General features: G+C 33.8%; 50 protein-coding genes (2 of these 50 only partly in view). 21 read left to right on the top strand and 29 right to left on the bottom strand.

The window, feature by feature from the left end:
• From GQ40_RS16135 to GQ40_RS16085, 11 genes are all read left to right on the top strand, one after another.
• Positions 1-2752, top strand: the 3' portion of a protein-coding gene (locus GQ40_RS16135; RefSeq protein WP_047550768.1) for a SusC/RagA family TonB-linked outer membrane protein. 443 nt of this gene lie to the left of the window's left edge; only the last 2752 of its 3195 coding nucleotides appear in the window; the start codon falls outside the window, past its left edge; its stop codon occupies positions 2750-2752.
• A gap of 10 nt (positions 2753-2762) precedes the next feature.
• Positions 2763-4205 carry a SusD/RagB family nutrient-binding outer membrane lipoprotein gene (locus GQ40_RS16130; protein WP_047552098.1) on the top strand — a complete coding sequence of 481 codons (1443 nt, stop codon included), beginning with the start codon at positions 2763-2765 and terminating at the stop codon, positions 4203-4205.
• Positions 4206-4279: 74 nt separating this feature from the next.
• On the top strand, positions 4280-5692 hold the full coding sequence (locus GQ40_RS16125; protein ID WP_052184297.1) for a sodium:solute symporter family transporter: 1413 nt from the start codon (positions 4280-4282) through the stop codon (positions 5690-5692).
• 15 nt (positions 5693-5707) lie between these two features.
• Positions 5708-6535: a metallophosphoesterase family protein gene (locus tag GQ40_RS16120; protein WP_047550765.1), complete on the top strand. Its 828-nt coding sequence runs from the start codon at positions 5708-5710 to the stop codon at positions 6533-6535.
• A 3-nt stretch (positions 6536-6538) separates the two neighbouring features.
• Positions 6539-7030: a rhodanese-like domain-containing protein gene (locus GQ40_RS16115; protein ID WP_047550762.1), complete on the top strand. Its 492-nt coding sequence runs from the start codon at positions 6539-6541 to the stop codon at positions 7028-7030.
• Between the two features lie 6 nt (positions 7031-7036).
• Entirely contained in the window at positions 7037-7714 is a 678-nt protein-coding gene (locus tag GQ40_RS16110) for a TIGR04282 family arsenosugar biosynthesis glycosyltransferase (RefSeq protein ID WP_047550759.1), read from the top strand.
• Positions 7707-8519, top strand: a complete 813-nt coding sequence (locus GQ40_RS16105) for a purine-nucleoside phosphorylase (RefSeq protein ID WP_047550756.1) — start codon at positions 7707-7709, stop codon at positions 8517-8519. The genes GQ40_RS16110 and GQ40_RS16105 overlap by 8 nt, the downstream gene beginning before the upstream one ends.
• Before the next feature lie 3 nt (positions 8520-8522).
• The gene (gene arsM, locus GQ40_RS16100) at positions 8523-9491 is read left to right on the top strand and encodes an arsenosugar biosynthesis arsenite methyltransferase ArsM (RefSeq protein WP_047550753.1); all 969 of its coding nucleotides are present in this window, start codon (positions 8523-8525) and stop codon (positions 9489-9491) included.
• Between the two features lie 77 nt (positions 9492-9568).
• A complete protein-coding gene (locus tag GQ40_RS16095) occupies positions 9569-10456 on the top strand; it encodes a sterol desaturase family protein (RefSeq protein ID WP_047550750.1) in 888 nt (295 codons plus the stop codon).
• A gap of 38 nt (positions 10457-10494) precedes the next feature.
• Positions 10495-11364, top strand: coding sequence for a DUF547 domain-containing protein (locus GQ40_RS16090; RefSeq protein WP_231565594.1), 870 nt, complete (start codon positions 10495-10497; stop codon positions 11362-11364).
• 27 nt (positions 11365-11391) lie between these two features.
• Positions 11392-12168: a TIGR04283 family arsenosugar biosynthesis glycosyltransferase gene (locus GQ40_RS16085; RefSeq protein WP_047550747.1), complete on the top strand. Its 777-nt coding sequence runs from the start codon at positions 11392-11394 to the stop codon at positions 12166-12168.
• Positions 12169-12190: 22 nt separating this feature from the next.
• On the opposite strand, the gene GQ40_RS16080 is transcribed toward GQ40_RS16085, so the two are convergent.
• Positions 12191-12946 (bottom strand): metallophosphoesterase family protein, encoded by a 756-nt coding sequence (locus tag GQ40_RS16080; protein ID WP_047550744.1) that lies wholly within the window; start codon positions 12944-12946, stop codon positions 12191-12193.
• Between the two features lie 144 nt (positions 12947-13090).
• Entirely contained in the window at positions 13091-14098 is a 1008-nt protein-coding gene (locus GQ40_RS16075) for a glycoside hydrolase family 113 (RefSeq protein ID WP_047550741.1), read from the bottom strand.
• A 95-nt stretch (positions 14099-14193) separates the two neighbouring features.
• Here GQ40_RS16075 and GQ40_RS16070 point away from each other — a divergent pair, with 95 nt between their 5' ends.
• The 5 genes from GQ40_RS16070 to GQ40_RS16050 all read left to right on the top strand — a co-directional run bounded on the left by GQ40_RS16070 (position 14194) and on the right by GQ40_RS16050 (position 20961).
• Positions 14194-15504, top strand: a complete 1311-nt coding sequence (locus GQ40_RS16070; RefSeq protein WP_047550738.1) for an NAD(P)/FAD-dependent oxidoreductase — start codon at positions 14194-14196, stop codon at positions 15502-15504.
• 28 nt (positions 15505-15532) lie between these two features.
• Positions 15533-17125 (top strand): 4Fe-4S binding protein, encoded by a 1593-nt coding sequence (locus tag GQ40_RS16065; protein WP_047550735.1) that lies wholly within the window; start codon positions 15533-15535, stop codon positions 17123-17125.
• A gap of 158 nt (positions 17126-17283) precedes the next feature.
• Positions 17284-17988, top strand: coding sequence for a glycosyltransferase family 2 protein (locus GQ40_RS16060; RefSeq protein WP_047550732.1), 705 nt, complete (start codon positions 17284-17286; stop codon positions 17986-17988).
• Positions 17978-19468 carry a cellulose synthase family protein gene (locus GQ40_RS16055; RefSeq protein WP_047550729.1) on the top strand — a complete coding sequence of 497 codons (1491 nt, stop codon included), beginning with the start codon at positions 17978-17980 and terminating at the stop codon, positions 19466-19468. Before GQ40_RS16060 ends, GQ40_RS16055 begins: the two co-directional genes overlap by 11 nt.
• Positions 19465-20961 (top strand): hypothetical protein, encoded by a 1497-nt coding sequence (locus tag GQ40_RS16050; protein WP_047550726.1) that lies wholly within the window; start codon positions 19465-19467, stop codon positions 20959-20961. Before GQ40_RS16055 ends, GQ40_RS16050 begins: the two co-directional genes overlap by 4 nt.
• 13 nt (positions 20962-20974) lie before the next feature.
• On the opposite strand, the gene GQ40_RS16045 is transcribed toward GQ40_RS16050, so the two are convergent.
• From GQ40_RS16045 to GQ40_RS16020, 6 genes are all read right to left on the bottom strand, one after another.
• A complete protein-coding gene (locus GQ40_RS16045; RefSeq protein WP_047550723.1) occupies positions 20975-21319 on the bottom strand; it encodes a hypothetical protein in 345 nt (114 codons plus the stop codon).
• 202 nt (positions 21320-21521) lie between these two features.
• On the bottom strand, positions 21522-21860 hold the full coding sequence (locus tag GQ40_RS16040) for a hypothetical protein (RefSeq protein WP_047550720.1): 339 nt from the start codon (positions 21858-21860) through the stop codon (positions 21522-21524).
• Between the two features lie 43 nt (positions 21861-21903).
• The gene (locus GQ40_RS16035; protein ID WP_047550717.1) at positions 21904-23436 is read right to left on the bottom strand and encodes a carbon-nitrogen hydrolase family protein; all 1533 of its coding nucleotides are present in this window, start codon (positions 23434-23436) and stop codon (positions 21904-21906) included.
• The gene (locus GQ40_RS16030) at positions 23436-24413 is read right to left on the bottom strand and encodes a deoxyhypusine synthase family protein (RefSeq protein ID WP_047550714.1); all 978 of its coding nucleotides are present in this window, start codon (positions 24411-24413) and stop codon (positions 23436-23438) included. Before GQ40_RS16030 ends, GQ40_RS16035 begins: the two co-directional genes overlap by 1 nt.
• Positions 24400-25344, bottom strand: a complete 945-nt coding sequence (gene speB / locus GQ40_RS16025) for an agmatinase (RefSeq protein WP_047550711.1) — start codon at positions 25342-25344, stop codon at positions 24400-24402. Before speB ends, GQ40_RS16030 begins: the two co-directional genes overlap by 14 nt.
• A complete protein-coding gene (locus tag GQ40_RS16020) occupies positions 25337-26734 on the bottom strand; it encodes an arginine decarboxylase (RefSeq protein WP_047550708.1) in 1398 nt (465 codons plus the stop codon). The genes speB and GQ40_RS16020 overlap by 8 nt, the downstream gene beginning before the upstream one ends.
• 441 nt (positions 26735-27175) lie before the next feature.
• Between GQ40_RS16020 and GQ40_RS16015 the strand changes: the two genes are divergently transcribed.
• Both GQ40_RS16015 and GQ40_RS16010 read left to right on the top strand, forming a co-directional pair.
• On the top strand, positions 27176-27667 hold the full coding sequence (locus GQ40_RS16015; protein WP_047550705.1) for a carboxypeptidase-like regulatory domain-containing protein: 492 nt from the start codon (positions 27176-27178) through the stop codon (positions 27665-27667).
• Between the two features lie 16 nt (positions 27668-27683).
• The gene (locus GQ40_RS16010; RefSeq protein WP_047550702.1) at positions 27684-28688 is read left to right on the top strand and encodes a transglutaminase domain-containing protein; all 1005 of its coding nucleotides are present in this window, start codon (positions 27684-27686) and stop codon (positions 28686-28688) included.
• An 8-nt stretch (positions 28689-28696) separates the two neighbouring features.
• On the opposite strand, the gene GQ40_RS16005 is transcribed toward GQ40_RS16010, so the two are convergent.
• The 7 genes from GQ40_RS16005 to GQ40_RS15975 all read right to left on the bottom strand — a co-directional run bounded on the left by GQ40_RS16005 (position 28697) and on the right by GQ40_RS15975 (position 35847).
• On the bottom strand, positions 28697-29590 hold the full coding sequence (locus tag GQ40_RS16005) for a pseudouridine synthase (protein ID WP_047550699.1): 894 nt from the start codon (positions 29588-29590) through the stop codon (positions 28697-28699).
• Positions 29591-29846: 256 nt separating this feature from the next.
• Positions 29847-30722, bottom strand: a complete 876-nt coding sequence (locus GQ40_RS16000) for a geranylgeranylglycerol-phosphate geranylgeranyltransferase (protein WP_231565593.1) — start codon at positions 30720-30722, stop codon at positions 29847-29849.
• A gap of 46 nt (positions 30723-30768) precedes the next feature.
• Positions 30769-31674: a hypothetical protein gene (locus GQ40_RS15995; RefSeq protein ID WP_047550693.1), complete on the bottom strand. Its 906-nt coding sequence runs from the start codon at positions 31672-31674 to the stop codon at positions 30769-30771.
• A gap of 9 nt (positions 31675-31683) precedes the next feature.
• Positions 31684-32727: an MBOAT family O-acyltransferase gene (locus GQ40_RS15990; RefSeq protein ID WP_316931478.1), complete on the bottom strand. Its 1044-nt coding sequence runs from the start codon at positions 32725-32727 to the stop codon at positions 31684-31686.
• A 466-nt stretch (positions 32728-33193) separates the two neighbouring features.
• Positions 33194-34123 (bottom strand): mevalonate kinase, encoded by a 930-nt coding sequence (locus GQ40_RS15985; protein ID WP_047550687.1) that lies wholly within the window; start codon positions 34121-34123, stop codon positions 33194-33196.
• Positions 34124-34226: 103 nt separating this feature from the next.
• Positions 34227-35309 carry a diphosphomevalonate/mevalonate 3,5-bisphosphate decarboxylase family protein gene (locus GQ40_RS15980; protein WP_047552094.1) on the bottom strand — a complete coding sequence of 361 codons (1083 nt, stop codon included), beginning with the start codon at positions 35307-35309 and terminating at the stop codon, positions 34227-34229.
• Position 35310: 1 nt separating this feature from the next.
• A complete protein-coding gene (locus tag GQ40_RS15975) occupies positions 35311-35847 on the bottom strand; it encodes a DUF1697 domain-containing protein (protein WP_047550684.1) in 537 nt (178 codons plus the stop codon).
• 82 nt (positions 35848-35929) lie between these two features.
• Here GQ40_RS15975 and GQ40_RS15970 point away from each other — a divergent pair, with 82 nt between their 5' ends.
• Complete coding sequence (locus GQ40_RS15970) at positions 35930-38182, top strand: response regulator (RefSeq protein ID WP_047550681.1); 2253 nt, start codon at positions 35930-35932, stop codon at positions 38180-38182.
• On the opposite strand, the gene GQ40_RS15965 is transcribed toward GQ40_RS15970, so the two are convergent.
• On the bottom strand, positions 38169-39386 hold the full coding sequence (locus GQ40_RS15965) for an NAD(P)/FAD-dependent oxidoreductase (RefSeq protein WP_047550678.1): 1218 nt from the start codon (positions 39384-39386) through the stop codon (positions 38169-38171). The genes GQ40_RS15970 and GQ40_RS15965 overlap by 14 nt on opposite strands.
• Complete coding sequence (locus GQ40_RS15960) at positions 39383-40069, bottom strand: glycerophosphodiester phosphodiesterase (RefSeq protein WP_047550675.1); 687 nt, start codon at positions 40067-40069, stop codon at positions 39383-39385. Before GQ40_RS15960 ends, GQ40_RS15965 begins: the two co-directional genes overlap by 4 nt.
• A gap of 121 nt (positions 40070-40190) precedes the next feature.
• Here GQ40_RS15960 and GQ40_RS15955 point away from each other — a divergent pair, with 121 nt between their 5' ends.
• Positions 40191-40997 carry a hypothetical protein gene (locus GQ40_RS15955; protein ID WP_047550672.1) on the top strand — a complete coding sequence of 269 codons (807 nt, stop codon included), beginning with the start codon at positions 40191-40193 and terminating at the stop codon, positions 40995-40997.
• Here the strand turns inward: GQ40_RS15955 and GQ40_RS15950 are convergent.
• The 9 genes from GQ40_RS15950 to GQ40_RS15910 form a co-directional block, all read right to left on the bottom strand.
• Positions 40979-42298, bottom strand: coding sequence for a DUF2254 domain-containing protein (locus tag GQ40_RS15950; RefSeq protein WP_052184296.1), 1320 nt, complete (start codon positions 42296-42298; stop codon positions 40979-40981). The two genes, GQ40_RS15955 and GQ40_RS15950, sit on opposite strands and share 19 nt — an antisense overlap.
• A 9-nt stretch (positions 42299-42307) precedes the next feature.
• Positions 42308-46015 carry a metallophosphoesterase gene (locus GQ40_RS15945; RefSeq protein WP_047550669.1) on the bottom strand — a complete coding sequence of 1236 codons (3708 nt, stop codon included), beginning with the start codon at positions 46013-46015 and terminating at the stop codon, positions 42308-42310.
• A 71-nt stretch (positions 46016-46086) separates the two neighbouring features.
• A complete protein-coding gene (locus GQ40_RS15940; protein WP_047550666.1) occupies positions 46087-47031 on the bottom strand; it encodes an L-histidine N(alpha)-methyltransferase in 945 nt (314 codons plus the stop codon).
• A 1-nt stretch (position 47032) separates the two neighbouring features.
• Positions 47033-48178, bottom strand: a complete 1146-nt coding sequence (gene egtB / locus GQ40_RS15935; RefSeq protein ID WP_047550663.1) for an ergothioneine biosynthesis protein EgtB — start codon at positions 48176-48178, stop codon at positions 47033-47035.
• 22 nt (positions 48179-48200) lie between these two features.
• A complete protein-coding gene (locus tag GQ40_RS15930) occupies positions 48201-49418 on the bottom strand; it encodes a bifunctional alpha/beta hydrolase/OsmC family protein (RefSeq protein WP_047550660.1) in 1218 nt (405 codons plus the stop codon).
• A gap of 18 nt (positions 49419-49436) precedes the next feature.
• Positions 49437-49955 carry a peptide-methionine (S)-S-oxide reductase gene (locus GQ40_RS15925; RefSeq protein WP_047550656.1) on the bottom strand — a complete coding sequence of 173 codons (519 nt, stop codon included), beginning with the start codon at positions 49953-49955 and terminating at the stop codon, positions 49437-49439.
• Positions 49955-50236 carry a DUF427 domain-containing protein gene (locus GQ40_RS15920; protein WP_047550653.1) on the bottom strand — a complete coding sequence of 94 codons (282 nt, stop codon included), beginning with the start codon at positions 50234-50236 and terminating at the stop codon, positions 49955-49957. The genes GQ40_RS15925 and GQ40_RS15920 overlap by 1 nt, the downstream gene beginning before the upstream one ends.
• A complete protein-coding gene (locus tag GQ40_RS15915; protein ID WP_047550650.1) occupies positions 50217-50489 on the bottom strand; it encodes a hypothetical protein in 273 nt (90 codons plus the stop codon). Before GQ40_RS15915 ends, GQ40_RS15920 begins: the two co-directional genes overlap by 20 nt.
• Entirely contained in the window at positions 50489-52051 is a 1563-nt protein-coding gene (locus GQ40_RS15910; RefSeq protein WP_047550648.1) for a protein adenylyltransferase SelO, read from the bottom strand. The genes GQ40_RS15915 and GQ40_RS15910 overlap by 1 nt, the downstream gene beginning before the upstream one ends.
• Positions 52052-52194: 143 nt before the next feature.
• Here GQ40_RS15910 and GQ40_RS15905 point away from each other — a divergent pair, with 143 nt between their 5' ends.
• Positions 52195-53466, top strand: coding sequence for a Pycsar system effector family protein (locus GQ40_RS15905; protein WP_047550645.1), 1272 nt, complete (start codon positions 52195-52197; stop codon positions 53464-53466).
• On the opposite strand, the gene GQ40_RS15900 is transcribed toward GQ40_RS15905, so the two are convergent.
• From GQ40_RS15900 to GQ40_RS15890, 3 genes are all read right to left on the bottom strand, one after another.
• Positions 53456-55834 carry a GAF domain-containing protein gene (locus GQ40_RS15900; RefSeq protein WP_047550643.1) on the bottom strand — a complete coding sequence of 793 codons (2379 nt, stop codon included), beginning with the start codon at positions 55832-55834 and terminating at the stop codon, positions 53456-53458. The genes GQ40_RS15905 and GQ40_RS15900 overlap by 11 nt on opposite strands.
• Before the next feature lie 131 nt (positions 55835-55965).
• Positions 55966-56430: a hypothetical protein gene (locus tag GQ40_RS15895; protein ID WP_047550640.1), complete on the bottom strand. Its 465-nt coding sequence runs from the start codon at positions 56428-56430 to the stop codon at positions 55966-55968.
• A gap of 3 nt (positions 56431-56433) precedes the next feature.
• Positions 56434-57671: the 3' portion of a glycoside hydrolase family 97 protein gene (locus GQ40_RS15890; protein ID WP_047550637.1), read on the bottom strand. Its footprint extends 880 nt past the window's final position; the window shows 1238 of its 2118 coding nt (coding positions 881-2118); the start codon falls outside the window, past its right edge — the gene reads right to left on this strand; the stop codon is at positions 56434-56436.

Below are 57671 nucleotides of genomic sequence, written 5' to 3'. Positions count from 1 at the left end.
TACTCAAGGTGCTACAGGCGTTGGGTCTTCATCAAAAATTACGATTCGTGGTGAGTCGTCGTTTTCAAATAACAATCCATTATTTATTGTGGATGGCACTCCAATAAATAACGAAACCGTTTTCAACTTTACCAACGAAGCTGCTGCAGGTTTTCAAGAGATCGATTTTGGTAATGGTGCCATGGAAGTCAATCCAGATGATATAGAATCGGTAACCGTTTTAAAGGGAGCCAATGCTGCTGCACTTTACGGGACGCGAGCTTCAAATGGAGTAATTGTCATCAAAACCAAAGATGGTCTAAACAAAAAAGGCTTGGGTATTAGTTTTAATACATCTCTTTTCGTGGATTCTGCATTTCGTTTACCCGATTTTCAAAATCAATATGGGCAAGGTCAGTCTGGAGAATTTGAGTACGTTGATGGATTAGGTGGTGGAATAAGTGACAACATCACCTATTCTTGGGGACCACGATTGGATGCTGGGATTTTGATTCCGCAATTTGATAGTCCTGTAGATTTAAGTAACGGTGTTTTTGTACGAGGTGGTGACACCTCTCTATATTCAGGGATTCCAATTACGCCAACCGAATTTAGATCAAATCCAGACAACCTAAAGGATTTCTACGAAACTGGCGTGACCACAATTAATAATCTCTCAATTTCTAATGGATTTGAAACTGGTAATTACCGTTTATCATTTACAGATCTACGAAGTGAATCCATCATTCCTGGCGTGAATCTCGATAGACAAACGGTTGCTGCAAAACTCAATTTTCAGCCTTCAGAAAAAACAGAAATCAACACCTCAATAAGTTACGTTAATTCAAGTAGCGACAATAGGCCATCTAATGGTTATGGTAGTGAAAACGTCAACTATTCACTCGTTGCTTGGGGACCACGTTCCTTAAACATCAATAGCTTAAGAAATTACTGGCAACCTGGTTTGGAAGGGTTACAACAATACTCTTTTAACTATACGTTTTTCGACAATCCGTACTTCATTCTGTATGAAAACAGAAACTCATTTGAGCGTGATCGTGTCTTCGGAAATATTAGAATTAAGCATAATATCACAGATAATTTAAGCGTATCGCTAAGAACAGGAATGGACTACAGCAGTGAAACCAGACAATTGCGTCGTAGCTTTAGTAGCAATCGTTTTCAAAATGGAGGCTATGCAGAGCATGACGTCACATTTAGAGAAGTCAACACCGACTTTTTAGTGAATTACAACAATCAATTTGGTGATCTTTCTTTTGATGTCTCTCTCGGCGGAAATCGTCTAGACCAAAATGCATCCACCAAACAATTACAAACAGTCAACTTAGCACAACCTGGAATTTTCAATCTTAATAATGCTGCATCTCCAATTGAGGCTTTTCAATTTGAGAGTAGAAAACGAATCAATTCGTTCTATGGGATTGCAAAGTTTGGGTACAAAGATTATCTGTTTTTAGATATTACGGGACGTAATGATTGGTCAAGTGCTTTGGCAACGCCATTTTCGGTAGATGGAACTTCTTTCTTCTATCCGTCAATATCCACAAGTTTTGTGTTATCAAATTTTACAGAATTACCTCAAGTATTTTCATTTGCAAAACTAAGAGCTAGTGTTGCACAAGTTGGTAACGATACTGGAGCGTATCAAACCTCTGGAGCGTTTGTATCACAAACACCGTTTAATGGTCAGCCAACATTTAGTGATCAAAATTTCATACCAAATTCCAACTTAAAACCAGAGCAAACCACGTCTTTTGAAGTTGGTACCGATTTACGTTTTTTCAAAGACCGTTTGACTTTTGATCTCACGTATTACAATGCAACGACGCAAGATCAAATTATTTCCTTACCAATAGCTATATCTTCAGGTTATAACCAACAAGTCGTAAATGGCGGAAAAGTGAACACACAAGGTGTTGAGATTATTTTAGGGGCAACGCCAATTAGAACACAAGATTTTAGATGGAATACATTGTTCAACTTCGCTACGAGTCGATCTACTATTAAAAATTTACCACAAGAAGATGGTAGATTAACATTGGCATATAGCAGGATTTACGACAGCGCCAACCAAACCGTTTGGTTTCAGGTTGAAGAAGGTGGGCGCATTGGAGATATCTACGGAACAGGTTACTTAAAGAACGAAAATGGTGAATTTATAATCGATGATAACGGACGATTTATTGCAGATAACAACTTACAGAAAATCGGAAACTACAATCCAGATTTCACTTTAGGATGGAATAATAATTTCAGCTATAAAAATTGGAATTTGAGTTTCCTATTCGATTGGAGACAAGGTGGAGAAATCGTTTCGAGAACTCGAGCTTTAGGAAACGTTGGTGGCCAATTGGCAGAAACTGCTTTTAGACCAGAAGACGGTTTTGTCGCTCAAGGCGTCAATCAAACCACAGGATTACCAAATACAGTTTCTGTTTCTGCGGAAAGCTATTACCGACAATTTTACGATAGAAACCATGAAGAAAATAACGTCTATGATGCGTCATTTTTAAAGCTTCGTCAATTTTCAATTGGTTATGATTTCAAATTAAAAGATGGCTTTTTAGGATTGAAGGAAGGTGCAGATTTAAGTCTTTCTCTAATTGGAAACAACTTATTTGTGATTACTGAAAATCCGCATTTTGACCCAGAGCAACTCGCAGTACAAGGCAATGGGTTTATAAGTGGTGTTGAAGATATGAGTTATGCGACAACACGTAGCATTGGTTTTAAAGCTGGATTTAACTTCTAAAAAAATTAAAATGAAAAACATACTATATATATTTACACTAATAGGTCTTTTAGCAACAATAAGTTGTACCAAAGATTTTGAAGAGATCAATACCAATCCTAATTCACCAGTAACTGTACAACCAAGTTTATTGTTACGTCAAGTGATTTATGATTTTGGAGAAAACATGAGCTACGAAGGCTTTGTAGCAGGAGATTTATTATCACAACATAGAACTGCTTTAGACTTTAACCTATTTGATCGTCATGCACTAAAATCGCCACAACTAGGTGGGAATCCTTGGCCAATATTTTACACGAATCTCCGTGATAATGAGATTATTTTAAATCAATCGAGAAACGTTGAAACATTTTCGGTTTATGAAGGTCCTGCGCTTATTTTAAAAGCTTATATGGCTGCAGGATTAACCGATCTATTTGGCGATGTTCCTTATTTTGAAGCCTTTAATGGTGTTAATGGGACCGTAACTCCTGCATACGATTTACAAGAGGATATTTACCAAAATGAAAACGGAATTTTAGACAACCTTGACAAAGGTATTGCTGCAATCGAAGCGTATAACGATGTAATTCCCTTAGAAGGTGATATTTTATTTGATGGCGACTTGAATGCTTGGGTACGTTTTGCAAACTCCTTAAAAATTAAACATTTGCTGAGAATTTCTGGACAAGTTGATGTTTCCGCAGAACTACAAACTATTTTTAATGATGGTAATTATATCACTTCAAACGCTCAAAATGCGATTTTCAATTTTACCAATACAGATCCTAACAGTTTTAGATTAGCGCAATTGCGCGTTGGAGATTTTAATAATTTCGTGTTATCTGAAACGATGGAAGGCATTCTCAACAATTTAAATGACACGAGAATTGGTACATTTTTTAGACCTTTTTCAAACTCAACCTCTGGCGAGTTTAATGGGTTATTAAATGGGATTGATCCTTCGGAAACCTCTGTAGCATTAGCAGATTATTCTTTGGCAGGAACTTCATTTAGAGAAGATACCTCAACGCTTGACGCCAATTTTATAACTGCTTGGGAAGTGCAATTTGCACTGGCAGAAGCTGCAGCAAGAAACCTGATTACAGCAGATGCTCAAAATTTTTATGAAACTGGTGTTGCGCTCGCATTTGAATATTGGAATACTGAGTTACCAGCAGATTATCTATCTGGAAACGCAGCATTTAACGCAGCAGGAACAACACCTATACAACAAATTGTAACGCAAAAATGGATTGCAAACATCATAAACGGATATGAAGGTTGGGTCGAATATCGTAGAACGGGATTCCCTGAATTTTTGACTATTTCAGCAAGTTTCAATAATGATTTAATTCCTGTTCGAATGCCTTATCCTGCAGAAGAGGAAGCTTTAAACAATGAAAATTATAGTGAAGCTGCAGCTGCTACAGATGACAATAGCATTAATGTACCAGTTTGGTGGGATGAGTAGAATCCCATCCTTAATCCTTCCCAAAGGAAAGGGAACTGGAACTGGAACTTACACCAAATGAATTTTAGATAAATATGAACCCATTTTTGAGCATACTTTTTAGTTTGAGTGAGAATTCCTTCCCTTCGGGAAGGCTAGGATGGGCTCAATGGGCATTAATAATCGTATCAAGTTTGATACTGTTTTTGTTGTCTCCTTTAGCGAAAACCCGAGATCAGTTTTTTAAAGCTGTAAACAACCGTAAAGCACCAAACACCTTGGTGCTCACCGGTAGTTTGATCATTTCTTGGATTTTTGCAAAAAGCATCACCAATGCAGCAAATCTAGGTTTAGATTTTGGGATTGTTGGTGGTGTTGCCTATGCTGGCTATTATTTGTCTTTCGCAGTTGCTGGGATTCTCATTTACCAAATAAGAACCAAAGGTGGCTTTAAAAGTATTCATCAATTTCTAACCTCAAAATTTGGAAAAGGTGCCATGGCAATCTTCTCCATTTTAATTGCCATTCGTTTGTTTAACGAAGTGTGGAGCAACACCATGGTTATCGGAAGTTACTTTGGAGATACCGGAACCCAACCTTACTATTTAGCAATCATTGTGTTTACTGCGCTCACTTTAGCCTACGCGGTTAAAGGCGGTTTAAGTAGTTCTATATTTACAGATGTGATTCAAATGGTGCTATTTTCGGTATTGTTGATGGTCATTTTAGGGACTATTTTTTCTACGGAAAATTTCTCAACCCAAGCTATCGCAACTTCAGGAACATGGAGTTTTGAATTGGGGTTAAATTTATTTTTTGCTGCCATTATACAATCGTTTAGTTATCCGTTTCATGATCCCGTTTTGACAGACCGTGCATTTATTAGTTCGCCTAAAGTGACGAGACGTAGCTTTATTTTAGCCAGTGTTCTTGGAGCAATTTGTATTGTCTTGTTTAGCCTAATTGGTGTCTACGCACAAACCCAAGGTATGAAAGGACAAGCAGCTGTAGAAGTGGGTAAGGCTTTTGGCGTTGTGATATTATTGGTCATTAACTTTATCATGATCACATCTGCTGCATCCACATTAGATTCGACGTTTTCATCGTTTTCTAAACTATTGGCTGTTGATCTTAATTTGGGGAAAAATTTAACCTTTGGACGTGCTTCAATGGCTGCAATTGCCATTTTAGGAACGATTCCTGTGTTTTTAAATGCTGAGATTTTATCTGCCACAACCATTTCGGGAACGATGGTTATTGGTTTAACTCCTGTATTTGTGTTCTGGAATATGAAAGTCCCTAGAGCTAGCTTTTATTTAAGTGTCATTTGCGGACTGGTTTTTGGGTTTATGCTTGTATTTGGCATATTTCCGCAGGTATTGATTTTTACAGAAGGTAAATATGCCGATTTGCTCTGGGTAAACGTTTGGGGAATTTTGAGTTGTTGTTTGCTCTATATGATTCCGAAGTTATTGGCTTCGACACGCTCAGCCAAACAAGTAAATTGAAGATTTAGAAAAAGTATGAGTAAAAAAATAGAAAATTTAGGTGAGCTAAAAGGTAAAGTGCTTCTGTTTGGAGGTGTTTATAGTAATTTGCAAGCGCTTGAAGCTTTGAAGCAAGTTGCTGAACGCGATCAAATTTCCGCAGAAAATTGTATTTGTACAGGAGATATTGTTGGCTATTGCGCGCAACCTGAAGAGACGGTTCAGTTATTTAAATTGTGGAATGCCAAAAGCATTGCTGGCAACGTAGAAATTCAATTGCGAGAAGGTGCTGCCGATTGCGGTTGCGATTTTAGAAAAGGCTCTCGCTGTGACGGTTTTTCACAACAATGGTACCCATTTGCACAAAGTAAATTATCAAAGAGTTCATTGGATTTTATGGAAACGCTTCCAGATCATATCACGTTTGAATATGCAGGTAAACAAGTGACCGTATTGCATGGCTCTTATTTTAATACTTCGGAATTTATCTATAAATCAACCCATTGGGATAGTAAGTTTTCCAACTTTGAAACGACTAAAAGTGATGTGATTATTGCTGGCCATTGCGGATTACCTTTTCACCACGAAAATGATAACAAATTATGGTTGAATCCTGGTGTTATTGGGATGCCAGCAAACGACGGTAACCCAAGTGTGTGGTATGCTATTTTGGATGACTCCAATGAAAGCTTTACCTTTAAACATCATACATTAGACTATAATTACAAATTAACAAGCCAATTGATGCACAACGGTTTATTACCTCAAGAATATGCCAGAACAATCGTCACAGGCATTTGGGATAATACCGAAATTTTGCCAGAAGTTGAAAGTGGTCTGCAAGGCTTCGGAATACAATTATAATATATGAAATTAATACTTTTTATTTTCTTTGGAATTTGCTTACTCCCATTGTCTGCTCAAAACTCTTTAGAGGATTTATTGAAGCAGCACAATAAAAATAGCGTGCCTTATATTACGGTTCAGGAATTGGCAATGCCAAAAACCGAAGCTGTTGTTTTAGATGCTCGTGAGTTTTCAGAATATAAAGTAAGTCATCTTAAAGACGCCCTATTTGTTGGGTACAATGACTTTAACATTGAAGAGACCCTTAAAAAAATAAAAGACAAAAACGAACCTATCGTCGTCTATTGCTCACTTGGCATACGATCTGAAACTATTGCGACTAAACTTAAAAATGAAGGTTACACCAATGTAAGCAACTTGTATGGTGGTATCTTTGAATGGAAAAACAATGATTTTGAAGTTTACAATTCCGAAGAACAAAAAACCGACAGCATTCACGCATTTTCGCAACACTGGAGCAAATACCTATTAAAGGGCACAAAAGTATACTAGAAAAATATGGGAATTTTATCCAATAATATTACAAATAGCGACCAAGATTTGATTGCGAACTTTCATTTTCCGAAGTCACAAAAAGCAATTATCATATTTACCAGAAATCCCGTATTGGGAAAATGCAAAACCCGTTTAGCCAAAACTATTGGAGACGAAGCTGCTTTAAAAGTTTACAAACATTTACTGCAACATACTGCTAACGTTGTTCAAAAAGTCAATGCAGACCGTTATGTGTTTTATTCTGAAAACATAAATACCAAAGATTTATGGACTGAAGATTCATTTAACAAAAAGCTCCAAACTGGCAATGATCTAGGTGAAAGAATGCATAATGCCTTTTTAGATTTATTACAATCTGGCTATAAAAAAGTCATCATTATTGGTAGTGATCTATTAGACTTAAATGAAAATGTGATTGAAGATGGTTTTGGCCTATTAGAAACTAATGACGTTGTTATTGGTCCTGCCATAGATGGAGGTTATTATCTTTTAGGCATGAAAGAATTGCATCCAGCCATTTTTAAAAACAAAGCTTGGGGAACCGAAACTGTAAGGGAAGATACTTTAGCAGATTTAAAGAACAACAATGTATCTTTGCTTAAACCGCTAAATGATATTGACACGTTTGACGACATGAAACATTACGACCAACTCAAACCACTATATAAAACACATGATTAAATTTATAAAAGAAACTACGGAATATCTGCAATCTAAAGGTTTTGAAAATCCTGAAATAGGCATTATTCTAGGCACAGGATTAGGACAATTAACAGAGAAAATAGAAGTGATTGAAGAAGTGAGCTACAATCACATCCCAAACTTCCCAACTGCAACAGTAGAATTTCATAAAGGAAAATTGATCTACGGAACGTTGTCTGGCAAGAAAGTTATTGTCATGCAAGGTCGTTTCCATATTTATGAAGGTTACTCGCTACAAGATGTGATCTATCCTGTTCGCGTCATGGAAAAATTAGGGATCAAAACCCTATTGGTGTCAAATGCCTCTGGAGCCATTAACTTAAATTTCAAAAAAGGAGAATTAATGCTCATTGATGATCACATTAATTTACAGGGCAGTTCTCCTCTAGCCTTTAAAGGGGTTGAAGCTTTAGGCGAACGTTTTACAGATATGAGTGCGCCATATAATCTTGACATCAACAAGAAATTTAAAGCAATCGCAAAAGAACATGGTATCCAATTACACGAAGGTGTTTATGCTAGCGTCGTTGGGCCACAGTTGGAAACAAGAGCAGAATATCGTATGCTCAAAATTATTGGAGCAGATGCAGTTGGCATGAGTACCGTACCAGAAATCATTGTTGCAAACCATCTTAATTTAAGAGCAGCTGCGATTTCTGTATTAACAGACGAATGTGATCCAGACAACTTAAAACCCGTAGATATTTCTGAAATTATTGAAATGGCTGGAAAAGCAGAACCAAACATGATTACATTATTTACTGAATTGATAAAAAACCTATAAACAATGAGCTATTTAGATGCTACTAACGATCTCTATAAAGAGGCTGCTTTAAAACCTGATGTTGGTTTATGCTGTACCACGAATCCTATCTGGGAATTACCTGGATTGAAGATTCCTAAAATCATGCAAGAAATGAACTATGGATGCGGAAGCACAGTTCACGCCAGAGATTTGAGCAATAATCCCAAAATGCTTTACGTGGGTGTTGGTGGTGGAATGGAATTGTTGCAGTTCTCATATTTTAATCGTCAAAAAGGAGGCGTAATTGGAGTTGATGTCGTTGATGAAATGTTAGAAGCATCACGCAAAAATTTTAAAATAGCCGAAACCCAAAACGACTGGTTCAAAAGTGAATTTGTAGAACTTAAAAAAGGGGATGCAATGCATCTTCCTGTGGAAGACAATAGTATTGACGTCGCTGCTCAAAATTGTTTATTTAATATTTTTAAAGCAGACGATTTAAAGAAAGCTATTAAAGAAATGTATCGGGTTTTAAAACCTCACGGTCGTTTAGTGATGAGTGATCCTACCTGTGAGCAACCTATGAATGAGACTTTGAGAAACGATGATCGGTTAAGAGCACTATGTCTTAGCGGAAGCCTACCCATTAAAGATTACGTCAAAGCACTCACAGATGAAGGTTTTGGTACTATTGAAATTAGAGCCAGAAAACCCTATAGAATCCTTGATCATAAAAATTATCCAACCGAAGAATTGATCTACATAGAATCTATTGAAGTTGCTGCCATTAAAGATCCAATGCCAAAAGATGGTCCCTGTGTTTTTACCGGTAAAGCAGCTATATATTATGGTGATGATGATTATTTTGATGATAATGCTGGACATATTTTAGTAAAAAATCAACCTCTAGCTATATGTGACAAAACAGCTAAAGCTTTACAAGCTTTAAATAGAAATGACATATATTTTAGTCCGTCAACGTTTCATTACGATGGTGGAGGATGTTGTTAGATTTAATTAACTATCAAAATCATAAATTCTGAGTTATTAAAATTTAAATTTTAAGATCCTTTTTTTGGGAGCTACCAATGGAAAAATACCTAGAGATCATAAAAAACTCCTATTCAGGTTATTGGAATTATCTCAAAAACGAGATCATATTCCCAAATAATTATGATAACTATTTCTATGCATTAATCATACTTTCAATAGCGGTTTGGTTATTGGAAATCATTTTCCCTTGGCGAAAAAACCAGTCTATTTTTAGAAAAGATTTCTGGTTGGATACCTTTTACATGTTCTTCAATTTTTTCCTTCTTAATTTACTCATATTCATCGCACTCTCCAATACAGCAGCTCAATTTTTCAATGATATTTTAGCAATTATTGGTTTACAAATTTCAAGTTTTCAACTCTTTGATGTTGATGATTTACCACGTTGGCTGGGACTATTCATATTTTTTATAATTAGTGATTTTGTACAGTGGAACACACATCGTTTATTACATCGTGTTCCCTTTTTATGGAATTTCCATAAAGTACATCACAGCGTTAAAGAAATGGGATTCGCTGCGCATTTACGCTACCATTGGATGGAGCCTGTGGTTTATAAAACATTACTCTATATTCCTATTGCTATAATTGGTGGTTTTGACGCCAAGGATGTTGCCAATGTTCATTTTTTTGCTATTGCCATTGGCCATCTCAATCATGCCAACTTGGGTTGGGATTATGGGAAATTGAAATACATTTTTAACAATCCAAAAATGCACATTTGGCACCACGCTAAAGAAATGCCAGAGCATGTTAGGTTTGGAGTTAACTACGGACTCACATTAAGTATTTGGGATTATCTCTTTAAAACGGATTATGTTCCGCAAAGCGGACGGGATATTGAGCTTGGCTTTGCTGGAGACGAGCATTTTCCGAAGGGATTTTTAAAACAAGAAATGTACCCAATCCAAACCAAAAGATAAAACTTATCGTACATATCAATAACAAATACAACTCAAAAATGAAATATTCAAAACATATTATTACCACCCTACTTTTAGTCTTTTTATATGGCTGCTTTTCAGCAAAGGGATTACCAATAAAAGAAGTTAAAGATGAACCAGCAACAGAAAAAACAACTTCTGAAACCTCAATGAATGAGAATGATAATGGTGATGACGACCTTGATTCAGAAACCGTAGAAGAGGATGTGCAAACAGACTCTGTAACGATGGATAATCCATTATTGGATCATTCTTCATGGGATCAATTACTAAAAAAATATGTTGCAGATAATGGTGATGTTGACTATAAAGGGTTTAAAAATGATAGCCAAAAATTAAACGAATACGTCAATTATCTAGCCTCACAGGTCCCAGAAAAAAGTTGGACAGTTGATGAGCAACTGGCTTATTTTATCAATGTCTATAATGCAAATACCATTAAATTGATCATTGATAACTATCCTTTAAAAAGCATCAAGGATATTAGCAACCCATGGTTAAAAAACCGATTGAAAATTGGTGATGAGGATTATTCTTTAGCAGATATTGAAAACGGAATCCTTAGAAAAATGAACGAACCAAAAATTCATTTTGCTATCAATTGCGCATCTATTTCTTGTCCAAAATTAATGAATACAGCTTATACTGCTGAGAACGTACAAGATTTAATGAAACAGGCAACTGAGGAGTTTATAAATAATTCTGAAAAGAATAAACTTTCTATAAATAGCCCGAAAATTTCTGAGATCTTTAAATGGTACAAAAGTGATTTTACCGAGAACGGTACCATAATCAACTATATTAACAAATATGCAAACACTAAAATTTCAGAAGGTGCAAAAATCAATTATATCGAGTATAATTGGGGTTTGAATGACCAAAAATAAGTACCGTATTTTTGTGTAGATAGATTTATGATAAGTATAGTCATTCCCATTTTAAACGAATCCGAAACGATTGGTAAGCTCATTACACATTTGCTTGAGAACTCTTCGTCTAAAAACGTTTCTCAAATTATTGTTGTAGATGGTGGTAGTACAGATGGATCACAAAATATATTAAACAAAATAATTACAAAAAACGCTGTTGAGTTTTCACCAAATCAGGATCTAAATGGTGATACTTTGGTAGTATCAAAACCACCAAAAACGAAAACACAAACTGCGATACGTTTAATTTCTTCGGAAAAAGGCAGAGCAAAACAGCTCAACAAAGGTGCAAAAAACGCTTTTGGCGACATTCTCTATTTCTTGCATGCCGATTCTTTTCCGCCTAAAAATTTTGATGCACTAATCATTTCCGAAGTAAAAAAAGGTAACAAAGCAGGCTGTTTTAGGATGCAATTTGATAGTAACCATTGGTGGTTACGATTGGCAAGTTGGCTCACACAATTCTCTTGGAGAGCTTGTCGTGGTGGTGACCAAAGCCAGTTTATTACACGTGACCTTTTTGATGAGATTGGTGGTTATGACGAAAATTATATCATCTATGAAGACAATATTCTAATCAACGAGCTTTTTGCGCGCAAGCAATTTGTGGTCATCAACAAAAAACTCAAAACCTCAGCAAGACTATATCGCAGACATGGCGTTTGGAAACTACAATATCACTTCTGGACGATTTATGTCAAAAAATGGTTTGGCGCTACTGCAGATGAGTTGTTGGCCTATTATAAGAAGCATATTTGTTGAATATAAAAGTCAAGAAGCTGTTTTAATTTATATTCATTTGATTATAGGTCTTATCATTCCTACCAGTTTCATCTGGATAAAATGACATTACAACATCACTTTGAAACACCTCTTTTGTTTCTAAATCTACTGCAGATAATTTCCCTTTAAATGCAGCTCCTGTATCAACATCCCAAACGTTAATGGCATGCATAGGCTTATCTTGATTAAAGTTGGTTGTTGGTGTATGACCAATATAAATTTCTTTGTAATGTTTTAATCGTTTGGGATACAACTCTGAGTTCTCTTCAATACGTTTATCCATCGTCAACGCCATTTCCCAAAGTGTACGATCAAAATAGAAGTTTTGAATGTTATGCTCGCTTTCTACGCCATGCATTGATGTAAACCCTGCATGAATAAATAATCGGTTTTGATCATCAATATGATACATATCCATCGCTTCAAAGAAGTTTAAATGTAATCTTTTCTGTTCTTTTGAGAAATTGCCATAACTTTCTATAGTGCCTTTACCACCATGTAATAGCCATACTTGATTGCCAATTCCAAATGACAGCCATTCTTCACACCAAACATCATGGTTTCCTTTAATGAATACGCAATTTATGGTTTTTGATAGTTCTATCAAGTATTTGATGACTTGAGCAGATTCACTCCAACCATCTACATAATCTCCTAAAAAAATGAGTTTATCTTCTTTAGTGATTTGAAGTTTTTCTAAAAGCTGTTTTAGGGCTTTTAATCCTCCGTGAATGTCTCCTATTGCGAATGTTCTCATGTGTATGTGTATTTAAATTACCATTAATTTGACTTTAAAAACCAAATTAATATTCGATATCTTTTACAAGCTAGATTAAATTTTTGCGGTATTGAATTTTTAAGTTTCCAATAGTTTTTCGAGTATCTATGAGAATGTAAAAAATTATTCTGTTTTATAAAAAGATTGGATTATTTTTTCCACTGGCTTATTTTGAGGTGTAAATTGATTGTCTTCTTTACCTCCTACCCTGTCATGTGCATGAAACCATTTCCATACAAAACCTCCCGCAAACCATTCTTCGTTCCAAAATTCGTCTAAAAGTGCTTCCGTCGCGTTAGATTGACCTTCAAAATTAAGGGATTGAATTTTGTGATCACTCTGCCAAGGTTCTTTCCCTGTATAATCCATACTGCGATAACCGTACTCTGTAAACAGAATTGGTTTTTTGTGCTCATCTGCAATGGCTTTAATAATTTTTTTATGCGACTGCCATCCTGCCTTGCAGTCTTCTACAGTTGGTGTTTTTTGATCACTTACCGGAAAATAGGCATCTATGCCTATATAATCCAACTCTCCCCAAAACGGTGTACGCTTAAACTCATCCCAATTGGCTGCATAGGTTAGTTTTCCTTTATATACCGTTTTAATTTTGCTGATCAAATCGTGCCAAAACTCTGGTCGCTGTTTTATGAAATTTTCTAGTTCTGTACCAATACATAAAATTTCTGCGTTGGTTTCTTGAGCTAATTCGGCATATTCTAAAATGAAGCTAGAATATGATTGTTCTAATTCTATCCATTTTTCATCATCAATCATTGTTATTTTACCAGTAAATTCTCCATTCCAAACCCAAATTTGAGGTTTGACCATGATTTTAATGTTCTTTTTTCTAAGTTCTTCAATGTATTGCTTTGCGCCTACCCTTGTTTCTCCAAACCATTGCCTGTCTGTATTATGGACGATTTCAGGATGATCTAAACTTTTTAAAAATCCAAATGGCATAATGGCTGCATAATTGGCACCAACATTTACAACGGGATTCGTGTGTGTTTCATCAACTACATCTCTTGAAGCTACAAAACTTACACCATTTATAGTTTCCGAAGGTAAACTTGACATGGCGCACCCATTAAACAATAGTACCATACAGAAGATTGAAAATATTCTCATACCTAGATTTATTTGTTTAAATTTAAACAAATTGCCTTGAGTTCATTAAGGTTTTTATAAAACCTTCGACAAAATTCAAATACTAATCAACATTTATGGAGCACATCGTCATTATTGGTAACGGAATTTCTGGCGTCACATTAGCTAGACAAATTAGAAAGCTCTCCGATAAAAAAATCACAATTATTTCTTCGGAAACTGAACACTTTTTCTCTCGTACTGCACTCATGTACATTTATATGGGACACATGACCTATGAACACACAAAGCCTTATGAAGATTGGTTTTGGGAGAAAAACAGAATTGAACTTCGAAATGCGTACGTTAAACATATCGATACGGAGTACAAAAATTTAAAACTTGCTGACGGTGGCAACTTGGGTTATGACAAACTCGTCATCGCTACTGGAAGTAAACCTAATAAATTTGGTTGGCCAGGTCAAGATCTTGATGGTGTACAAGGACTTTACAGCAAACAGGATGCAGATCAATTGGAAATTACTGCACCAAACAATAAAGTTTGCAAACGTGCTGTAATTGTTGGAGGTGGCTTGATTGGCATTGAACTTGCTGAAATGCTAAACTCTAGAAATATTCCCGTTACTTTTTTAGTAAGAGAATCTAGTTTTTGGGATGGTGTGTTGCCAGAAGTTGAGAGCCAAATGATCAATAGGCATATTAAAAATCACCATATCGATTTACGATTATCAAGCAATTTAAAGGAAATCAAAGGAGATGAAAATGGGCATGTAAAATCGGTTATCATTGAAGAAACTGGAGAAGAACTAGCTTGTGATCTCGTAGGTTTGACTGCAGGTGTGACCCCAAATATCAACTTTTTAAAAGGATCAAAAATAGAAACGGATAAAGGCGTAAAAGTCAATGCTTTTTTAGAAACAAATATCAAAGATGTATATGCCATTGGCGATTGTGCAGAGCAGCAAGAGCCTATTGGCAATCGCAGACCTATTGAAGCGGTTTGGTACACAGGTCGCATGATGGGAGAAACGCTTGCGCAAACTATCTGCGGAAATCGTCTCGCTTACAAACCAGGCCATTGGTTCAACTCAGCTAAATTTTTAGACATAGAATATCAAACCTATGGTTGGGTTTTTGGCAGAAAAGGAAGACCTGATTATGAACAACATTTTCATTGGAAACACGAGGACGATACCAAATGCATAACGATTGCCTATCATAAGCAAACCAATGAATTTTTAGGCATCAACACTTTTGGAATACGAATGAAACACGAGGTGTTTGACAAATGGCTTACAGAAAAACGGGATGTGGATTATGTAATGCAGCACCTAAAATCAGCAAATTTTGATCCTGAGTTTTATACGCATTATGAAAAGGAAATATTAGCAACTTATAAGAAAAATTTAGAACCTTCAACGTTTTAAAAATCTTTCCGCAGAAATAAAGAAATATATGAATTCACCAAAACCAAGCATGTCATTGACCAAACCAGAGGCGTTTGATCTTACATTAAAGCAGAGAATATCAACAGCCATTGGACTTATAGGTCTGTTTATTCTTGTTTTAGCAACGTGCAATGTCAACTTCCCCAATAAACCTGTTTTTTTAGCTCTATCACTAATTATGATTTCGGTTGGTGTGATTGTATTTGCCAATGATATGTATTTAGGAAAATTGGAAGGCATCAAAAATGATGGTGTGATGTTTAAATCTATTTCCTCTCGCGGACTGTGGGCATGGATTTCGGGAATTGCCTTTACAGGTTTTTATATTTTGTTGTATTTCAAAGCCGAGTGGCTGGGACTGGGAGTTGACGGTGCAGCAAACACAGGTTTGGTGGCGCTTTTTGATCCTTTAAGCAGATTACTAAATGGTGGTCAAGCAAGCCAATGGTTTGTTTATGGTACGCTCTATACTATTGCTATTTTAGCTTTTGGTTATAAGTTTTTATTAAAATATCGTCATAATCGCTATGAGCGTTTGCGTACGTTTTCAGTGATGTTTTTTCAACTGGCATTTGCGTTTTTGATTCCAGAGTTTATGGCTCGATTAAATTCAGACTCGTTTAGCTTACCATATTATGATCTTAAAAATATATGGCCTCTCAACTATTATAATTTTGAGCAATATCGTGTCAATTCAATGATTGAAGCTGGAGATATTGGTTTGGCACTCTTAATTTTTGGTATCCTATCCATTTTTGTCATCACACCAATTTTAACCTTTAAATATGGTAAACGCTGGTACTGCTCTTGGGTTTGCGGTTGTGGTGGTTTAGCAGAGACTGCTGGAGATTCATTTAGACATTTGAGTGATAAACGCCAAGTGGCATGGAAAATTGAACGTTGGGTGGTGCATAGCGTTGTAGTTTTTGTTACGTTAATGACAACTGCTGTTGTTTATTCTTATTTGGGAGATGACTCCAGTAAATACTGGCTTACTAAAAATACATTTCTAATGAGTGTCGCTGTTTTATTGACTGTAGTTTTCGCATTGGTCATGATTTTTAAACACGAGCAATTGGCTAAGGATGCAAAATATGGTGCGATTGGATACTTCGTGATCATTATGGTACTTATTGGTATGCATTATTTTAATGGTTCTAATTTATTTTTAGTCAAAGCAGAATCACTGCGTCAATTTTATGGCTTTTTAATTGGTGCTATTTTCTCTGGAGTAATTGGTACTGGCTTTTATCCTATCTTCGGAAATCGTGTGTGGTGCAGATTTGGTTGCCCAATGGCAGCAATTTTAGGTTTTCAACAACGTTTGTTTTCTCGTTTTAGAATTACAACAAATGGCGGACAATGCATCTCCTGCGGAAACTGCTCAACCTACTGCGAAATGGGAATCGATGTTCGTGCCTATGCTCAAAAAGGTGAAAATATTGTGCGCTCTAGTTGTGTTGGATGTGGCATTTGCTCTGCAGTTTGCCCAAGAGGAGTTCTAAAATTAGAAAATGATAACATGAAAGGTCGTATCAACTCAAACGACATCTTGTTAGGAAACGATGTGGATTTGATGGATTTGGTGAATCAGAAATAATATTCAGTATTCAATTTTCAGAAAAAAAAGAAAAACCAGATATTGCCTCTTGTTTGAAAATGAGAGGTAGGTCTTTGGCTTACACCTTCCGAAGTAAAAAAATTAATAGTGGAGCAAGTATGTATTCATTAAAAACAAACTAGCCTAAAAAACCTTAAATGACCAATATAAAAGTTATCATTCCTGCATATAATGAGGCAGATTCTATTGCTTTGGTGATAAAGGATATTCCTGATACAGTTAGCGAAGTTATTGTAATAAACAATAATTCTAATGACAATACAGAGGCTAACGCCAAACAGGCTGGAGCAACTGTGCTTAATGAAAATAAACGAGGTTACGGTTATGCGTGTTTAAAAGGGTTGGAGTACTTGGCACATTTAGAAACCTGCAAAAAACCAGATATCGTCGTTTTTCTTGATGGGGATTATAGTGATTACCCAAAAGAACTCACTAAATTGGTAGCACCAATACTTAATGATGATATTGATTTTGTCATAGGATCTCGTGACAAAGCATTGAGAGAAAAAGGATCGATGACGATTCCTCAAATCTTCGGAAATTGGCTTGCCACAACTTTAATGTCTATTTTATTTAATGCTCGCTTTACAGATTTAGGACCATTTAGAGCCATCAAATATGATAAGCTTTTAGAGTTAAAAATGGAAGACAAAACCTATGGCTGGACAGTTGAAATGCAGCTCAAGGTATTACGTAAAAAGTTAAATTATACCGAAGTGCCTGTAAACTACCGAAATAGAATAGGTGTCTCAAAAGTTTCAGGTACGCTAAAAGGTGCTATATTTGCAGGCGTAAAAATCTTAGGTTGGATTTTCAAATACAGTTTTAAAAATGATACTTGAAACGATTATAATCGTTGTTTACACCATTGCCATTTTGCTCATCTTCATGTATGCATTGGCACAACTCAATTTACTTTTCAATTATTTATCTTCAAAAAAAGCAGATAAAACCTGCGACACTTTTGATTTTGCAAATGAGAGCGAGGTACCATTAGTTACCATACAGCTTCCTGTTTTTAACGAAATGTATGTGATGGAGCGCTTACTTGATAATATTGCGCTACTAGAATACCCAAAACATAAACTCGAAATTCAAGTGTTGGATGACTCTACAGATGAGACCGTTGAGACTACACGATTACATATTGAACAATTAAAAACTACTGGGCTCGACATCAAACACATCACGAGAACAGACCGTAGCGGTTTTAAAGCTGGTGCGTTGAAAGAAGGATTAAAAGTAGCAAAGGGTGAATATATTGCGATTTTTGATGCTGATTTCCTTCCGAAGAAAAACTGGTTAAAACGTACGATTCCTTATTTTAAGGATGAAAAAATTGGTGTTGTGCAAACCCGTTGGGGACATATTAATAGAAATTACTCCATACTCACAAAAATCCAAGCGTTTGCACTTGATGCGCATTTTACTTTAGAGCAAGTTGGTCGTAACAGTAAAGGTCATTTCATAAATTTTAACGGTACTGCTGGTGTTTGGAGAAAAGAATGTATTCTAGATGCAGGAAACTGGGAAGGTGACACGCTTACGGAAGATTTGGATCTAAGCTACAGGGCACAACTTAAAAACTGGAAATTCAAATATTTGGAAGACGTAGAAACGCCTGCTGAGCTTCCCGTGGTTATTAGTGCTGCCCGTTCACAACAGTTTCGTTGGAATAAAGGAGGAGCAGAAAATTTTAGAAAAATGTTTGTTCGTGTTGTCAAATCTGATAATATATCTACCAAGACAAAAATTCATGGGTTGCTGCATTTACTTAACAGCACTATGTTTTTAAACGTCTTCATTGTTGCGGTTTTAAGTATTCCAATGCTTTACATCAAAAATGAATATGCACATTTGAGGTTTTACTTTTATTTTATGAGTTTCTTTGTGATGAGTACTATCATTTTCTTTGTTTGCTATTGGTTTATGTATAAGCAAATTTATGGGAGTGGCTTTAAAAAATTCTTTGGTTATATTGGCATGTTCTTTACGTTTTTCTCAATAGCTATGGGTTTTTCGCTACATAACTCAATTGCAGTTTTAGAAGGTCATGCTGGTAAAAGAAGTGATTTTGTTCGTACTCCAAAATTTAATATTAGCAGCTTAAAAGATTCTTGGAAAGGCAATAAATACTTAAGAAAAAAAGTATCACCTCACGTTATTTTAGAAGGGATACTTACACTCTATTTTGCTTTTGGCCTGTATAGCGCATTTGTAGTTGGAGATCAAGGTGGTGATTTTGGATTATTCCCTTTTCATCTCATGCTTTTTCTAGGCTTTGGCTACGTGTTCTTAAAATCTCTAACCTCTAAGATTTGACCGCATTTTGGAAACTTTACAAAGTTCCATTACTGCTTACTTTTGTTAGCCTATTTCTTTATTGGTTTTTTGCTTACGATTTAATTAGAACAGAATATTCTCAACTCATTCTACTCTACACTGCGTTATGGTTGGTGTTTATTTTATTACTTAAATTTGCCAAAGACAATCTCAAGTTCTTAACCGTAATTGCTTTTTTGAGTCGAGCTATTTTTATTTTAGCAATTCCTAATCTTTCACAGGATTTTTATAGATTTATTTGGGATGGACGCATGATATTAGAAGGACTGAACCCTTATCTCTATACTCCCGAATCATTTATAAAATCTGAAAATCTACCCATTGCACAAGCCCAGGAATTATATACTGGAATGGGCACTCTTAACGGGAGCCATTATACCAATTATCCACCAATAAACCAGCTTTGCTTCTTTTTCGCTGCTTTGTTTTCTGGACATAGTATTTTGGGATCTGCAATCATATTAAGGCTTCTCATCATTGCTGCAGATTTTGGTACTTTCTTCTTCGGAAAAAAGCTGCTCAAAAAACTCAATCTACCGGAAAAGAACATTTTTTGGTATTTATTAAATCCGTTTATAATTATAGAATTGACAGGTAATCTTCATTTTGAAGGTGTGATGATTTTCTTTTTAATCTGGAGTATTTATCTTTTACATATTGGCAAATGGAAATGGGCTGCTGTAGTTTTTGCATTGTCTATTTCTGTGAAGTTGATACCAATATTGTTTTTGCCATTGTTTTTCTATTATTTTAAAAAACCTATTATCATTTCTAGCAAAGTTGGGAAATCTCACAATAATGAGATTCTGAAACGAGTTCAGAATGACGATGATATTCAAATAATTTCATCTCAAAAAACAAGCATTCATTTTAAGAAATTAATAGCCTTTTATGCTATTATAGGTATTGTAACTGCATTACTATTCGCTCCTTTTTTCTCTTCTCAATTTATAAATAACTATTCCCAAACGGTTGCGCTGTGGTTCAATAATTTTGAGTTTAACGCGAGTATTTATTATTTGGCTCGCGAGATTGGATACTGGTTTAGAGGTTATAATGAAATTGCTGTAATTGGGAAAATATTACCTGTTTTGGTGTTTCTATTTGTAATGGGATTGGCATTTTTCCGAAGAAAAAAAGATTCTCAATTATTGATTAGACATATGCTTTTTGCGTTTGCCATTTATCTGTTTTTGAGTACTACAGTTCATCCTTGGTATGTTGCGACGCTATTGGCACTGGGCATGTTTACTAATTATAAATTCCCATTGGTTTGGAGTTTTATGATTATTTTGAGCTATTTGGCATATCTCAACCTTAATAAAGCAGACAAATTTGAAAATCTTTGGATTATTGCCTTAGAGTATATCGTTGTATATGGTGTATTGATTTGGGAAGTGTTATTTATGAGACGATTTCCGAAGAAAAAAGGAAATGAAAAAGCCAACTCTATTGAGTTGGCCAAATCATAAATACTATTTTAAACTACAGTTTTTTTAGGGAAACTATTGTGTAAATTTCAATTTCATCTTCGTAACCATCTTCGTCTTTTTCAACTTCTGTGGTTGTAGAATATGTGACCGAAAATTTTGTGCCGATTAACTTATCTGAGTTAAGATCAAAAGTTTTTAAAAGGGATTCATCTATATTTTGTAATGTCATTGTATACTCGTCACCTTCTTCAGAAACCTCGATAAAATTATAACCGTAGTCTTCATGACCATCAAAAGTACCTACAAAAGTTGTGGTATCTTGAACTGGTTTTGATGACGTTAACACGAATAAAGACAAACTTAATAAGCTTGCTAATAGAATTGTTTTTGTTTTCATTTTGATAAAATTTTAAGCGTGAAAATTGATTTTATTTTCTTCGGAAATTTGCCACTACAAGTCCGAGAGCGCTTTTAGTAATTTCATTGTAATGAATTACACGTGGAATATTCTATATACGTTTTTAAACAGCGTTTAGATTAAACAATTTTAAAATAAACATCACATCTATTAGTTTTTGATTTATTAGTTATGATTCTAACTAATCATCGTCATCCTCGTCAAATTCTTCATCATCTGCTGGTTCTAAATCTGGGTCTCGAACTGCATCTGGATCATCATTTTCAAAATCCTCATAATCGTCTTCGTCATAATTTTCCATCGTAACCTCGAGCTTGGTACTTACTTTTACTAAGTATTTAGTATCTTCTGTAGTTACTTCAACAGCTTCAACAATTTCATTGTTAGCGTTTTTGAAAGAGATTATTTGTTCATCATCATATCCATCGGGATATTTTTCTACTAATAATGACAGAATTTCTGGTGTCAATTTTTTAAAATCAACGATAACTCGTTTTAAGTTTGCGTCTCTATTTTTCATTTTTTATATAATAATTGGAGCTAATTTATGATAAATATACTATTTATTCTTTTACTCGTATAACGTCATAAACATCTTTTCTTCTATCCTTTAAATTTTTAACTGCTCCAAAAGAATGAAGCTCTCTTAAAAGACTAATATCGACATCTGCGACTAAAATCATTTCTGTATTTGTTGTTGCTTCTGCTTTTATTCCATTACTTGGAAAAGAGAAATCACATGGTGTGAAAACAGCCGACTGTGCATATTGAATATCCATATTATTCACATTTGGCAAATTACCAACACTACCAGCAATAGCTACATAACATTCGTTTTCTATAGCACGCGCTTGTGCGCACAAACGTACACGTGAATACCCGTTTTGCGTATCTGTTAAAAATGGTATGAAAAGTATGTCCATACCTTCATCAGATAATAATCTGGAAAGTTCAGGAAATTCAGAATCATAACATATCAATATACCTATTTTACCTGCATCGGTTTCAAAAGTTTGTAACTTATGTCCTCTTTGCATTCCCCAAACCTTTGCTTCATCTGGTGTGACATGGATTTTCTCATAACGTTCTAAACTCCCATCTCTACGACATAAATAACCTACATTAAATAATTTATCCTCAATTAATTCTGGCATACTACCAGTAATAATATTGATATTGTAGGAGATGGATAATTGCTGCATTTTCTCAACAATTACTTTGGTGTATTTCGCTAATTCCCTAATGGCATCTGGCTCATGCATATGATTGAACTTCGCCATTAACGGAGCATTAAAAAACTCAGGAAACAGTGCAAAGTCAGATCTATAAGCTGCAACGCTGTCAACAAAGTATTCTACTTGCTGCATAAGCTCTTCCAAGCTATTATAGGTTCTCATTTGCCATTGGATCAAACCTAATCTTACGATAGTTTTAACCGTGCTCGCTTTTCTACTTTTTTTAGTGTAATAGATATTATCCCATTCCATTAAAACCGCATACTCATTAGATGCGGTATCACCTTGTAAGTATCCCTTGATTATACGTAAAGGATGAAAATCATTAGAAATTTGAAAATTTAAAACTGGATCATGGATTTCCTTACGCTTTACTTTTTCAATGTACTCTTTAGGTGTAAATTCACTTTGAAATTTATGGTAATTTGGCATTCTTCCGCCAAAGACTATTCCTTTAAGATTGAGCTCTTCACAGAGTTCTTTGCGGTAATCGTACAAACGTCGTCCTAATCGTAAACCTCTATATTCTGGTTTGATGAATACATCAATTCCGTAGAGAACATCTCCATTTGGATCGTGATTTTTAAATTTATCACCTTCAACAATATCTGCATATGTGTGGTTGTCTTCAATTTTCCCGTAGTCTACGACCAAAGATAACGCACAACCTGCAATGTTACCATCAATTTTTATAACGACCTGACCTTTAGGGAATATGGTCGTTAATTGTTGGATATGCTGCTTTTTCCAATAGGAATTTAATACACCTCCATAAGATTCTAAGGTTGCTGATTTTAATTCCTCATAATCATCAACTGTTAGGTATTGTAATTCTATATTTTCAATTTTTTGTTCTTCCATTACATGTCTAATAGGTAAGCAAAAATTAAAGGAGCAACGATTGTTGCATCACTTTCAATAATAAATTTTGGGGTATTGATATCGAGTTTTCCCCAAGTAATTTTTTCATTTGGTACTGCTCCAGAATAGGATCCATAACTTGTTGTAGAATCACTGATTTGGCAAAAATAACTCCAAAATGGTGTGTCTGTTCGCTCCATATCTTGATATAGCATTGGCACTACACAAATAGGAAAATCACCAGCGATACCTCCTCCAATTTGGAAGAAACCGATACCTTTCTCAGAATTATCTGTGTACCAATCTGCTAAGAAAGTCATGTATTCAATACCAGATTTCATTGTGCTAGCTTTCAATTCTCCCTTAAGAACATAGCTTGCAAAGATATTACCCATTGTGCTATCTTCCCAACCTGGACAAACTATTGGCAGGTTTTTCTCTGCAGCAGCATACATCCAAGAATCTTTTAAATCTATTTCATAATGCTCTTCCAAAACTCCAGAAAGCAATAATTTGTACATATACTCGTGTGGTAAATAACGTTCGCCTTTAGCTTCGGCATCCTTCCATATTTTGAAGATGTGTTCTTGAATTCTTCGGAAAGCTTCTTCCTCAGGAATACATGTATCTGTTACACGGTTTAATCCTTTCTCCAGCAAATCCCACTCTTCTTGAGGTGTCAAATCACGATAATTTGGTACGCGCTTATAATGTGAATGCGCAACTAAATTCATGATATCCTCCTCAAGGTTCGCCCCTGTACAAGAGACAATATGAACTTTATCTTGACGAATCATTTCTGCAAAGATCTTTCCTAATTCCGCAGTACTCATAGCGCCCGCAAGTGACACTAGCATTTTTGCCCCAGAATTTAATTGATCTTCATACCCTTTGGCTGCATCAACCAAAGCTGCTGCATTAAAGTGTAAATAATACTTTTCTATAAATTTTGAAATCTCTCCTTTATTCTTTGTCATCGTCGTCGTTAAATTTTGAAATCTTGTTCGGACTTCCTTTTGATTCATTAAAATTATTCTCGTAATCGTCTCCCACTTCTTGGTTTAAAAACTTATAGGTTAACATTTTATAGTATAACTTAGCAGCTAGAAAGTCGGAAGATTTTTCTTTAGGATTTGGACAAAGTTCAACTATGTCAAAACCAACCACATTTTTCTCTTCAAAAACCTGGCGTAAAAACTCAATCGTTTCGTACCAAAGCAAACCTCCTGGCTCTGGAGTTCCTGTTGATGGCATAATTGAAGGATCAAAAGCATCTAGATCAAAAGTAATATATACATTATCTGTCATTTGATCAATTGCAGAATCCATCCAAGCATCATCTACTGCCATTTCGTGAGCAAAGTATGTTTTTTCTTGATCCATTACGGTTGTTTCCATAACATCCATACTACGAATTCCAACTTGGATTAAATTTGTAGTCTGACTTGCTTCATATACTGCACAGGCGTGATTGCATTTACTGCCTTGATATTCTTTACGCAAGTCTGCGTGCGCATCAATTTGTAAAACTGTAAGGTCATCGAAACACTCGTTAAATGCTCTTATACTACCTATAGAAATTGAATGTTCACCACCAAAAGTCGTTACAAACTTATTACGTTTGATATATTTTTTTGTGATTTTATGAACTTCATCTACCATACTTTCTGGTGATGCATTTTCTGTAATCGCGTCTGCTAAAAAAACACCTTGTTTATATACTTCGGTTTCGGTTTCGATATCATAAAGTTCCATGTTTTCCGAAGCATTCAAAAATGCGTCTGGACCTTTATCTGATCCTTTTTGCCATGTACTTGTACCATCATAAGGTACTGGAATTAAGACAATTTTAGAATTGTCTAGTTTAGCATATTGCTCTTCGATTCCTGCGTAAGTTTTATTATCCATTATAACCTAAAATTTTAAGTAAGTCTTCACTTTTTTGTTGTTCACTAAATAGCTTTGTGGTGATGTTTCCTTCATCATCCTTGTTTATTAATATATGTTTTGGTGACGGGATCAGGCAATGCTGTAAGCCTCCAAATCCTCCAATTGTTTCTTGATAAGCACCTGTGTTAAAAAAACCAATATATAAAGGTTTATCCTTATTGTATTTTGGTAGATAAATAGCGTTCATATGCTGTTCGCTATTGTAATAATCATCACTATCACAAGTTAGCCCTCCTAAGAGTACACGCTCATAACTATCATACCAACGGTTTATTGGCAACATTATAAAACGTTTGTTTATAGCCCAAGTATCTGGTAACGTTGTGATGAAAGATGAATTGATCATATTCCATTTTTCACGATCGTTTTGTTGTTTTTGGTACAATACCTCATAAATTGCTCCACCGCTTTCACCTACTGTAAAACTTCCAAATTCGGTAAAAATGTTTGGTACAGCGACATCTTCATTTTCGCAAACGGTCTTAATTTGATTGACGATTTCGTCAACCATATATTCGTAATCGAAATCGTAAGCTAAAGAATTTTTAATAGGAAATCCTCCACCAATATTAAGACTATCCAAACTAGGACAAATCTTTTTTAAACTCGTGTATACCTTTAAACACTTATTGAGTTCGTTCCAATAGTAGGCGTTGTCCCTTATACCGGTATTTATAAAAAAGTGCAGCATTTTGAGCTTTACTTTTTTATTTTTCTGAATTTGGCTTTTATAAAATGGTACAATATTCTTGTAACCAATGCCAAGTCGCGAGGTATAGAACTCAAATTTTGGCTCTTCTTCCGAAGCTATTCTAATACCAACATTGAATTTTCCTTCTATTTCTTCGGAAAGCAAATCGATCTCCTCATAATTATCAATAATTGGTATTGCGTTTTTATGACCGCTATTGATCAATCTCGCAATATTGGTAACGTACTGTGCGCGCTTAAAACCATTGCTAATAACAAATGTATCGTTTGTTATTTTGCCTTCTGCTTTTAACTTCTCCACAATATCAATATCAAAAGCTGAAGATGTTTCTATATGGATATCATTTTTTAAAGCCTCGTCTAAAACGTGCTTAAAATGTGAGCTCTTTGTACAGTAACAGTAATTGTACTTACCCTTGTAATTGTTTTTTTCAATCGCATCTGCAAACCATTTCTTTGCACGATTGATATTATTTGATATCTGCGGTAAGTAGGTGAACTTTAAAGGAACTCCATATTCTTCTACCAATCCCATAAGGTTGATGTCGTGAAACTCCAATGTTCTATTTTCAAGTTTGAATTCTTCTTGTGGAAAATCAAAGGTTTGATCTACCAAATCAATATATTTTGTGTTCATTATAATTTTTTAAAGACTTAAAGATATAAACTGAAAATGACAATCAGTATTAAGATAGTATTAAATTAAAAAATTATCATACTTGAATTTGAGAATGGGTAGTAGGTATGAATCCAAACAAATGTTGACTCATAACAATGTAGTTGGCGGAAGTAAGCTCTAAAATTCGGTTGCTTAATCTATAAGCAGCTCTTGAATATGGCTTCCTGATTTTCAAAAGCCCGAACGTAAAAACAGATTTCAGTTTGTTCAGCTAAATAATTTAATTTTGAGAAAAACGTTTTCCAAAAAACGTGTCAAATGTAATTTATTTTTTAACATACAATACATTTTTGAGATGTTTTTTGAATTATTATTTTAACGTTAAAAATGAGCATGTTAATCATTTAATTTATAATTTTATAGTTAACTCATTTAAAATGACTTTTCACTAAACAAAACATGGCGTTAACTCATTATTACTTGAGAAACAAAGTGATTACCTATACTTTTGATTTAAACAAAACACCTATAATCATGAAAACACAAACTATTAGAAAAATCACTCAGTTTTTAAGTATACTGATGATTACCGCATTATTTTCTAGCCCATTACAGGCACAGGACAATAACACTTCAACCAAAACTGCAGCAGATCAAGAATTTAGCGTCAAAGGAAAAGTAAGTGATGAAAAAGGAGTGCTTCCCGGTGTGAACATTATGCTTAAAGGCGCTAAAGTTGGAGCTGTAACAGACGAAAATGGAGAATTTACATTTCCGAAGTTATTAAGCGCTGGAGACATATTGGTATTTAGCTCTTTAGGTTATGAGAAGCAACAAATAAAAATTGATGCAAATACAACCTATATTAATTTAATGATGTCTGATGATCTTATTGAAATAATGGGAGCGCCAAATGCTGAAAAACCATACAAATCCAAACGTTCTAAATAAGACCTATTTATTATAAATGAGATATCTACTGCTCTTCATGTTTGCATTTTCGTCTCATGCTCAAATAGCTGATTTTGATCATATCAATTTTTCGAAAGCAGATCAAATAGCATTGTCTTGCAAAAATGAAGGGCTTGATAATTTACCAAAACTAACTTACGCGCTCACGTACGGTTTAGATACAGATGTGGAAAAGTTTAGAGCAATATATATGTGGGTTTGTCATAATATTGCCAATGACTATACGCTTTATTTGAAAAATAAGCGAAAGCGACACAAGTACAAAACAGATAGTACTAAACTGAAAGCTTGGAATGAGCGTTTGAAAAAGAATGTTTTTAAAAAGCTTTTGAAACAAGAAAAAACGATCTGTACGGGATACGCTTATATTTTAAAGGAACTTTCAAAATTAGCAGATTTAAACTGTGAAATTGTACACGGTTACGGTAAAACCAGTATGACAGGTTTAGATGTTTCAGACTCACCAAACCACTCTTGGAATTCGATAAAACTAAATGGAAAATGGTATCTCTGCGACCCAACTTGGGCTGCTGGAATTCCCGATCCCGAAACCAATATTTTTAAATTTGATTATAATGATGGTTACTTTTTAAGTGATCCTAGTTTGTTTATTATGAACCACTTCCCAGAGGAAAAAAAATGGATTCTTATAGATCATGAAAACCATACGTTTGAAGAGTTTCTATCTGCTCCCATTTTGTACGGTAAGGCGTTTACTAATTTAACTGCTCACGATGCGCCAAAAAAAATGCATCAATCTTTACAGCAAAATGAAACCGTCACATTTGAATACCAACTCCAAAAAACCATAGATAAAGAAAGCATTAGTTTTTTAATTGATAACGGATTTAGCAATAAGAAAACAACACCCAACTTTGTTAACATTAAAAACAAATCCCTTACTCTAGAACACCAATTTAAGTATAATGGGTTTTATGATGTGCACCTTTATATTGATGACGATTTGATTTCTACGTATACATTTAAAGTGAAAAATTAATTCTCTTATTACAACATTTGTAATGTGTTAACCTCTTGAGTTGTTAAATGCTTCCAATGCCCACGAGGTAAGTCCTTTTTGGTCAAGTGACCTATTTGAACACAGTCTACACGAACAATTTCATAGTTAAGATAGTCAAAGATGGTATGTAAAATGGAATTTCCTGTGTTTTTAATCTTAAGTCCAATTTGAGTTTTTGGAGCTCCGTCAATGTAGCTTATCTCTTCAACAGCAACCAATTTACCCATTGGTTTTATCCCTTCCTTAATCTTTAAAAAATCTTCATATTTCAAGTTCTTATCTAATTCAATTTCAAATAATCGGGATACTCCATTTTTAGAATTAGTGAATTTTTTTTCAATAATATCGTCGTTTGTAAACAACAATAAGCCTGTAGAACCTCTTCCTAACCTTCCTATTGGTTTTATACGTGCTGTTGTAGCATTTGCAACAAGATCCATCACGGTTTTTCCCTTACTTTCACTTGTAGTGGTTGCAAATCCCTTTGGTTTGTTAAGCAATACGTAAGTTTTCTTTTCTGGATTAATACGAGCACCATCAAAACGAACATCATCATCAAGTTTTACTTTGTAACCCATTTCATTAATTACTTTACCATTTACCGTTACACTACCTACGGAAATGTGCATATCTGCATCTCTACGTGAGCAAACACCAGAGTTGGCTATGTATTTGTTTAATCTAATCTCGTCTGGATTAGATGGTTTTGTTGGTTTTGGCGCTACTGGTGTTGTCACCTTTTTCTTTATAGGTGCATTGCCACGAGCAAAACTTTTACCTTTGGCATCATCGCGTCCTCTGCTTGATTTTTTATTGGTTGGCTTACTGCTTCCTCTTCCTGAAGATTTCCCTTTTCCGTTCGTTCCTTGCTGTCTGCTCATGATTTATAATTTTTCGCAAAGGTACTATAATTAGTTCATACTAATAGATAATTTTAATGGTAGATTAACGCTCGCGGTTTACGTATAGTTGCGTAACGCCTCCAAAAAGGGTATTCAATTAAATTAAAAATTAGTCGTTCTTCAAACACGATTAAAATCTATGGTGCGATAGACTGTTTTACTTTTAAAAGTGTTCTATTTTTACTGAAAACTACAGATGAAATTTGAGCAAATGCAACTTTAAGATTATGGTTACTTAAATTCGGTTTAAAACAATGTCAACATTAATAAGTACGATACAAAAAACGCCTGCTACTATAATAAATTTCAAAATATTATGTAATATCAAGTAGTGGGTTTTGGTTTTAGATTTCCAAAGTAAAGCTAGAAAAATAAATAATAAAAATACAGAGAGGTAAAAAAACAAATACATATAACCAACATCAAAATAATTAAGTAATAGGTATACGAGTATAATAGTTATTGAAATTAAGACGGTGAGCATTATTTTTGATGCTTTTTCCCCATAAACTATTGGTATTGTTTTGTAATTGAGCAACAAATCCCCTTTCATATTTTCTAGATCTTTTGTTAGTTCTCGCATAGAAATCATCAAAAACAGAAAAACAGCGTGCACAAAAATGACATGCTCGAAATTTTGATAATACAGGAAAATCGCAAAAAAAGGAGTAATGGTTAATATCGCAGATGTTAGATTACCAATAAATGGGAGTTTTTTTAATTTATGCGAGTAAAACCAGATCCCAAATATATAAATAGAGAAAAAAATCACTGCATTAAATGATACATAGCTCGCCATTATCACTGCGGAAAAATTGAGTACAAAATAAAATGAGAGTTTTGTATTCTGACTTACGAGTCGATCTAATTTTGATTTGAACGGTCTATTGATTTGATCTTTTTCAGAATCATAAAAATTATTGATAATATATCCTCCTGCAATTGTTGCTGCAGATGCCAAAACCAACATGAACAAATTCACATCAAAAATCACTTGTTTGAGTGGTTTGTCGTGAGCCAGTATGTAAACAGAAGTCAAATATTGTGCAATAACAATAATGAGAATGTTATAACCACGAACAACAGAAAACATACTGAAAAATTTCAGCATAATGTGTTTTTGCCTTCTCGTAACGTAACTGCCCATTTCTAAATTATTACTCTTTACTCTGTTTTATTTTATTAGCAATTTGCAATGATAGTTCTTTTGCCGAATCTGGCAACAGATGATGACCATCTGAGTAGCTATAACTATTACCTTCTTTTGAAAAATTAAAGTATTCGATATCTAATTGTAATGCAAATGTATTCATAAGCTCGTCAAAATCTGGTTTTAAAATATCTTCCAATTCTAAAAAATCTAAGTCTATAGGTATTCTTACTAAATATACATCTCCATATTCTTGAAAATAGTTTACTGTCTCTTTTAGATAGGACATTCTAAGTTCTGAAAATTTATATAGTTTTGGTATCCTCTTGTATTTCTCTAAAGTTTTCCCTTTATTAATTGCAATTTTTTCAATTGATGGATTTATTAAAGTTCTTAAATATCCATCATCTTCTAATTTAACATGGGTATTATTATATAAAATTTTAATGTAGGGATCAGAATAAGACTTAATTAAGTATTCAAAATTAGGATTTGAATTTACAGTCTCCAAATCACCTAAAAAATTGTTTTTTTCTAAGAATTGGTCGATATCATTAGGGTTATCTCCTTTGTTTGACAAAACCCATGGATCAACACCCAAAATAAACAGTTGATTTTTTGAGGTTGTATCCAGTTTTTTTTTAATACTATTTAAGTACACTTCGCCATAAGGACTCGTATTATAAGTAAAGGCGTAATTAAATCCATTTTCAATTTTTAATTCTTCACTTATTATTGATGGTATTATACCATGAGCAGCCCTTGAAGATCCAAGAACCAAAGATGTTTGTCTAGGCGTCGTAAATCTTTTATAAAAGGGATCTGAAGTTCCGTCTGCCAAAGAGAAAACACAAAAAATGCTCAAACCAACAACAATTGCAAACCATGTTATATGTATTAAAAATCTTTTCAAATCACTGTATTAAAACTGAAAATAGATAAAAGGCTCGTTCTTGGCTCCAAATAAAAATATGACCATTATCAATCCATAATAAAAGACATATCTTATTGGTCTTGACATCACCACATTTATGTGTTCTAAGGTAAAACTATTTTTTCTTCCAATCCACTCAAAAACGATTAGAACAATGATGAAGAAAATACTAACGATCAATTTTTCTTCGGAAATATAATAAGGCATTGTAAACATGGTCTTTGAAAACATATTTTGAAAGTACACAAATGCATCCATTACTGTTTCTGCCCTAAAGAAAACCCATGCTAAAGTAACAACGATAAACGTAAACAACATTGACAAAATCTCTTTAAAAGAAGGGATAAATGAATTTTTGGCTACGACGTCAAGATATCTTCTATTAGATTTCACCAAAAAAGATGGTACAAAAAATAATGCATGAATAAAACCCCAAACGATAAACGTCCAATTCGCTCCATGCCAAAAACCACTAATTATAAAAACAATAAAAATGTTTCGTACTGTATTTAATTTTGATCCTCTACTCCCACCTAAAGGGATATATAAGTAATCCCTAAACCAAGTCGATAATGAAATATGCCATCGCCTCCAAAATTCGGCTATATTTCTAGAAAAGTATGGCACAGAAAAATTCTGCTTAAAATCGAATCCAAATAATTTAGCACTACCAATAGCAATATCTGAGTATCCAGAAAAATCACCATAAATCTGAAAAGAAAATAATACCGCACCCAAGAACAATGTGCTCCCAGTTTGATCTGAAGAATTCTCAAATATGATGTTCACATATCTCGCACAATTATCTGCCACGACCATTTTTTTGAAAAGACCCCAAAGTATTTGTCTTAAACCAGAGGAAGCCTGGTTGTAATTAAATTTCCGAAGTGAGTAAAATTGAGGCAATAAATTACTAGCTCTTTCAATTGGACCTGCAACTAGTTGAGGAAAAAAACTTACATAACATAAAAACGAAATGTAATCTTTAGTAGGTTTCAATGTTTTTCTATATACATCAATAGTGTAACTCAAACTTTGGAATGTGTAAAAACTTATACCTACGGGTAAAATCAAACTCAAACTGCTGGCTGATATATTTTTTCCAAAAAGGGTAAAAGTCTGAACAAATGTGTCTATAAAAAAATTGAAATATTTGAATACACCCAATAACCCTATATTGATAAAGACACTTAACCACATTAATAATTTTCGTTTATTTTGAACCTTATTGTGATTAATCTTATTGGCTATAACGTAATCTAGTGTTGAACTAAAAAAAATGAGAATTAAAAAACGCCAGTCCCAAAACCCATAAAATACATAGCTAGAAACTAATATTATGGTGTTTTGTCCTTTAGTGCTTTTTTTCGCTAAAAACCAGTATAACAGAAAAGTTATTGGAAGAAAAACAGCAAACTCAAGTGAATTAAATAACATACCTACAATTTTAAATTAAGTATGTCACTAATTAATTTCAAGAGAAAGTGTTTAGAGCAATCTAAAAGTTATAAACGACTTCTAATTTATAATCTTTAAGTGATTGTTGTGCTTTTTCGAAATCTTCGGTAAATCCTAAAATATAACCTCCTCCTCCAGAGCCACAAAGTTTTAGATAGTAGTCGTTTGTTTCAAGTCCGTTTTTCCAAAGTTCATGAAATTGTTTTGGAATCATTGGCTTGAAATGATTTAAAACAACTTTTGAGAGTTGCTTGGTGTTTTTGAAAAGCGATTTTACATCACCTTTTAAAAAGTCATCCACACAAGCATCTGTATGTTTGATAAATTGATTTTTAAGCATACTCCTAAAGCCTTCCTGCTTCATGTTTTCCATAAAGATGCTAACCATTGGTGCTGTTTCGCCAATTATGCCAGAATCTAATAAAAACACAGCGCCTTTACCGTCTGTTTGTTGTGCAGGAATTCCCGTTGCTTCAATATTATCTTTAGAGTTTATTAAAATTGGGATACTTAAATAACTGTTTAATGGGTCTAAACCTGAAGATTTCCCGTGGAAAAACGATTCCATTTCAGAAAAAATCAGTTTTAATTTTAGAAGTTTCTCTCTCGTCAAGTTTTCTAAAACCGTAATTTTATCTTCAGCATATTTATCATAAATCGCAGCAACCAAAGCACCACTACTCCCAACGCCATAGCCTTGTGGGATTGAAGAATCAAAATACATACCTCCTTCTACATCAGTTTCTAAAGTCTCAATATCAAACGTGACCAGTTTACTATCAATATCGTTTAAATATGATACAAAACGCCTTAAACTTTCGTTGGATTTTATAGCTTGTTCAGAAGGATTCTCATCTGTCTTCAATGCACCATTATAAAAGTTATATGGGATAGATAAACCTTTAGAATCCTTAATGATTCCGTACTCACCAAAGAGTAATATTTTTGAATAAAAAAGAGGTCCTTTCATTTAGTAGTCTTCAATTGACAGTCAAATTTGACCGCAAGTGTTTAACAAATATACGGATAATTCTATTATTTGGTTTATAGAATTAATAATTAGCTTTTTATCATTATGAAATCATCTTAGCGCCAAAGCCAATTTGATCTGTAATATAATGTCCATTTTGACAATAATCAACAAGTTCATTTTTAATGAATTCCAAAACATTCTCTTTTTCATTTTCAGGATATAATACATGAACATTTGCGCCAGCATCTAAAGTAAAGCACACTTTTGAATCTGTTTTATGCCTAAAATTCCAGATTTTATTAATGACTTCCAATGTGTTTGGTTTCATTAAAATAAAATATGGCATGCTGGTCATCATCATTGCGTGTAGGGTTAATGCCTCACTTTCAACAATTTTAATAAAAGATTCTAAGTCTCCAGACTTAAAAATTGTCATCAATCTTGACATATTTTGATGAGCCTGCTCAAAACGTTGTTGTGCAAAAGGATGCCCGTGCATCAAATTGTGACCAACCGAACTACTCACTTGCTTTTCTCCCTTATCTACCAAAAGTATGGTGTCTTGATAATTTTTAAAATTTTGATGAACGTCGTAAGGATATTTTATTCCGAAGAGATTAGAGCTACCCTCAATGTCGTCATGATTTCCCCAAACGACCAAGTCGCCCTCAATACTTCTACAAGCACTACCTGAGCCTAAGCGCGCCAAAAAGGATGCTTTTTGATTAAATTGTTCTTCGGAAATATCTTCTAAAAGTCTTTTTTCAATACTCAGTAAACATAAAGCCAGAGCGCTCATCCCAGAAGCAGACGATGCAATGCCAGAGCTATGCGGAAAAGAATTAGACGTTTCAATCTTAAAATGATAGGCTTTTAAAAGGGGTAAGTACGTCTCAATTCGTTTAAAAAAAGTTTCAATTTTAGGTTTAAAATCTTCCTTTTTCTCACCATCTAAAAAGATTTCAAAAGAGAAATTTTCTTTAGTTTCCTTTTTTGAAAATTTTACTGTGGTTGTTGTTTTACAATAATCCAAAGTAAAACTAACCGAAGGATTTTCAGGAATTTGATGTTCTTTTTTTCCCCAATATTTTACCAGCGCAATATTGCTTGGAGATGACCACGTAAATTGACCGCTTTCTAGATTTTTTGAATAGGGTTTGGGTATAAATTGAGTTTCTATCATATCAATCATTTGACTCGCACAAAGATAGTAGTTTTACCATTGTTTTAAAGTTTCGGGATGTTGCATATACATTTAATTTTTTCTCAATCATATTCATGTTGAACTTTGAATTGCCATAGCCTATGTGGGAATAAAAATAAACGCAGTTATTGATAATCTGGAATTCTTCATTCTCATATTTAATTTTCGACAATTCTTTTACAGCAGCTACATTTGGTATTTCACTTAGTAAAACGAAATAGCTGTTTTCTTTTTTTTCTTCGGAAAATGGACAGTTATCAAAAATAGCCTGAAATTCAAATCTAGTCTTGGCAATGACTGGGACTTCAAAATTAAAGTGGTCAAGAAGTAATGTCTTGATTTTTGATTGAATGTTGGATGGCGAAATTTCCGAAGTATTTAAAATTACATTTCCGCTTTGAATATAAGTCTTCACATCTCTAAATCCTGAGTTGGTGAGCAAATCACGCAAATCTTCCATTTTAATCTTTCTATGGCCTCCAACGTTAATTCCTCTAAGTAAAACTATATAATTCATAAAAGATTGAAATTCAAATAAAAAAATGATATTAAAAAATAAATTGTAATTTTACCGCACCCAAATTTATTAATCTACTTAGATGTCGCATAAAAGATTTACACTTTTATTTACACAAGTTTTTATATTCATCGCTTTTAGTTCTATTGGCTTTGCCCAAAAAGAAATTAAAAAAAATGTATCAAACTGTACATTTGATAGTATCGCTCTAGATAGATTAATTCAAAATGACAGTCTTTACGAAGCCACGGTATTACTAAATGAGGCTCTAGAATTTTCTAAAAAATATAATTTAAAATCTACTGAGGCTAAAACCTACAATGCGTTTGGTATGGTTTTATCTGAAATGGGAAATTACAAAAACGCACAAGATTACTATTATAGAGCTTTAACTATTTATGATTCCTTAGATATGAACAAAGGAAAAGATATAGTTTTGGCTGGTCTTATTTCAACTTATGTAGATTCCAAAAATTATAAAAAGTTTGACAGTATTTACCCAATAGCACAAAAATTATCTAACGATTTAAATAGTGAATTTCAATTTATAAATCTTCAAAACAAGGTCAAAAAGCAATATTATAACTATGAAAACGATAGCCTTTTTGAATCTACAAATTATGCTTTAGCAAAATTAGATAGCACTAATTTCGATTTATTGAATACCTCAAAAGAATACGATTACCCATTGTTAAAAGAGCGGTTGCAAACCTCATTCAAATACTATAATGCAATTGCAAAAGTAAAAATCAGTAATTTCAAAGAGGAAGGTTTTGATTTGTTATTTACTATAGAAGAGAATGATCTTAAAGAATCCATTAAGGATGAATACGATAAATACAACAAGTTAGCAACCTTCAACTATTACAAGTTTTTATATTATAAGGATATTGATAAAAATCTAGATTCTGCTACCGAGTATTTATTAAAATCTGACACTTATAAATATGATGCCCTAAGGGATTATGAAAAAAGAAATTCTAAAAACGGTGAGCTTATTTATAAAATTATAACCGCAGAACAAAGACTTAATGTTGTTGAGCATACTAGGGAAAACGAAACCAAATTATCTCAAATATTCCTTTATTCTACAATTATTACTGGCTTCTGTTTAATTATTGCACTAATACTTTTGTATTTCTATTTCAAAGCTAGAAAAAACATAAGCAACATCAATAAAGAGCTCAAACAGACCAACAATAAGCTTTTGTTAATTGATAAAGAAAGACTAGAATTTTTCTCAGTTTTAAGTCATGAACTAAGAACTCCAATTTATGGCATTAATGGTTTAGCAACACTTATTGAGCAAGAAGATAATAAAGACAAAAAACAATCTTATTTAAATTCTCTTATCTCCTCAACTAATTATATTTCTATACTAATTGATAATGTTTTACAAGCTACCAAACTAAGTTTTGAAGACAAGGATTTGCGTTTAAAACCTGATAAGGTTGTCAATATTTTAAAACATGTTACCAGTAGTGTTGAAGTGGCAGCCGAGCAAAAAGGCTTAGATTTTTATGTAGAAATTGAAGATTCAGATATTGACGAAAATATCTTAATAGATAAAGTTGCCTTTAGTCAAATACTAATCAATCTTGGTTATAATGCGATTAGATATACCAAAACCGGATCTGTATCCATCCACGTTACCGAAAAAAGCAGAACTGCAGATGATGTGACGCTCCATTTTGAAATTAGAGATACTGGTATTGGAATTGATGATGAACATAGATCAATCATATTCAATGCTTTTGAAAATAAAACCTTTTTAAATAAAAACAGTAGAGGCTCTGGTTTAGGACTTTACATCGTTAAAACATTATTAAAAAGCCATGGTTCTACTATTGATTTTATTTCTGAAATAGGAGAAGGCTCAACATTCTTTTTTGACACTACATTCAAGTTTTCAAAAACAAACCCTATATCTAAGCCTAAAAACGACTTTCAAAACGATACTCCAATACATGTGCTTGTCGTTGATGATAACAAAATCAATCTTTTGATTACTCAAAAAAATATTGAGAGAATAGATAACCATTACTGTGAAACAACTCATAACGGTCGCGAGAGTATTTCAATTGTTAAAGAAGGTGATTTTGATCTTATTTTAATGGATATAAATATGCCAGATATGGATGGTTTTGAAGTTACCAAACATATTAGAATGTTTAATCCTTACATTCCTATTTTGGCTTTAACCGCATTAAATTCTAATGAAATTGAAGATAGGGCAAAGCAAGCTGGCATTAACCAAGTGATTACCAAACCTTATAATTTTGAGGAATTTAAAAGTACTATTCAAAAATATTCTAGAACATCTATTTATGCATAGCAATAGCCTGTGCTGCAACATAAGCTCCAGACCACGCATTTTGAAAATTAAACCCGCCAGTTATGGCATCGATATTTAAAATTTCACCAGCAAAATATAGATTTTCTTGTATCTTACTTTCAAAAGTCTTAAAGTTTATTTCTTTTAGATTTACACCACCTGCAGTAACAAATTCTTCTTTAAAGGTGCTTTTGCCAGTAACATCAAAAACTGCCTCTGTAAGCTGTGAAGCTAATTGCTCTAACTGTGATTTATTGAGGTCTGCCCAACGGGTATCATTAGTTATTTGAGATGCTAAAACCAGTTTTTGCCATAATCGTTTTGGGATTTCAAACTGAGCGGATTTGAGAACTGTTTTTTTAGCTAACTCATGTTTTATATGTTTTAAATTGTCAATACAATCATCCAACGATTGTTTAATAAAATTCACTTCAATCTGGAACTTATAATTACGAGTTGCGAGTTCTATTGCCCCAAATGCAGAGAGTTTTAAAATGGCTGGAGCGCTCATTCCAACGTGCGTAATAAGCAACGGTCCTTCGCTAAACAGATTAGAATCCACGACTTTTACCTCAACATCTAAAGCTACTACACCTGGAATATCTTTTATGCGCTCATCTTTAATATCGAAAGTAAATAATGAGGGTACAGGTTGTGAAATCGTGTGCCCAAGAGATTCTAGCATATTCCAGATTTTAGCACTACTTCCTGTCGCCAGCATTATGTTTTCTGCCGAAAAATCGCCTTGATTTGTTTCCAATAACCAAACACCTTTAGTTTTTGATATTGATTTTAATGCGTGTGAGTATAAAACCTCAACATTAAGCTTATTTGCTTCGTCAAGAAAACAATCTATAATTGTTTGTGATGAATTAGAAACAGGAAACATGCGACCATCCTCTTCTATCTTTAATTCTACACCTCTATTTTCAAACCATTCTATGGTATCTCCAGTCATGAACTGGTGGAAAGGACCAAGAAGTTCTTTTTCTCCTCTTGGGTAATTAAGTACTAATTCTTGTGGTATAAATTCGGCATGCGTAACGTTGCATCGCCCTCCTCCCGAAACTTTTACTTTTTGAAGACCCTCTTTCCCTTTTTCAAGAATAGCAACTTTTAATTCTGGGTTTAAATTTGCAATATTTATAGCTGCAAAAAAACCTGCTGCTCCACCTCCAACTATAATAACATCATATTTTTTCATAAGCAATCTGGCACATCAGAAATTATTGCATCTACATCATACTTTTTCATAAGCTCTATACTTTTAATATTGTTTACCGTCCACACAAAAATTTTCAATCCATTATCATGAGCCAATTTCACGTCTTTTCTATCGATCATTTCATAGTTGATATTGAGTGAATAGGCGTTAACGGTATTCGAAAATTCTAAAATGTCTGGTACTCTTTTTTCAGTAAGTACACCTAGTCTTAAATTTTCATTAAGAACACGAGCTTTCTTCAATTCTTCAAGATCAAAACTTGAGATTAAAAAATCTGAGATTTTCCAATTGTTGTACGTTATAAACGCATCAATGAGTTTACAAGTTTCTGTTGCAGTATCTTTTCCTTTGAGCTCTATATTTAAAACACATTTTTTATCAATTACATCAAGAACTTCAACTAGAGTTGGGATTGTAAATTGAGAACTAACCTTGAGGGCCTTTAATTGCGATAATGTATGTTGTGAAACATCACCAAACCCATTGGTCATTCTTTCTAAAGTAAAATCGTGAAACACGACTAGTTCTCCAGATGCACATCTATGAACGTCAATTTCAATACCATCAACACCAAGCTCTATGGCTTTTTCAATGGATGCTATTGTGTTTTCCGCCAAATGACCTTTGGCTCCTCTGTGACCAAATTTTAATGGATTTTGCATAGGCTATAAAAGTATTAAATTCAGCATTAGAAATACCGGAAAATTAATTTTAAAGAATCTTTATGACTTTAGATTTTCGTTTACCAAGAAAAACTTTTTACTTTATTATAAATTAAACTTTATGAATTTTAATAGCTTTTTTATAATAATCCTTTTTTTTAGTACTTCTTCGTGTTACACTGGAAAAGTAACGCCTCTTGCCGATTTACCCTCGAGTTTAAAAGAAGCATCTGCCATTGAAAAAACAAAAAACTCAGATTTACTCTGGACTATCGAAGATGCGGGAAACAAGAATAACCTATATGCATTGAACTCAAAAATTGAAATTGTAAAAAACCTTGAAATTGAAAATGCGCAAAATAATGACTGGGAGGATTTAACGTCGGATAACTTCGGAAACATCTACATTGGAGATTTTGGAAATAACAGTAAAAAACGAGAGAATTTCACTATCTATAAAATAACAAATCCTGAAAAAGCAACAGATTTAACTACTGCGGAAGTGATAAGTTTTACACTTCCGAAGAAAATGGAATCTGAAGATTTTGAATCGTTTTTTCTCTACAATGACTACTTTTATATATTCTCAAAAAGTGATAAGGACTGCAAGCTTTTTAAGGTCCCTAATAGAAAAGGTGATCATGAGGCTAACTATATTGCTGAAGTGAAACTTGATGGAAAACACACAAAAGTTACTTCGGCAGATATTAGTGATGATGGTAAAACCGTTGTGCTATTAAACCATGAAAGGTTATGGAAAATCACAGATTTTAAATCTGATAATTTTTTTGATGGCAAAGTAAAATCATTAGCATTTGAACACGATTCCCAAAAGGAAGGTGTTGTTTTTATACATGATAATGAGGTTTTAATCACAGATGAAAAAACAAAACACGAAGGTGGAAAAATTTATGATTTTATCTTTTGATCTGAAGGATTTAAACGCTCTAATCGTTCAATCTGGGATTTGATTACTTTTAAATCTGCTTCATTTTCATGAGATTTTAAAGCATCATTTTTTAAATTTTCTATCTCCTTGACTACTGCTTTTTTGTAATGTTCATCTAAGACATCATCTATTTGCAACAGATATTGCAGCATTAAAAATAATTTTTGAACAATAATAAGGTCATGCTTACAATAGTTCCTTAGGGCAGCCATAACATAGAACAATGTTTCCTCAAAACTTACAGTTTTAATATATATTAGAGGTTTGTCATTGTCATCAAAATAATAGCTTTTATCCTTTTTAGTCATTCTTAACGCAAAGAGCTCTGTTAAGTAATCTATTGCGTTTATGCATGTTCCAGGATCGTTTATTCCTGGTGACATGGCTTTAAGAGCGATTTCTGTTATTTGTTTGAAGGCCAATACATAATTATCTTCAATAAGTTCGTTCTTAGAAAATGTAATGGTTTCTAAAAGTGATTTTTCAAGTTCATCATCTGTTTCTCCCTTTACTTTTAGAACAGGGATTCCTTTTAGTACATAGACGCCTTTTATGGGTACGATTTCAATTTTGAGATTATTCTCTTTTGATAATTCTGCCAATGCATTTAGACTTATGTCCTGCATGTAACCCGTGGATTTTGCCATTAGCGTTTTCCATTCACTAGTGTCTTCAAAGTCCGTATCTAGGTGCTTTTCTGATTCTACAAGTTTTTCTAGACGATTTTTAGATTTGGTGAAGATTTTATCCATGATGTTACTCACTTGGATTTCTTGTGAAATAGAATGAATAAAATATATAAATGCCCCCAAACTTAAAGTCATAAATATGATTCCTAATAACACCGAGAAACCTGGCATTTGGTACTTATCTCCATGAGGTGCGATAGAGACTAACGTAAAAATACAATACAGTAATGTAGCATTGTAAATACCCAATATTATTTGATGTCTTGAGTTAGAAATCAAGCCTGGAAGCAATCTAGGCGAAAAATTACTTGACGCTTGATTTAAAAGGATCATTACCAATGAAAAACTGAATACCATAATGGATATCAATCCTGCTATAAATGTCGTTAAAAGGCTTCTTGCAGTTTCTGTATTGTTTACTACAAGAATCGGTGCATGCTCAACGAGGTATTTAGAGATACCAACACTTTCTAAATAGATCATGAAAAATGCAAAGAAGATGCCTGCTGCACTTATCAAAGATGGATAGAATGCGATATTGCTCTCTAATTTTTCGAAATATTTTATGATGATGTAAAAATAACTTTTCAAAATAGTGTTTTAAAAATTTAGCCCAAAACCGAAAGAAAACCTGACTCCTTCTGAGCTATTAAAAAGATTAAACGTCCCTGAGAGACTTTCAGCAGCGGTTACCCAAAATCCACCTCCATAATCGTTATGCCATTTATCAGAAAAATCACCTTTAAGCCAAACTCTACCAATATCAAAACCACCAAATATACCGATTTGCAAAGGTAGTGTTCTTGTTTTAAAAGAATTAAAGCTGTATCTCACATCTGCGCTCCCTACAAATGAGTTTTTACCAGTAAAACGTTCTGCTCTAAAACCTCTCAAACCACTATCACCTCCAATATTTGCAGCTTGGTAAAATTGAAAATCGTCACCAACTCTTACTTGAACTCTGGCATCTGTCTTTAAAACCAGTTTACGATTTCTACTTATTGAATTATAAAATCCTAAATTAGAATTTATATAGCCATAAACGTTTTTGGCATCTTCAAGTTCGGTTTTACCTCCTACGGTCATTTTAAATGTCATCCCTCTAGAAGGATCTAGCTTAGAATCAAAACTTTCGTAATTATATTCGGTCTCTAAAGCAGCAAACAAACGCCTTTTGTAGAATTCATCAAATGATGCAGGAGCAAATTGTGTAATAAATCGGTTTGCTGTGTTATCGAGTTCAATAGCTTCAAAAACAGCTCTAAATCCATAATCACTACCAAAATTACCTTTCTTCAAAATACCAGCTTTTGCCATATAGATACTGGTCTTTACACGGTTATAGTCATAATCAAGTTCGTCATCGTTGTTTACGGTTTCATTTCCGAAGCCAAAAAAGTTATTTGTGAAATTATCTGATGTAAATTGTCCTCCAACATGCAAATTCCAGTCGTTCATGATATTTGCAAATTCACCGTCATAGGTTAATGAAAAACCACTGGTTGCAAAAAAATAACCTCCTTTAAATACGTGTTGCTGTGAGAAGGGATTTCTTTGAAACCCGTTTTTAGTTTTAGCAAATTGAAAACCTAAGGAAATACCGTCATCTGGATTATATCCTAATGCTGGTGTTATTGAACCATTGTTGACGATATGTTTTTGGTAATCAAATAGATTAAGGTTATAAACATCTGTAAATCTTATGGTTGCACCTTTATTTTTTTCTATTGTATTTGGTTTACTTTCATGATCGTAAACCTTCACTCTTCTACCTGAGTTTATTATATAAGTGTCATTTTCTTGACCACCAATTAATCTTGTAAATATTAAATTATTGGCTTTACCAGACACCTCAAAGACATCCTTGTCATCCAAGCCATAAACCCATATTTCTGAAGTGATATCTTTGTTGAATACCTTATCGACGATAACTTCTGCTTTTTCACCATCTATAATTCTTGATATTTTTACTTGGGTTTCATTATCGGCAACTCTTATGACCTCTATATAATCATCTTTATCTGTTCCTGTAAGAATCACCAATTCATTCAAATATTTATAGTAACGTTCAGCAATATCTTCTAAGTTTGATCGCCTACCTTTTAATTTTACCTTAATCTCTTCTAAAGTTTCGTCTCGAACTTCAATAGGTACTTTAGAGAAGGCTTTTTCTATAACTTCATCTGTAATATTATTTCTCAAGTATTTTGCGTGCTCCAGCCATTTTTCTTTGGTTGATTGTTGCACCAAAACCCGATCAAGTTTTACACCTGCAGAGTTCATCCATTTTACATCTTTTAACTCTTCATCGTAGACCTGCAATTGGTTGGTAGATCCAGATATGATTCGCATTACATCCAACAAGGTTCCATCAAAATTAGAAAACACTTGGTCACGATCTCTAGGTATTGGTCTAAAAAGCTTATCTCCATTCTCTTGGTTAAATTGTGCCCAGCGCCATTGGTCTTGATGGCGATCCCAATCACCAATTAACATATCAAACAATCGTGCTCTTATGTATGCGTTTTCATCGATTTTATATTTTTCATCTTCTCTGATTTTTTCTATAATATCGTGGGTACTTTCAATATCATCTGCATATCCAAAATTGCGCTCGTCTGTATAGTTATCTTCTGGACGTTCTTCTATCATGTAAAGCTCATCACCATAATCATTATTATATTTTCCCAAATATTTATGCTTCGGAATGTAAAAAATTTTAGGGTTTGTATGATAAATTTTACCTGCATCTGATAAATCTGGAACCACCATAAACGCGTAAGGATGTGCTGCTGTGTAAAAGTCCTGAATCAAACCTTCAATTGCAGTTTTTTCAAAATCATCCTGGATGTATGTATCCTTAAACAATACCGCTTGTAAATATTGAGTAGCGCTTTTTCTTAATGCTCTCATATTTAGCTCTCTACCATCTTTGGTTTTTAAGCGCAGTGATCTTGTTTGGTGGCCACCACCTGCTCTCACAATTTCCAGTCCGCCATATAATGTATCTAAAGTGGCAACTTGTGCTGTAATCTTGGTACTGTAAACTTCACGATAATGATCTCCCCAAACCGACTCAAAAAAACTGGTTTTTTCGGTTTCTTCTTTTGAATAAACAGATGTTTCTATCTCTTGAGGGAAGCTATCTGGTAAGTGTGACACATTATAATCTTTTGTTGGCTCATAAATTTGCTTAGCAAATAAATGTTTAGGTTGTCCATTTTCTTCTCCATAAATACTTACCCAGCTACTACCATCTTTATAAACTGTAAGCTCTGCAAACCCTTGTCCTCCATAAGAAAACAAACCATTATCACTCAATTGAGCATAAGATTCTTTTGCGCCAGATCCAGATACAATTTGCTTAATTCGGTCATTTTCTATGTATTGCAATGTATGTTCGTGCCCAGAGACGAATATCAAATTCTCAGACTCAAATGCCAAAGTCTCTAAGCGACTCATCAATTTATTGTAACTTTCATTATATCGGTCCTGGATAGAAACACCTCCTTGAGTTCTAATTTGCGCTATTAATGAAGCAAAAATTGGAACTGGCGTGTTACTTTGTGTTGGATACAAATGTTTTTTTGCTGCATAAAAACCACCATGAACACCATTTGTGTACATTGGGTGGTGCATTGCCAATACTATTGTTTTGTTTTGGGCTTTCTTAAGCTCGCCTTCTAATTCTTCAAAAAAACGATCTCTTGTTTTGATTTCACATTCGTCATTAATTCCTGGATTATTATTCCAATTTTCCAAGTACCACTGCGTATCTATAGCAATTAATTGAATATTTTCTCCTATATCAATACTTTCTAACGGACAACCATTTTCTGGTTGAAACGTATTTTTTCCCAAAGCATCTTCAATATATTTTTCTTGACGTTTTAAACCATCAATACCACCTGCATACCAATCATGATTTCCAGGTATAAAAACGACCTCTCCCTTAAAGTCTTTAACCGATTTTATTTGACCATTCAGAGCATTTTCTGCCTCTCTTCTTCCTGGTGTTCCCTCAAGTGGCAGACCATCTGGATAAATATTGTCTCCTAAAAAAATGGCAAAATCTTCCTTTGTGTCTTTACCAGAAATATGATTATTAAATGCAGTCAACGCTTTAGACATACCGCCTTGAGGTGATTTTCCTGCATCACCAACTAAGTAAAATGTTTTCTCAATTTCTTTATCTGGACGTTTTATACCTTTTTGCTCTTCCTCTCTATACTGCGGATGATAAGTCGCACAAGCATTAAAAAGTAGAAGCAATATAATTATTGAAGTATATCTATAAACATTAGTCATTATGTACGATTTAAATAGTAAAGGAGAGCATATAATATATAGTAATCCCTCCATACCAAATGTATTGATTATTAGCCTAACTTTTCCCAAAGGCTATCAGTAAAATAGTGCTTGCAATCTAAAAAATGGTTTTTTACACTGAAATTTGCCTCATCTGCCAAATTCTCTATATCTTCAATTGAGTACTTTTTAGAAAGCTCTGTCCATATAAGTTCATTTTGATTGAACTCAACCTGTAAGTCTAATTTTTCAATATGAATCGTTTGTTTTTTTAAGCTCACAATATAGCTTTTCACCTCACCATTTAAAGGATTGTAATAGCAATAGAAATCAAAATCATCAATTTTAAAATCAGCATTAAATTCTCTATTGATTCTCAGCAAAAGATTTAAGTTAAAACGCTTAGTAACTCCAGCGTTATCAAAATAGGCATTTTGTATAGTTATTGGATTTTTCTTTAAATCAATCCCAATAAGAAGTTTATCATTGACATTCATATTTTCATTAAAGAGCTTGATCAAATTGATAGCTTCTTCGCTTTGGTAGTTACCAATATTACTACCTAAAAACAATAAAAGACTTGGTATGTTATTTTTTGATTCCTCTTTTAGAATATCAAAATAATCGCCAACTCTTGGCTTGATGGATAATTTGGGCAATCGCTCTTTAAGTTTAGCTGAGAGTATCGTTATGGCCTCTTTGGAAATATCTATTGGCACATAATTAAACTCGATTTTTTCATTAACAAGATATTCAAGAAGCTTAAAAGTTTTAAAACCGTCTCCAGCACCTAATTCTATGATATTGAAAGGTTCGCTAAAACCTAATGCCTCAACAATTTGTTTTGATTGTAATGAAAGAATTTCAAATTCGGCATCTGTTAAATAATATTCTGGCATTTGCATGATCTCCTGGAATATGCGACTACCATTGTCATCATAGAAATATTTTGATGATAGAAATTTATCTTCAGCAGTTAAGCCCTTTTTTATATCTTTTGCAAACGTGGTATTCATATTATTTTACGAGTCTAATTCCTGAAAATTGCCATCTCATCTCTGGATGAAAAAAATTACGATATGTCGGTCTGCTGTGACCGTTGGCAGTTACGACCGAAGCACCTCGAAGCACCATTTGATTGATCATAAATTTACCGTTGTATTCGCCCAATGCTCCTGGTGCCTTAGAAAAATTTGGGTAAGGTAGATATGCACTATTTGTCCATTCCCAAAGTTGACCGTAGTCTAATTTTTTGGAAGCGACTTCCCATTCAAATTCTGTTGGTAATCGCATTTTTTTCCATTCTGCAAATGCATAGGCCTCATACAAACTTATGTGACTTACTGGCTGTTTTGAATTTATTGCTTGAAAACCTTGCAATGTATATTGGTGCCAATTACGGTCTATTTTATACCAATATTCTGGTGCTTTTACATTATTCTGTTGTACGAAATCCCAACCTTCAGCATGCCAGAGATTAAAATTTTGGTAACCTCCTGCTTCTATAAATTCCAGAAACTCTGCATTGGTCACTAATTGGTCTGAAATCTCAAATTCATGCAAATAGACCTTATGCTTACCCAGTTCATTATCATAAGAAAAATCTTTGCCTTCGTATCCAATATCATAAACACCTTCTTCAATTTTTAACCATTTGGAAGGTTTTTCAATTTCAGCTAAATGAATCGTGTTTTCAATCGTTGGGAAGGTTGGCTGATTTCCTAAAATATATTTTATGTCGTAATAGAATAACTCTTGATGTTGCTGCTCATGCTGAATGCCCAAAAGGATGACTTCTTTGGCTTTTTCCGAAGGAATTTCAGTAAAAAAATTAATCATTTGCTCGTCAACATAGGCACGATACTCATAAACCTGATCGACCGTTGGGCGCGTCATCAAACCTCTATTGGGACGTAATACGCGTTTACCAGCATTGTTATAATAGCTGTTGAATAAGTATGCAAAATCCTCATCAAAAGTTTTGTAATCTTTTTTATATTCTGAAAGTACAAATTGCTCAAAAAACCAGGTACTATGGGCCAAATGCCACTTTGGTGGAGATACGAATATTTTGGGTTGTACGGAATAATCTTCCGTTTGAAGTGGTTTACAAATAGAAATAAATCGTTGTCTTGTGTTTAAATATGAGTCTTTTAATGTCATCAATTGGTACCTGGAAAATATATTAAATTAATTTTGTTTCAATAATTATATCGCTTTGCAATGTTTTATGAACTGGGCATTTTGAAGCAATTTCTTTTAATCTTTGTTTTTGCTTTTCATCTAAATTACCTATAAATGTTAATTTTTTCATTAGATGATCCATTTTAGATGGTTTTTCTAAATCCAACATTAGATCTTCGCTGTGTTTTTTTGAATAGGTAATGTGAGCATAAACTTCTTGTAAGTCCCATTTTTTACGTTCGGCATACAATTTTAAAGTCATTACTGTGCAAGCAGCTAAGCCTGCACTTAGAAAATCGTAAGGAGAAGGACCAAAATCATCTCCTCCAACCGTAACTGGCTCATCTGCGATAAAACTATGTGTTGCTGTTTGGATGTTTGTTGTAAAATGATCTTCTTTTAAATTGAGATGTGCCACCAATTGCTCACCAGCAGTATCTAACATTTCATTTTCCTGCTTTGGAAAATACCGTTTTACCCAAGTCCCAATCACATCTCCAACATATAAGCTATCCTGGGATTTGCTCAATAAATGATCTGCTTGATCTAAACTCACAAAACTTTTTGGATGATGTGCTTTGAGATAAAGCTCCTCTGCATTTTTGACACCTACAATAGTATCAATTGGAGAATGCAAAATCAATAATGGTTTTCTAAGCTGTTTCACTATAAAAGGCAAATCGGTTTTATCAAAATCTGATACGAAATCTTCATTGATTTTAAAAGGACGTCCGCCAATATTAACTTCTATATCACCTTTAATTTCCTTATCAATAATATCATGCGAAAACAAATGCTTTACATGACTTACGCTGGCAGGTGCACCAACAGTTGCCACCGCCTTTACAGTATTTATTTTGGAGGCAGCGACTAGAACCGCAGCTCCTCCAAGAGAATGACCAACCAATAACGATGGTGATTGGTAATGTGCTTTTAAAAAATCACTAACAGCCATTAAATCCTCCACATTTGCAGAGAAATGACTTTCGGCAAATTCACCTTCACTTCGTCCCAAACCAGTAAAATCAAACCTTACAACTCCAAAACCATGATTTGTTAATGCTCTGCTAATATTTCTAACCGCACTTAACGAACTACTGCAGGTAAAGCAATGAGCAAAAATGGCAAAATTATTAGGCTTTTGATTTGCAGGCAACTCTAAATGGGCTTGGAGTTGGTAGCCTTTTTTATTTTGGATCTTTAATTTTTCACTTTTCATAATCGTTTGTTCAATTGCTTAATCAAGTATTAAGTGATTCAATTTTTCTGTATTGACATGTGTACTATATTCTTTTAAAAGCAACTTTAATTTTGGGTCTATGAACGTTTCGCAAAAGGGCTTTTTAGGATTTTTATAGTAATAATTTGTAATCTCTTCTCTTGAAGCTTTAAACTCACTAAAATTTAAAACACGTGTCACCAACTTACTTTTATATTGTTGTTTCAAAGCGTTTAAAATGGTTTCTGCTTTTATCTTTTGCTCATTACTAAAAGTATAGATTGCAGACCTATATTTGTCACGCATAGAATGATTTTTCGTGCTTTTATGAGTTAACAAATGTACTTCGATTAGTAGTTTGAGATTAACTGTTATAGGATTATAATTAACTATAATAGCTTCTGAAAAACTAGAATTCTCCTGAGTTGACGAGATATAGCCTTGCGCTACAGAAGTCACTCCCTTTAGGGATTGAAAAACTGCTTCTGTACACCAATGACATCCTCCTCCCAATCCTATTTTTTCATTATCACCCATTATTTAACCACCTCAACACCTTTCCAAAATGCAACATGTCCTTTGATAGATTTTGCTAAATCTGACACTTCTGGATAGTACCACGCAGCATCAATATTTTTCTTACCATCTACCTCTATTGTGTAATAGGATGCTTCTCCCTTCCAAGGGCACACGCTGTGCGATTCGCTATGTTTGAAAAATTCTCTATTAATACTTTCTTTTGGGAAATAATGGTTGTTTTCAATGACGATCGTATCATCACTTTCTGCTATAATTTGATTATTCCAAATGGCTTTCATATGCTATTGATTTATAATTTTTTAAAAATTGAATGACTTTTTCTTCCGCCATTTCACAAGGCTTTAGAAATTCTTTATTTGAGGTTTTGTAAAAATTTAAGCTAATAAAATTATTTCCTGCCAATTCCCTGGCATACACTTTTATACTTTTTCCGTTGTTAAAATCTGTTCTTGTCACTCCATATTTCTTATTCTGAAACGTAACCTCACTATATCCTTTTGGCAAGTTATTAATTTGTTTTAAGATTGACATTACGAACTACAGGATAACATTGAGCAACCCACTTTATGTCTTGCCCAGTCTGGACGTTTAGCAAACCACTTTTCGTGTTCTGGCTGTTCATCGTATGGTTTTTTAAGTAATTGAAACAGCTCATCGATACGTTTGTAATCTCCTTTGTTGGCATCATCTATTGCTAATTGCGCCATATAATTTCTCAAAACGTATTTTGGATTAACAGCATTCATTTTTGCTTTTCGTTTTTCTTCGGAAAGCGTTTCACCACCTAACCTTTCAGCATACATTTGAAACCAATCTCTCCACTGTTGAGCAATACTGCCAGAGATTTGATTTGGCACGTAAAACGCCTCTTTTACAATGTCCAATCCTTGTTTTGAATCTCCTTTTTTAAAATTACTTAAGCTTCTAAAAAAAATGGTCATATCTGTTTCTGTCAACAATAAAACATCTTCCAGATTCTGAATCAACAATTTATCATTACTATCACTTTCAAACAAACCTAACTTTGTTGTCATCATCTCAAATGATTTACGTTGAAAATCGGTTTTATAGTTTTCAAGAATATGCTCTAAAGGTTCTGTATCTTCAATTAACGGGTAAAGTGCATTCGCTAATTTGTATAAATTCCAGAGACCGATGTTTGGCTGATTTCCGAAGCGATAACGTTTATGTTGACTATCGGTTGTATTTGGCGTCCAACCAAAATCAAAGCCCTCGAGCCATCCATAAGGCCCATAATCTATGGTCAAACCTAAGATTGACATATTATCTGTATTCATCACACCGTGGACAAAACCTACGCGTTGCCAATGTATGATCATATCGAGCGTACGTTGGGAAACTTCAGCAAAAAAAGCAATGTAATTTTCTTTTGAAGGTGCTCCAATATTCGGGAAATGGTTCTCAATTGTATAGTCAACCAAGGTTCTAAGGGTTTTATGATCTTGCCTAGCTGCGAAGATTTCAAAATTTCCGAAGCGTAAAAAAGATGGTGCAACACGAGTAACAATTGCCCCTTTTTCATAAGCTTGATTGCCATCATACAACATATCCCTCAAGACCTCATCTCCTGTTAGTGCCAGCGATAATGCACGAGTGGTTGGCACACCCAAATGATGCATGGCTTCGCTGCATAAATATTCTCTTATGGACGATCGCAAAACCGCCAAACCATCTGCTGTTCTAGAATATGGCGTTTCTCCTGCACCTTTGAGTTGTACTTGCCATATCTTATTGCGATGTTCAACTTCAAATAAATTAATTGCCCGACCATCGCCTAACTGTCCTGCCCAATTGCCAAATTGATGTCCGCCATAACACATGGCATAAGGCTTGGTGTTTTCTAGTACTAGATTGCCTGTAAATACATTTTTAAAGTCTTTTGTTGCTGCATCTTTAGAGGATAAACCCAATGTGCTTAACATGTCTTCGGAAACGTGAATTATTTTAGGGTTATCTGTCTGCTTTGGTATAACATAAGAAAAACATGCCTCCTTTACCTGACGTCTTGTATTGTTTAGATTGGGATCTGAAGGTAATGATTTTGAGAAATTATTTTTTATGTGTAATTGCATGTACTTTCTTTTATGGATATGGCTATTTTTTTTTGTAATAAAGATATAAATTACAAATAAATTTGTCGAATATGCAGTCTGTGAATTACAGATTATGTTAAAACTTTATTTTGTAATTTTACTATAATATATAACCTCTATTTATGGCAACTGATCTTGTAAAAAAAACAGAAGAATTTGTATTTAATCTTTTAAATAAAGATTTAGATAATGTCTTTTTATATCACAACCACAAACATACAGAACGTGTTTTGAAAAGTACTCGAGAAATCATTGAAAACACAGATTTAACCAATGATGAAGCCGAAATTCTTGAAATTGCAGCTCTTCTACACGATACAGGCTATACCCAAGGGGCAGAAGACCATGAGGAAAAAAGCGTGAAAATTGGTACAGAATTTTTATCAAAACATAATGCAGATAAAAAGCTTATTGATGAAGTCAACCACTGCATCATGGAAACTAAATTTAAAGAAGTGCCTCAAACCAAACTTGGTAAAATTATAAGAGATGCCGATGCATCCCATTTTGGAAAGGATTACTTTGAAGAAGCCAGCGAGTTTTTGAGAAAAGAACTAGAACTTAGAGGTGTTGCTGAATATTCTCCTAGTGAGTGGAGAAATGAAAATATTAAGGTGCTTTCAAAAAAACACCAATACTATACTGATTTTGCTTTAAAAAACTGGCAATCCAATAAGGACAAGAACCTTGCTAGCCTATTGAAAGCGAAGAAAAAACAAAAAAAGAAGTATAAAAAAGAAGAAGTCAAGGCAAAGTTAAAAATGCAATACAAAAATGAGAGCCCAGAGCGTGGTGTTCAAACATTTTTTAGAACTGCATTAAGAAACCACATTAAACTTAGTGACATTGCAGATACTAAAGCCAACATTTTACTTTCTGTAAATGCCATTATCATCTCTGTAGTTTTGGCTAACTTGATTTCTAAACTAGACACAAATCCATACTTAACTTGGCCTACTGTGATTTTTACTTTATTTAGTGTGGCATCAATGGTAATGTCTATAATTGCTACAAGACCAAATGTAACAAGCGGTGAGTTTACCAAAGAAGATGTCAAGGATCAAAAAGTGAATTTGAGTTTCTTCGGAAATTTTCACAAAATGAAACTTGAGGATTTTGAATGGGCAATACAAGAATTAGTCAATGATAAAGATTATATCTACAAAGCTCTTACTAAGGATTTATATTTTTTAGGAAAGGTTTTAGAACGTAAATATAAAATTTTGCGTGTGACTTATACTGTCTTCATGATCGGTATCATTGTGTCCTTAATTGCATTTGGTATTGCAGTTAGAATGAATCCTGGTATTGATATTCAAAAAGTTTTGGATCCAGAAGAAGCTTCTATTTTAATCCTAGAAAATAAAATTGAAGATGCCTATGTTATTGGTTAAGCTCTTTCATTAAATCATCATAAGTATAGAAAGCCTTACTTTCGTTTTGATGGTAAAGTACATTAACCCGTAGAGCCTTTAAGCCAGTTACACCTTGCAGATCTTGAAGTTCTAAAATTTCGACTTCGCTGTCTAATACATTTTTAGATTGCAAAAATTTAATGTACTCCAAATACTCTTGTTCATCCTCTTTTTGAGAATATACAATGGTTATTTTACCGTTTTGAGTGATGCGTTCATCTGTGCCCTTAATTAACGCTTTGTCAACACGTTTTTTTACGACTTCGTAACGCGCATTGTAAGTTCCATCCACATCAAATTGTTTTTCATCCATTCTAAACCTAATTGACAATGGTTGATTAAAAACTAAGATCATTGAAGCAACATCCAGTCTTATTGGATATTGATCTTGATTTTGATAATATTCATTTTCCATTTCGCACATCACCTGCAATTGCCAAAGTCTTAAATTGTATAGATACACTTCATTAAAACTATCTTGTTTTGTAATTGACTCTCCAATATACATGTTATGCTCTACACCATCGGTTTTGTAACGCTCAAAATAGTGAGGGTACATCGCTTGGGCCTCTACCTGTTTGTCGTCTAATAGGGCAGCCATATTTTTATTTATGAGCGCTATTGTATCGTCATAATTTTTACGGTAGTAGTATATAACATGTAAGTCACTATCAATTTTATTGAAGTAATCCTCAATCTGATCTTTTAAATTAGGATTTTTTTTATGCTGAAACTTAAAAATTGGCTTTATCTCCTCTTTTAAAAATCTCGTAATATTATGTTCACTGTCTACTTGAAAATCAGATTCTAAATCATCTTTATAAGTTTTGGTTTGGAACATGATCTGCTCATAAATTGGGAGTTTTTCAAATTCTAAAATCGCTTTTAAAATTTTTGAAACTAATGTTAACTGAAGCGATAAATCCTTTTTAGTTGCATTATTTCTAGAGTTAGACGATCCCATAACATCCATTTGCCCATATAATGGATAAATATTATTAAAAGAAATCTTTCCAAAAACAGCATTATTGCCAACGGTGTGTTTGTCTTTTAAAAACTGTCTGGCAGCATCAACAAATTTCCAGTTAACACTAGGGTGAATCGTTGTACACTCCTGTTGAATAATCGCTTCTATCAAGTTTTCCTCCTCTACTTTAGAACGCTCCACAGCAGATACGATAAATGGCATCACATCTTCTAACCTATTGGCTATAATACTATTTAAAACATGAGGTTTAGATGATATGATTTCTAATATACCTAAAAGACCGTCTTTACCAGCAATAGGAGCAAAAATGGCGCTTTTTATACCTTGACTGTGAAGAACTTTTACATGAGGCATTTGATCTTCGGAATTATCAAACTTCCCATCCACATCAGATACAGAAAAATATTGCTTGTCTTTTAATAATTTATTGTAAGACCACTCACACAATGCATCAGAGCATTTTTTTGTTTCCTTATCATTTAGGAGATAACTATGGATCCCTGTCCCATAAACTCTTTCAAAAACATCCTCTTCTTTATTATATGTTGAAAATCCTACCTTAATATCCTTTAAACCTAAAAGCGAACGGAATATATTATGAAAATCTTTCATAAAACTTTCCCTTTTTCTTTTATCGCTTCCTATTAAACTGGATTTAATATTTGAGATCGATTGGTCGTCTGTTACATCAAAAATATTTGAGATCACGAAACCTTTAAAGGTGTAGCTATTTGGTGGAAATTTCTCTTTCCAAAGTTCTATATTTTCAAAATTGTCCAATAAGACGAGATAGTCTTCCTCTGTTATTTTTGGAGCATTAGGTTTTGGGAATATTTCAGTAAAATCTGCATTATAAAGTATTTTATAATATCGCAAAATACCGTTTGAATCTGGAATTTCATAAAAAAACGGACGTTTGAAATTTAAATTATACCCATAACAAAATGAAAGAATGATTGAACATGCGATGATATAGGTATCATCTTTAGGCATGTTCTTTATTTCGATTTCAAAATCTTCACCAGCATTCTTGATGATGTTCTTAAAACGTTCCGAAGAATTAAATATTAAATTATGAAATGGTACAGAAGCTGTTTTTATTTCATTTTTAGTTAAAATACGACTAAACGAATCTTGAAGAATAATGCTAATTTCTTTTTCCCGCACAACCAAATCATTTGGATCTGTTATACCGTCTCTAAGCTCTGGAAATCCTTCTGCTGTTTTTAGAACTCGACGTGCTTTTGCAGCAATGAACTCATCATCACTTTGAGATAACTCTTCATAATGACTCAGCAGTTTATCAAAACTTATTTTAAGTTCAAAGGGTGATTCTATATTAGAATTAATATTGTTCATAGCACGTTCTCCAATTCTACAAATTTACGAATTAATAGGTTAAGTCGTTCCTAGTCAGATTTTCTTACCATGAATAACTTTCAAAATAAATAATCGGGAAACTTATAACGGAAATAATAATTATGACAGCATTAATTTAGACGCATAAAATAGCCAAAAGTCCAATTAGCTCCATCACTTATAAAAGTAATGGTCTTAGATGGCGTATTTATAGTAATATCTGTATTTGGATCAGATTCCATATCCACAACAGTTAATCCCGTTCTTGAGTCACCTGGAAAAAACAAACCTCCGAAACTATAAATTTTCGCAGTTAAAACATCGTCAACATTTCGCATGATATAAATACGTCCAGGAACGGTAGCTGCATCGGGTAAAATAAATTCTAAATTACCTGTTGTAGGTCTTAAATTAATATAAATACCATCATCAATTGGGGTAGCAGACATACTTGGACCACCATTATAATCGACTACTTTTAAAGATAAATTACCGTTAATATCTAATGTACTTTTAGGCGTCGAAGTACCTATACCAACCTGAGAAAAACATAATGGTGATATTAAAATTAATGCTATTAATAAAAGGGTTTTCATAATCTATTGTTTCTTAATTATACTTATTGCACATCCACCGCCTTGAGCGAGATTCAATTGCAAGTTGGATTTTTTATTTACTGTAACCGTTTCGATATCTAAAGCTAGTGGGTTCTTATCCCAATGCGCATCTTTTGCATCTTTATAAATTGTAGCTATATACTCTTGATTTTCTTCCAAAAAATCAAAACTGATTTCAAATTCTCTTGAATTTTCATCTGTAATACTACCTAAAAACCAATTTCCTGTTCCTTTTTCTTTTCTGGCTATAGTTACAAAATCACCAACTTCTCCGTTCAATACCTTTGTTTTTTCCCAATCTACACCAACGTCTTTTATAAATTGAAAAGGTTCTGGGTTAGCCTCGTAGTGTTCTACCAAATCTGCTGCCATTTGGATTGGACTATAAATAACAATGTACAAAGCCAATTGTTGCGCCAATGTTGTATTCACCTGATTATCTTTTTTGTACTCATCAAATTTGATATTAAAAATCCCAGGTGTAAAATCTATAGGTCCAGCCAACATTCTTGTAAAGGCTACTATTGGTAAATGTTCTGGTGGATTGCCACCATCTTCCGCCCACGCATTAAATTCCTGTCCGCGAAGTCCTTCCCTAGAAATAATATTAGGATATGTTCTTCGCAGCCCAGTTGCTTTAATTGGCTCGTGTGCATTCACAGCAACCTCATATGTAGCTGCCTTTATGGCTGCATTATTATATTGATTGACCATATATTGTCCATGGTGGTATTCTCCTTTTGGTAAAATCTTTCCAACATATCCAGATTTTACAGTATGCATCCCGTATTTCTGCATTAAAGCATAAGCTGTGTCTTGTTGTTTTTCATAAGTTTCTGTTGCTGCCGAAGTTTCATGGTGCATAATAATATCAACACCTTTCTCTTTTCCGTAGCGCACCACCTCATCTATATCGTAGTCTGGATATGTGGTTACAAAATCAAAAACACCTTCACGGTCTTCAAAACCAATCCAATGTTCCCATCCTGTATTCCAGCCTTCAACCAACACACCTCCAATATTATTTTTTGCTGAAAAATCAATAAAATTCTTAACGTTCTCTGTGGTTGCTCCATGTTTTCCGTGGGCTTTTCCAGTATCTGTCCATTTGCCATCTTTCATTTCCATACCATAATCCCAAGAAGATTTTCCTAAGTGCATTTCCCACCAGATCCCTGTATATTTCATTGGTTTAAACCATGAGACATCTCCTAATTTAT

It is taken from the genome of Psychroserpens sp. Hel_I_66 (assembly GCF_000799465.1).
In the GTDB taxonomy this organism is placed as follows: Bacteria; Bacteroidota; Bacteroidia; order Flavobacteriales; family Flavobacteriaceae; genus Psychroserpens.
Note: the sequence above shows the minus strand (reverse complement) of the source record. Positions and strands in the feature narration are given on the sequence as shown.

Bases quoted from the DNA above. Each gene is read 5' to 3' on its own strand.
- GQ40_RS16055 (WP_047550729.1), top strand. From the start codon at position 17,978: ATGATACTTGAAACGATTATAATCGTTGTTTACACCATTGCCATTTTG.
- GQ40_RS15915 (WP_047550650.1), bottom strand. From the start codon at position 50,489: ATGTCAATCTTAAAACAAATTAATAACTTGCCAAAAGGATATAGTGAG.
- GQ40_RS16045 (WP_047550723.1), bottom strand. From the start codon at position 21,319: ATGAAAACAAAAACAATTCTATTAGCAAGCTTATTAAGTTTGTCTTTA.
- egtB (WP_047550663.1), bottom strand. From the start codon at position 48,178: ATGACATTAAAAGACTCATATTTAAACACAAGACAACGATTTATTTCT.
- GQ40_RS15900 (WP_047550643.1), bottom strand. From the start codon at position 55,834: ATGAACAATATTAATTCTAATATAGAATCACCCTTTGAACTTAAAATA.
- GQ40_RS15975 (WP_047550684.1), bottom strand. From the start codon at position 35,847: ATGAATTATATAGTTTTACTTAGAGGAATTAACGTTGGAGGCCATAGA.
- GQ40_RS16060 (WP_047550732.1), top strand. From the start codon at position 17,284: ATGACCAATATAAAAGTTATCATTCCTGCATATAATGAGGCAGATTCT.
- GQ40_RS16070 (WP_047550738.1), top strand. From the start codon at position 14,194: ATGGAGCACATCGTCATTATTGGTAACGGAATTTCTGGCGTCACATTA.
- GQ40_RS15925 (WP_047550656.1), bottom strand. From the start codon at position 49,955: ATGGGTGATAATGAAAAAATAGGATTGGGAGGAGGATGTCATTGGTGT.
- GQ40_RS16010 (WP_047550702.1), top strand. From the start codon at position 27,684: ATGAGATATCTACTGCTCTTCATGTTTGCATTTTCGTCTCATGCTCAA.
- GQ40_RS15970 (WP_047550681.1), top strand. From the start codon at position 35,930: ATGTCGCATAAAAGATTTACACTTTTATTTACACAAGTTTTTATATTC.
- GQ40_RS15985 (WP_047550687.1), bottom strand. From the start codon at position 34,123: ATGAAAGGACCTCTTTTTTATTCAAAAATATTACTCTTTGGTGAGTAC.
- GQ40_RS15930 (WP_047550660.1), bottom strand. From the start codon at position 49,418: ATGAAAAGTGAAAAATTAAAGATCCAAAATAAAAAAGGCTACCAACTC.
- GQ40_RS16130 (WP_047552098.1), top strand. From the start codon at position 2,763: ATGAAAAACATACTATATATATTTACACTAATAGGTCTTTTAGCAACA.
- GQ40_RS16080 (WP_047550744.1), bottom strand. From the start codon at position 12,946: ATGAGAACATTCGCAATAGGAGACATTCACGGAGGATTAAAAGCCCTA.
- GQ40_RS15960 (WP_047550675.1), bottom strand. From the start codon at position 40,069: ATGCAAAATCCATTAAAATTTGGTCACAGAGGAGCCAAAGGTCATTTG.
- GQ40_RS15920 (WP_047550653.1), bottom strand. From the start codon at position 50,236: ATGAAAGCCATTTGGAATAATCAAATTATAGCAGAAAGTGATGATACG.
- GQ40_RS16125 (WP_052184297.1), top strand. From the start codon at position 4,280: ATGAACCCATTTTTGAGCATACTTTTTAGTTTGAGTGAGAATTCCTTC.
- GQ40_RS16115 (WP_047550762.1), top strand. From the start codon at position 6,539: ATGAAATTAATACTTTTTATTTTCTTTGGAATTTGCTTACTCCCATTG.
- GQ40_RS16005 (WP_047550699.1), bottom strand. From the start codon at position 29,590: ATGAGCAGACAGCAAGGAACGAACGGAAAAGGGAAATCTTCAGGAAGA.
- speB (WP_047550711.1), bottom strand. From the start codon at position 25,344: ATGGATAATAAAACTTACGCAGGAATCGAAGAGCAATATGCTAAACTA.
- GQ40_RS16020 (WP_047550708.1), bottom strand. From the start codon at position 26,734: ATGAACACAAAATATATTGATTTGGTAGATCAAACCTTTGATTTTCCA.
- GQ40_RS16085 (WP_047550747.1), top strand. From the start codon at position 11,392: ATGATAAGTATAGTCATTCCCATTTTAAACGAATCCGAAACGATTGGT.
- GQ40_RS16035 (WP_047550717.1), bottom strand. From the start codon at position 23,436: ATGGAAGAACAAAAAATTGAAAATATAGAATTACAATACCTAACAGTT.
- GQ40_RS15945 (WP_047550669.1), bottom strand. From the start codon at position 46,015: ATGACTAATGTTTATAGATATACTTCAATAATTATATTGCTTCTACTT.
- GQ40_RS16040 (WP_047550720.1), bottom strand. From the start codon at position 21,860: ATGAAAAATAGAGACGCAAACTTAAAACGAGTTATCGTTGATTTTAAA.
- GQ40_RS15895 (WP_047550640.1), bottom strand. From the start codon at position 56,430: ATGAAAACCCTTTTATTAATAGCATTAATTTTAATATCACCATTATGT.
- GQ40_RS16095 (WP_047550750.1), top strand. From the start codon at position 9,569: ATGGAAAAATACCTAGAGATCATAAAAAACTCCTATTCAGGTTATTGG.
- GQ40_RS15980 (WP_047552094.1), bottom strand. From the start codon at position 35,309: ATGATAGAAACTCAATTTATACCCAAACCCTATTCAAAAAATCTAGAA.
- GQ40_RS16000 (WP_231565593.1), bottom strand. From the start codon at position 30,722: ATGCTGAAATTTTTCAGTATGTTTTCTGTTGTTCGTGGTTATAACATT.
- GQ40_RS16110 (WP_047550759.1), top strand. From the start codon at position 7,037: ATGGGAATTTTATCCAATAATATTACAAATAGCGACCAAGATTTGATT.
- GQ40_RS15910 (WP_047550648.1), bottom strand. From the start codon at position 52,051: ATGCAATTACACATAAAAAATAATTTCTCAAAATCATTACCTTCAGAT.
- GQ40_RS15955 (WP_047550672.1), top strand. From the start codon at position 40,191: ATGAATTTTAATAGCTTTTTTATAATAATCCTTTTTTTTAGTACTTCT.
- GQ40_RS16120 (WP_047550765.1), top strand. From the start codon at position 5,708: ATGAGTAAAAAAATAGAAAATTTAGGTGAGCTAAAAGGTAAAGTGCTT.
- GQ40_RS15940 (WP_047550666.1), bottom strand. From the start codon at position 47,031: ATGAATACCACGTTTGCAAAAGATATAAAAAAGGGCTTAACTGCTGAA.
- GQ40_RS15965 (WP_047550678.1), bottom strand. From the start codon at position 39,386: ATGAAAAAATATGATGTTATTATAGTTGGAGGTGGAGCAGCAGGTTTT.
- GQ40_RS16075 (WP_047550741.1), bottom strand. From the start codon at position 14,098: ATGAGAATATTTTCAATCTTCTGTATGGTACTATTGTTTAATGGGTGC.
- GQ40_RS16065 (WP_047550735.1), top strand. From the start codon at position 15,533: ATGAATTCACCAAAACCAAGCATGTCATTGACCAAACCAGAGGCGTTT.
- GQ40_RS16015 (WP_047550705.1), top strand. From the start codon at position 27,176: ATGGCGTTAACTCATTATTACTTGAGAAACAAAGTGATTACCTATACT.
- GQ40_RS16030 (WP_047550714.1), bottom strand. From the start codon at position 24,413: ATGACAAAGAATAAAGGAGAGATTTCAAAATTTATAGAAAAGTATTAT.
- GQ40_RS15905 (WP_047550645.1), top strand. From the start codon at position 52,195: ATGGCAACTGATCTTGTAAAAAAAACAGAAGAATTTGTATTTAATCTT.
- arsM (WP_047550753.1), top strand. From the start codon at position 8,523: ATGAGCTATTTAGATGCTACTAACGATCTCTATAAAGAGGCTGCTTTA.
- GQ40_RS16105 (WP_047550756.1), top strand. From the start codon at position 7,707: ATGATTAAATTTATAAAAGAAACTACGGAATATCTGCAATCTAAAGGT.
- GQ40_RS16090 (WP_231565594.1), top strand. From the start codon at position 10,495: ATGAAATATTCAAAACATATTATTACCACCCTACTTTTAGTCTTTTTA.